Genomic DNA, 57,432 nt, shown 5'->3' on the forward strand with positions numbered 1-57,432 from the left:
GGTTAATGCTTTGCATCACCAGTAGCGTACCCAGCGGTGGGCCTACGGTCCAGCCGATGTTCAGCACGGTATAGTTAAGCGAGAAAATTTTAGTCTTGTTGGTCGCCGAGAGATTATCGGCAAACCAGGCTTTCAGCACCGTGGCGAAGACGGAGTAGGCGCAGTTGATCAGGGCAAAGAGCAAAACCACTACCACTACGTTATGCACCAGTGGAATAGCAATAAAGCCAGAGGCAAAGCCGCAGATAGCCAGCAGCATATAGCGTTTTTTATCAAACTTGTCGGCCAGAATACCAAAGCCAAGGCTGAACACGACGCCAATGGTCAGTGCGACCGTCATCGCATAACCGATCAGGTCGACGCTCAGATTGTACTGTCGGCTGAGGTAGATCGTCATAAAGGGCAGCGTGGCGCCACGCCCAATCGTTAATAACAATGATGACGCGAGTAACGCGAGAGTGGACCTTCTCAGAGAGATATTCATTTTCCTGCCCGACAATGCATGTTGTTATGTTTTTTTTAGATATCAGAAACAAATAGCATGCTAAAAGTGTGATGTACACTCAATAAGTTGTCCGAAAATGCCCTGTGTGGCCTACCTGAATTAATGATCTGTTACGGCACAACGATTTCCGTTACTTTAATTTGTTTACAAAAATTTAATATTCGCAGGGGCGGTGGTATGTCGCGTAAAGACGGGTTATTAGCGTTACTGGTCGTTGTGGTTTGGGGGCTGAACTTTGTCGTCATCAAAGTGGGGCTGCACAATATGCCACCCTTAATGCTGGCTGGGTTGCGTTTTTTACTGGTGGCATTTCCGGCGATTTTCTTCGTTGCCCGCCCGAAAATTCCGCTTTCACTGCTGCTCGGCTATGGGCTGACCATCAGTTTTGGGCAGTTCGCGTTTCTCTTTAGCGCCATCAAATTCGGTATGCCTGCCGGGTTAGCTTCTCTGGTATTACAGGCTCAGGCGTTTTTCACCATCATTCTGGGGGCATTCGCCTTTGGTGAACGTCTGCAAGGTAAACAACGGGTAGGGATTGCGCTGGCCATATTTGGCGTGCTGGTGCTGATTGAGGCCAGTCTCAACGGACAGCATGTCGGCATGCTCGGTTTTATGCTGACGCTGGCGGCGGCGCTAAGCTGGGCCAGCGGTAATATCTTTAATAAAAAAATCATGCAGCATACGTCACGCCCGGCGGTGATGTCGTTGGTGGTATGGAGTGCGTTGATTCCTGTTGTCCCATTCTTCCTCGCCTCAATACTTCTCGATGGCCCAACGCAAATTATCCAAAGTCTGGTGACGATAGATATGACCACCATTCTGTCACTGGTTTATCTGGCGTTTGTGGCGACCATTGTGGGTTATGGCATCTGGGGATCTTTACTCGGGCGTTATGAAACCTGGCGTGTCGCGCCGTTGTCGCTGTTGGTGCCGGTTGTTGGACTGGCGAGTGCGGCCGTGCTGCTGGATGAAACGCTTACCGGATTACAACTGCTCGGTGCGCTGCTGATCATGGCAGGATTGTACATTAATGTGTTTGGCTTTCGGTTGCGTAAGACTGCGCAGGCGAGAGGGTAAAAAAAAGCCCCGCAGTGACGGGGCAAAAAAATTACAGGTTGCGCATATTGTAATAAGGCACACCTAATTCGTCGGATTTGTCGCTGCCTGCACCCATATGATTAAAATCGAACGGGGACCGATCGTGCGCAGGCGGCATAATCATCGCGTCACGACTGTTTTGTGTGGCAGGTTGCGCGGTCTGTTCCGCCATGCTCTGGCCCGAAACAACATACAGCAGGGCCAGCATCGCATAAGACAGAAGTTTCATGATTTCCTCGGTTACGTCGTTAACTGGCGATTAGCAATTACATTGATTGAGTGGCAGCAAATAGCGTGATTCGCCGTGCATATTCGTCATACGGTATTTATGCGGCGGAACATCAAAATAGTTTTTGAATGTCCGGGTCAGCGTTTGCTGGGACTCAAAACCGTAACGCTCCGCCAGATAAAGGATCGGCTCGTTACTCTCTTTTAATTTTTGCGCTATTTCAGTCATTTTACGGCTACGGATGTATTGACCCAGTGAATGACCGGTTTCTTTTTTAAACATCCGTTGCAGGTGCCATTTGGAGTAACCTGAACGCTCTGACACCTTTTCCAGCGAGAGCGGCGATTCAAGGTTATTTTCGATCCAGTCCAAAATGCTATGAATAGTGATTGTGTCAGTATTGCGTCTGGACATCGTCATACCTCTTTCTGTTTACGGCAGGATTTTCTTCAGCAAATGCTCAAGCGTAGTCACTTCATCCGCCGTTAAGTTTTTTGTTAGTTCCTGGTGCAGGTCTTGCCCTACTAATTGATGACACTGCTCGCAAATTGCCGCGCCATGCTCGGTGAGTTTCACCAGCACGCCTCGCTTGTCATGTGGATTCGGAAGCCTTTCTATCCAACCTTTACAGGCCAGCCTGTCCAGCATCCGCGTCAGGGCGCCGAGATCGACAGACAGCACTTTTTTCAATTCGACAGGGGTAATACACACCGCGCAACGGATGGAGCAGAGCACCTTGAACTGCGATGCCGTGATATCCAGCGGTGACAGATAGTCGTTTAGCAAACGATCTTTTTTCTGATTAACCATGTAGATCAAACGACCCAGTGGGATGATTTCGTTAAACAGATCACTGGTGCTTTTCACAATGGTTGCCCTGGCAAGTAGTTAGTCACGGCTGATATTATTGCTTAGGCAAATATAAGTCAAATGAATGGGTCGGCAAATGCCACGTTTTGCTAAATCATCAGACTCAATTTCTGGCGAGTGGAATTTTAACGGTTTGAAAATTATGGCTTATACGTGCGGATGAAAAATGAATCCTTACACCGCGAAAATGGCTTATCTCCCGGATTTCACCGTATACTTGCCGTTGACGATTAACGCACAGGAAAGATGACATTATGATGGACTTGTTTAAAGCAATAGGACTGGGGCTGGTAGTCCTGTTACCGTTGGCAAACCCGTTAACCACCGTGGCGTTGTTCCTCGGCCTTGCCGGCAACATGAACAGCGCAGAGCGTAACCGTCAGTCACTCATGGCGTCCGTTTACGTGTTTGCCATCATGATGGTGGCGTATTATGCCGGACAACTGGTGATGAATACCTTCGGGATTTCGATTCCCGGGTTACGTATCGCGGGTGGGTTAATCGTTGCGTTTATCGGCTTTCGAATGTTGTTTCCACAGCAGAAGGCACATGACTCTCCGGAAGCGAGAAGCAAATCAGAAGAACTGGAAGATGAACCGACGGCCAATATTGCATTTGTTCCGCTGGCCATGCCAAGCACCGCGGGTCCGGGTACGATTGCAATGATCATCAGCTCGGCGTCCACCGTGCGTCATGGGGCTGAGTTTCCGGACTGGGTGATAATGGTCGCACCGCCGATTATTTTTGCGGTGGTCGGGGTTATCCTGTGGGGCTGTTTACGCAGTTCTGGCGGGATCATGCGCCTGGTCGGCAAAGGCGGTATTGAGGCGATCTCCCGTCTGATGGGCTTCCTGCTGGTATGTATGGGCGTGCAGTTTATTATTAACGGCGTGCTGGAAATCATTAAAACTTACGCTTAAAACAACGTGCCCGGTATTGTCTACCGGGCACGCTTTTATGAATGCTGAGGCTGCTCTTCCAGTGATACTGGCCATTTACGGAAGATAATCACCGACCATATGAACGCCACAACCGCAGGCACTGCACCTACGTAACCAATCGTAGACATTGACCAGTGCAGACTCACCTGATTTCCCACCAGCGCGCCAGCGCCTATCCCGATATTAAAGATACCAGAGAAAAGGGCCATTGCGACGTCGGTGGCATCCGGGGCCAGCGCCAGCACTTTCACCTGCATACCCAGGCCTATCAACATAATGGCGATGCCCCAGAATATACTCAGGACGGCCAGATGCATTTCGCTGTCCGCTGCGGGCAGTAACAGCACCAGACACACCGTCAACAGGGCAATGGCGCTACTAATCAATACGGAAGCATGTTGGTTACCCAGCTTGCCAAAAATGACGCTACCGACAATCCCCGCGCCACCCAGAACCAGCAGCAGCACGGTGGCAAAGTTTGCGCTCAGCCCGGCGACGGTCTGTACAAACGGTTCGATATAGCTGTAGGCCGTGTAATGCGCGGTGACCACAATCACCGTCAGCAGATACAGGCTCATCAATGCCGGACGGCGGAATAAAACCGGCAGGCTTTTTAATGAACCGGAATGCTCACTGGGTAATTTTGGCAGGAGCTTAATCAAGCAAAGTAGGGTGACTAACGCCCCCATACCGATGGCGAAGAAGGTGGTACGCCAGCCAAAATACTGGCCAACGATGCGCCCGATAGGCAGGCCCAGCACCATCGCCAGCGCGGTGCCGGTCGCAATCAGGCTGAGAGCCTGCGCGCGTTTCCCGGCAGGAGCCAGGCGAATCGCCAGCGATGCGGTGATCGACCAGAAAATAGCGTGGGCAAAAGCAATACCAATACGGCTGATCACCAGCACGGTAAAATTCCATGCCAGGAAAGAGAGAACGTGGCTGGCGATAAAAACGACAAACAGGCAGATCAGAAGTTTGCGGCGTTCTACCTGGCTGGTAAGCAGCATGAAAGGCAGCGACATCAGGGCGACAACCCAGGCGTAGATCGTCAGCATGATCCCGACCTGAGCGGTCTGCATATTAAAACTTTGTGCGATGTCGGATAACAAACCGACAGGGACAAACTCGGTGGTATTGAAAATAAAACCGGCAATGGCAAGCGTAACTACCCGAAGCCACGCGACCTTGCGGGAAACAGTGTCTGTTGTCATATCAATTAGGTGGATTAGCTGCGAAAAGGTAAGGCCACGATCTTAAAACTTTTGCTGGCTAAAATACAATCATTTCGTGATGAAGATCTCATTTCATTGACTGGGTGGCAAAATTGAGTGCCGAACATTTCGCGTAATTTTAACTGTTTCATTATTAATGAAATTCCGGGCGTGAGAATTCACCCGGAACGCTATTTATGGCGTTGTTTGAGAATCGCGAATTATTCCGTGCTTTTCGACAACTGAGGGTTCAATACCTCAATAAACGCTTCCAGTTGCCTCGTCATTGCCCCTCTGCGCCAGACCAGCCACGTATTCAGCCAGCGCCAGTTTTCGCTTAGCGGCCAGGCGTGGACCTGATGGTGTCCTGGCATGCTCTCCAGCATCGAACGCGGGATCAGCGCGATACCCGCACCGGCAATGACGCAAGCCAGCATGCCGTGATACGACTCCATTTCATGAATGGTGCCAGGCATTGCGCGATCGGCATGAAACCAGCTTTCAAAATGGCGACGATAGGAACAGTTGGCGCGAAAGGCGTAAATGCTGCAACCGTTAACGTCGCTGGCCCGCTGGATAGGGGGATGACCGTGCGGAGTGACTATCATCATCTCTTCACGGTAGACCGGCATTCCTTCAAGACCTGGATGAGTAATTGGGCCGTCGACAAAGGCGGCGTTCAGCGTCCCGTCGAGCACGCCGTCCAGCATCGTGCCTGAAGGACCTGTCGCCAGCGCAAACTGAATTTTGGGGTAACGCTGATTATATTCAGCCAGCGTGGCGGGGATCCGCACAGCGGCAGTACTCTCGAGCGAGCCAAGAGAGAACAACCCCTGCGGTTCATCGCCGGCGACGACCATTCTCGCCTCGTCAACCAGGGCGAGGATCCGCTGGCTGTAGCGTAAAAAATTGTGCCCGGACGGGGAAAGCCGCAAACGCTGATTTTCACGAATAAACAGATCGACGCCAAGGTCGGCTTCAAGCTGGCGAATACGGGTGGTGAGATTGGATGGCACGCGATGCACCTTCGCGGCGGCCTGCGTAATACTGCCTGTCTCCGCGACGGCGTTGAACATTTCCAGTTGCGTCAGATCCATAATGTTCTCTGTTCGTGAATGGTGTGGTTAATATTATTCATTTTTCAGAAAGAGTAAATATGCGCATGATATGACCATACCCTGCGATAAAGAGAGGCACTTATGACTATCACAGCAGCAACACATGCGATTTCCGTTAACCCTACCAACTGTGAAAGGTTGGCGGCAATGCCGTGGGCCAGTACTGAAGAGATTGCACATGCGCTGAGCCTTGCCGCGAATGGCTACCGCGAATGGAAACACACTGCCGTTGAGCGCCGTGCGCAAACGCTGCGTCATATCGGGCAGGCTCTGCGTCATCGCGCCGAAGAGATGGCGCAGTGTATCTCACGTGAAATGGGGAAACCCATCAAGCAGGCGCGTGGTGAAGTTGCCAAATCAGCCGCATTGTGTGACTGGTATGCCGAACATGGACCGGCGATGCTCAACCCGGAACCTACGCTGGTGGAGAACAACCAGGCGGTGATTGAGTATCGCCCCGTTGGAACTATTCTGGCGATCATGCCGTGGAACTTCCCGCTCTGGCAGGTACTTCGCGGCGCCATTCCAATTCTGCTGGCCGGAAATGGCTATCTGTTAAAGCATGCGCCAAACGTAACCGGCTGTGCTGCGATTATCGCGCAGGTTTTTGCTGATGCGGGCGTTCCCGCGGGTGTTTATGGTTGGGTGAATGCCGATAACGCCGGGGTAAGTCAGATGATCAATGACCCGCGTATCGCGGCGGTAACGGTGACGGGCAGCGTTCGAGCCGGTGCGGCGATTGGTGCTCAGGCGGGTGCGGCGTTGAAAAAATGCGTGCTTGAACTGGGGGGTTCCGATCCGTTTATTGTCCTTAATGATGCTGACCTCGATCTGGCCGTTAAGGCGGCGGTCGCCGGTCGTTATCAGAACACCGGACAGGTTTGTGCGGCAGCAAAGCGCTTTATTATCGAAGAAGGAATTGCGGCAGAATTTACGGCTCGTTTTGTGGCGGCCGCGAGCGCGCTCAAAATGGGCGACCCGCTGAACGAAGAAAACGATCTGGGTCCGATGGCAAGATTTGATCTGCGCGATGAGCTGCATCAGCAGGTCGAAGCCTCCCTTGCCGAAGGCGCGCGGTTACTTCTCGGCGGGGAAAAAATCGCGGGTCAGGGCAATTACTATGCCGTGACGGTTCTGGGGGATGTCACCCCGGAGATGACGGCTTTTCGTCAGGAGCTGTTTGGCCCGGTTGCAGCGATTACCGTTGCAAAGAATGCGGAACATGCTTTAGCGCTGGCTAATGACAGTGATTTCGGCTTATCAGCCACGGTGTTCACCGCGGATGAAGCTCTGGCGCAGAAGATGGCGTCACGCCTGGAGTGTGGGGGCGTATTTATCAATGGTTACAGCGCCAGCGATGCCCGCGTTGCTTTTGGCGGCGTGAAGAAAAGTGGTTTTGGCCGCGAGCTTTCACACTTTGGTCTGCATGAGTTTTGTAATGTACAGACCGTCTGGAAAAACCGCCTCTGATGGTGTGGGTGCCTCCGATGGGGGCACCGGCCTTAATTCTGCAATATTTCTGTCTACGGCATGAATCTCACCCGCTCATGCAGACCGTGGCCAGATTCCGCCTTCCGGCCTGACGCTGCGTATTCAGCTCTGTTATACTCGCAGGCCTTTCATACCTGCGAGCAAGGAGCATGTTGTGGCCAGGGCCATGGACAATTCAATTTTAGAGACCATTGTGCAGCAGGTTCGTCCGCTGATTGGTCAGGGTAAAGTCGCTGATTACATTCCTGCCTTAGCTTCTGTCGACGGTTCAAAACTGGGTATTGCTATTTGCACCGTCGATGGACAGCAGTATCAGGCGGGGGATGCGCAAGAGCGCTTTTCTATTCAGTCAATTTCAAAGGTGCTCAGTCTGGTCGTGGCGATGCGTCACTATCAAGAAGATGAGATCTGGCAACGTGTCGGCAAGGATCCTTCCGGTCATCCTTTCAACTCCCTGGTGCAGCTGGAAATGGAGCAAGGGATCCCACGCAATCCCTTTATCAACGCCGGGGCGCTGGTGGTTTGCGATATGCTGCAAGGACGTCTGAGCGCACCGCGTCAACGGATGCTGGAAGTGGTACGGGCGCTAAGCGGCGTTTCGGATATCGCCTATGATGCGACGGTGGCGCGTTCTGAGTTTGAGCACTCGGCGCGTAACGCGGCTATTGCCTGGCTAATGAAGTCCTTTGGCAATTTTCACCATGACGTGACCACCGTTTTGCAAAATTACTTTCACTACTGCGCACTGAAAATGAGCTGTGTAGAGCTGGCCCGCACGTTCGTCTTTCTGGCGAATCAGGGACATGCTTTTCATCTTGCTGAGCCCGTGGTTACGCCCATGCAGGCCCGGCAGATCAACGCGCTGATGGCGACCAGTGGCATGTATCAGAACGCAGGGGAATTTGCCTGGCGAGTGGGCTTACCGGCGAAATCTGGTGTGGGGGGCGGTATCGTGGCTATCGTGCCTCACGAGATGGCGATTGCCGTCTGGAGTCCGGAACTGGATGCGGCGGGAAATTCGCTGGCGGGTATCGCCGTGCTGGAGCAACTAACGCAACAACTGGGGCGCTCGGTTTACTGATGAACACGCTCGATCCTCTTTTTGCCCGGCTGGCGAAATCAACGTTTCGCTCGCGGTTTCGCCTTGGTCAGAAAGAAAGGCAGTATTGTCTGGATAAAGGCGCGCCGGTTATCGAACAACACGCCACGGATTTTATTGCCAAACGGCTGGCGCCCGCGTTTCCTGCCAATGACGGTAAGCAGACGCCCATGCGCGGGCATCCGGTATTTATCGCTCAACATGCTACGGCGACCTGTTGTCGGGGATGTCTGGCGAAATGGCATGATATCCCTCAGGGTGTGGCGTTAAACGATGAACAGCAGCGTTACGTTGTCACGGTTATCTATCACTGGCTAGTGATCCAGATGAACAAGCCATAGATAACATAATCCTATGATATGACTCCTTGTGTTGTGCAATTGTTAAAAGCAGTATGAAGGGGTCATTCTAAGGAGAAAAAAATGGCTTCCTGTAAACCCTGCTTTGTGCTGAGCGCGGCCCAGATTCTGTCGAGAATCGGTGAGTTCAGCGACATCCTTGAAACATGCGTCAATGATGGCGCCTCTGTCAGCTTTATGCTCCCTTTTAGTGGTGATAAATCACGGCCTTTCTGGATGAGCGTCGCGCAAAGCGTTGACCGTGGAGAAAGGATTGTTCTGGGTACGCAGAACGCACAGGGGGGGCTGGTCGGTACCGTCCAGCTCATTATCGATCAACCCGAAAACCAACCTCATCGTGCTGATGTCGCTAAGTTGCTGGTTCACCCCTCAGCGCGGCGCGGTGGTGTTGCCCGGACGTTGATGAACGAACTCGAAAACTACGCGCGTCAGCAAGGGAAAACGCTGCTGGTGCTTGATACAGCGACGGGCAGTGGCGCTGAGTTGTTCTACCACAATTGTGGATGGCAACAAGTAGGGGTGATACCGGACTATGCAAAAATGCCTGACGGGAAGCTGACCGGGACCACACTTTTCTACAAAACTCTCTAATTTGTCGCCGGGGATTGATCAAAACAGGGTTTCAATGTATTAAAGTTTGCTAACCTATCGGACCAATTCAATCAGGTTGTATGACTAATTAAAAAGGGAACCCATTGTGCAAACACTAAATCGTCGCGATTTCCCCGGTGCTCAGTATCCTGAACGCATTATTCAGTTTGGTGAAGGAAACTTCCTGCGCGCCTTTGTTGACTGGCAAGTCGATTTGCTGAACGAACATACCGATCTGAACGCTGGTGTAGTCATTGTTCGTCCCATCGAAAGTACCTTCCCGCCATCGCTGAGTACGCAGGATGGTCTCTATACCACCATCATTCGTGGTTTGAATGAGAAGGGCGAGGCCGTAAGCGATGCCCGTTTGATCCGTTCGGTTAACCGCGAAATCAGCGTCTATAGCGAATACGATGAGTTCCTGAAGCTGGCGCATAATCCAGATATGCGTTTTGTGTTCTCCAACACGACTGAAGCGGGCATCAGCTACCACGCGGGCGATAAGTTTGAGGATGCACCGGCGGTGAGTTATCCGGCTAAACTGACCCGACTGTTGTTCGAACGCTTCAGCCATTTTAATGGCGCGTCGGATAAAGGCTGGATTATCATTCCTTGCGAACTGATTGATTACAATGGTGATGCGCTGCGTGAACTGGTCCTGCGCTACGCTCAGGAGTGGGCGCTGCCGGAGGCATTTATTCAGTGGCTGGATCAGGCCAACGCATTTTGCTCCACGCTGGTGGACCGCATTGTTACCGGTTATCCGCGTGACGAAGTGAAGAAACTGGAAGCTGAGTTGGGCTATCACGATGCCTTCCTCGACACTGCAGAACACTTCTATCTGTTCGTTATTCAGGGACCGAAGTCATTAGCTGCAGAGCTGCGTCTGGATAAGTATCCGCTTAATGTCCTGATTGTTGATGACATCAAACCGTACAAAGAACGGAAAGTGGCGATTCTCAACGGCGCACACACCGCACTGGTTCCCGTTGCCTGGCAGGCAGGGCTGGACACCGTGGGTGAGGCGATGAATGACGCAGAGATTTGCGCCTTCGTTGAAAAAGCTATTTATGAAGAGATCATTCCGGTACTGGATTTACCCCGCGATGAGCTGGCGTCTTTCGCCAGCGCGGTGACCGGTCGATTCTGCAATCCGTACATCAAGCATCAGTTGCTGTCGATTGCCCTGAACGGCATGACTAAATTCCGTACCCGTATTTTGCCGCAGCTGCTGGCAGGGCAACAGGCCAGCGGTAAACTGCCGGCGCGCCTGACGTTTGCGCTTGCCGCGCTGATTGCTTTCTATCGTGGAGAGCGTAACGGTGAGGCTTATCCGGTCCAGGATGATGCGCACTGGGTGGCACGTTTTCAACAGCTGTGGTCCCAGCATCATGACCGCCAGATAAGCACCGAAGAGTTAGTCAAATCGGTACTGGGCGTTAAAGAACACTGGGAACAGGATCTGACTCAGGTTTCCGGACTCGTGGAGCAGGTTTCAGCCGATCTGGATACCATTCTGGCCAAAGGCATGCGTGAAGCCGTTAAGCCATTGTGCTAAGAATACAACCCGGTTCAGGCCGGGTTTTTTATAGAACATTCTTTAGTTACAACATACTATTATTTATTAATGACTTCACCGTTCTGTAACTCCGGTGCGCGGTGGTTCTGGCAGAGCAACAGTTGTTTAGTTAATGTTGCGATTAACTTGCAACATTGATCATGATCGCGTCTAATGTGATGGATTTCACATTTTCCCGAAGAAAACCATGATCGTTCGCCCCCAACAACACTGGCTACGCCTGATATTCGTCTGGCATGGGTCAGTATTATCCAAAATCTTTTCACGACTGTTGCTGAACTTCCTGCTCTCCATCGCCGTTATTATCATGCTTCCGTGGTATACGATGCTGGGAATCAAATTCACCCTGGCGCCATTCAGCATTCTCGGCGTGGCGATTGCAATCTTTTTAGGTTTTCGCAATAACGCCTGTTATTCACGTTACGTTGAGGCCCGACACCTGTGGGGGCAGTTGATGATTGCTTCCCGATCGCTACTGCGTGAGGTAAAAACCACCTTACCGGACGACGCCGAATTAGGGCAGTTTGTTCGTCTGCAAATCGCGTTTGCCCACTGTTTACGCATGACTTTACGTCGAAAGCCACAGGCAGAGCCGTTGGCGAAGTACCTCAGCGAGAAAGATCTGCAGACGGTATTTGCCTCACAATCTCCAGCAAACCGCATTTTGTTGTTAATGGGAGAGTGGTTGGCCGTGCGCAGGCGTGATGAGCAACTGTCAGACATATTATTTCATAGTTTAAACAATAGGTTAAACGATATGTCTGCGGTACTGGCTGGTTGTGAGCGGATTGCGAATACACCGGTCCCGTTTGCTTATACTTTGATCCTTCATCGCACGGTATACCTGTTTTGTATCATGCTGCCATTCGCGTTAGTGGTGGATCTGCACTACATGACACCGTTTATCTCGGTGCTTATTTCCTATACTTTTATCTCGCTCGACACGCTTGCAGAAGAGCTTGAAGATCCGTTTGGCACAGAGAACAATGACCTGCCGCTGGATGCGATTTGCAATGCGATCGAAATCGATTTGCTGCAGATGAACGATGAAAAAAATGTGCCAGCAAAACACATGCCTGATAAGCATTACCAACTAACTTAGTTACGTTCGTTTTGCCACCAGGCTGGCTGCATATCGGAAAACGAATGAAACTCTGGTGCCAGGTCTTCATCGTTAGGGTCATCAAAAGCCCCGGCTAAAAGTGCAATTACCGGGGCATCATCAATAGCGCCCACGGAACTGCCGCACTGAGGGCAAAAGGCTCGACAACTCGTTTCTGATGAGCGCCAGGTTGTCGGTTTTCCGGCTTTTCCCGTCCATTCCACATTTTTCGCATCAAACTCAATCCAGACGACGGTCGGTGCGCCCGTATGTTTCCGGCATATATCGCAGGAACAGGTATGGGAATTATTAGGACTGCTGGCCGTGAAGCGGATCGAACCACAAAGACACCCACCAATGTAGACTTTAGACATAACAACTCCCGTCGGAAACACGTGGCAAGACACTAGCAGATGCCTCGCATTGTCACTAGATCCTTATGTTAAAAAGGCGAGGGCGCTCATAGGCGATCCTCTATTCCTGTGATCTATCTGATGATAAATGCTTAATTATTGCGTTGCGCAACAATAAACAATCGGGGAAATGCCAGTAAAATTTTGCCATTTTCCTGCAGTGGATATTGCTCCTGAAGTAGTTCGTGGTAGCGCGCCAGATACTGACGTTGCTGGCTTTCTCTCAAATCCTGTAACCAGGGGCGCAGGCCTGTAGAACTTACCCAGTCGATAATTGCTTGATGAGAATCCATAATGTGATAATACGTGGTGCGCCAGATATCCACCTCACAGCCAGTTTCGGTCAAAATATCATAGTAGGCATGCACGCCAGGCAGTGGCGCACGGCCCCGGTCCGGGAAACCCTGTTCATAAGCCACTTCGCGCATCAGAACATGCGTGGGTTCCAGCCAGTTATCCGGCATTTGTACGGCCAGAACGCCGTTGCGACCCAGCAGCGATACCAGGTTCGGCAATAGTTCATAGTGATCGGGTACCCATTGTAAAGACGCATTTGCGTAAAGCAGATCCACAGGATGCTCGGGCTGGAACTGACTGATATCCGCTTCAATAAAATGGCATTGCGGTAATGCGTTGCGCGCTTCATTCAGCATGGCGGGTGAGGAATCAACCCCGGTTATTACAGCCGAAGGCCAGCGCTGATGCAGTAATGCCGTGCTGTTTCCCGGACCACAGCCAAGATCAACAACTGAACGAATACTCTCTAACGCCACTCTGTTGAGTAATTCCGCTGCGGGTCTTGAACGTTCAGTTTCATATTGCAGATAAAGCGAAGGGTTCCAGTCAGCCATGAATGAATCTCCAGTATGAGAGAAAAAGGCAGAAAGGACCGCATAAGTCCTTGCCGGTGAGCCATTTCATTTAGAAGATTATATGATAATGAAGGATAAGGGCAGAAATATGCCAGGAAGACAGATTGGCATGTCAGTGGTTTGCCTGCGAGAAATACAGTTATCAATTTTGATGTTCAGTGAGTGATGTGGCGCAGGTCGAAAATAGTGTTTGGCCATCATTATCGAGCAGCACAAGGATTACCATAAAGCATCAGATTCTACCTTACTTAACATCAGTGCGCATAATGTATATTATGTTAAATGAAATTTGGTATTTGATGGATGCTTAGTTTATAGCCCTTAGCTGACGCCGTTCCATCAAATCCTTACCTTTCCCTTATCTGCTACGGTAACAAGTTTTCGTCAGATGACCACGAATGCAGATCCCTCTTTAGCCATTCTCAGTTTGGCGGTTCCGGTTGGTACACAGTGATGAAAAACGATAAGGTCAGAGCTGTTGTCGCCTTCGAGTCAGGAAGCCAGGAAGCGGTTTTTTTCATTCCTGGAAAAGCTCCCCCTGCTAATCCTGACTGAAAACTGCTGGACATGACTGTCTGCCTTGAGCAAAAGCAGACAGTCACTTTGATTTTCTACCGTAAATTTTTTCTTTTTTTATAATCAATGTATCGGGCTAGATATTTTTGTAACAACTTTATAAGTTAAAGATCTGCCGCAATAACAGATTCCTTTATTTATAATTAGAGGTTTGCAACGTTGTGATAGACTTTTTGAACATCATCGTCATCTTCAAGGGCATCCACGAGTCCTGCAAAGATTTCTAAATCTTCTGGTGAAAGTTCAACTTCTGATTGAGCAATCATTTCTAATTCTGTTGTTGAGAATTCAGTAATCCCAGCGGCTTTCAGGGCTGCAATTCCTTTATGAAGGTCTGTAGATTCAGTATAAATAACGATGTTTCCCTCTTCCTCGGTTACATCGCGAACATCTACATCAGCATTAAGCAAAATTTCAAAAATATGGTCAGGATCTGTTCCTGCAAATACAATCACCCCGGTATTGTCAAACATATAGCTGACAGCACCTGCCGCTCCGATATTCCCGCCTTTTTTATTGAAAATTGAGCGGACATTAGCAATCGTACGGTTAACATTTGACGTCAATGTTTCAGCGATAATCAGTGAACCACTTGGACCAAAGCCTTCGTAACGCCCTTGCACGAACGTTTCATCGCTGCCGCCTTTGGCTTTATCAATTGCTTTATCAATAACGTGTTTAGGAACCTGTGCTTGTTTCGCACGTTCAATAACGAATTTTAAAGCTGAGTTTGATTCTGGGTCTGGTTCACCTTGTTTGGCAGCGGCATAGATTTCTACACCGAATTTTGCATATATATTAGACGTTGCACCGTCTTTAGCAGTTTTTTTAGCAACAATATTTGCCCATTTACGTCCCACTGGAATAGTCTCCTCAGAAATTCATTTACATTACACGCAGATTAATAACCTGCAAATTTTTCCGCAATATTATATCATGATATGTAAACTCTCGTCCATGAAAAACAAAATATCCATGTTTTACTAAATGTTACTTTAATTTTATCAATGGTTAACATTATGGATATGTTATTTTTGTTTTTTTTAGATCTTTTGTTTTTTTAATTTTAATAGTCGAATGACTGCAATAATACATAAATAAAGAGAAGCTGAAGTAACAATCCAGGTATAAATACCCACTTAAGATTAATGAACGCATCTAATCCAGATCTTTTCTTCAGCAATGTCTGGCTGATGTTTACTTCTTAATCATGAAAGCCTGAGGAACAGATGCCATTGCTGGTCGCCCCGCTTTCTTGTAACCTTCTTCCCGTTGCACTACTGACAAAATCTGGAACCACTGAACTGGACTTCATATGAATGCTCATATTTCTAAAGACCCTTTACATGGCGTAACGCTTGAAATGCAGGTCAATGCACTGGTTGATCGTTATGGTTGGGCTGAGCTGGCGCAACGCATTAATATCAACTGCTTTAAAAATGAGCCGAGCGTTAAATCCAGTCTGAAGTTTCTGCGCCGCACGCCGTGGGCGCGGGCAGAAGTTGAAGCGCTGTACCTGGATTCACTGCATGATCTGGCCTCAAGTAACACCACCGAACCGGCGTTCGATCCCTGGGCTAACAGCCGCAACAAGAAGAATTAAGAGCAAAATCTGATGTCAGCATCCGGTTTTATTTCAGCAAATTATCAGAAAAAACTGGCGAATATTCTCGCCCGTTCCCGAGCCAGGCTGCCGCGAACCAACATGAAATGGTTTGCGCTGCTCGTAGGCAGTATGTTGCTACTTGGCAGTTGTTCTTCACAGCCGCCCGGTTCAAAAATCACCCCACTGCCCCCGGTGGGCAAACCGCAGCAGAGCAAGGAGCCGGTGCGCGGTATCTGGCTGGCAACGGTTTCGCGTCTTGACTGGCCGCCGATTTCATCCGTCAACATCAGCTCGCCTGCCGTTCGTATCAGCCAGCAGCAAAAGGCGCTGACTGACAAGCTGGATAACCTGAAACGTCTTGGTATTAACACCGTTTTTTTCCAGGTGAAGCCCGATGCCACTGCGCTGTGGCAATCTACAATCTTGCCGTGGTCAGATACCCTGACCGGTAAAATTGGTCAGGATCCGGGTTACGATCCGTTACGGTTTATGCTCGATGAAGCGCATAAACGCGGAATGAAAGTCCATGCCTGGTTTAACCCCTACCGCGTGTCCGTTAACACTAAACCGGCAACGGTTACCGAATTAAACAACACGCTGTCACAGACGCCTTCCAGCGTTTATGTCCTGCATAGGGACTGGATCCGTACCTCGGGCGAGCGTTTTGTGTTAGATCCCGGTATTCCCGAAGTGCGTGACTGGATAACCAGTATCGTGGCTGAAGTCGTTGAGAATTACCCGGTTGACGGCGTGCAATTCGATGATTACTTCTATACCGAGTCTCCCGGCTCTGCGCTCAACGACAGCCAGACCTTCAGAAGATACGGCCAGGGATTCGTCTCCAAAGCTGACTGGCGGCGCGATAACACGCAACGCCTGATCGCTCAGGTTTCACGAACCATCAAGAAACTCAAACCTGAAGTTGAATTTGGCGTCAGCCCTGCGGGCGTGTGGCGTAACCGTTCGCACGATCCGGCGGGCTCCGACACACGCGGCGCGGCAGCCTATGATGAATCGTATGCGGACACCCGCCGCTGGGTGCAACAAGGCTTGCTGGACTACATCGCCCCGCAGCTGTACTGGCCTTTTGCCCGCGATGCGGCGCGTTACGATGTGTTGGCGAAATGGTGGGCAGATGTCGTCAAATCAACCAACACCCGCCTGTATATTGGGGTGGCGTTGTACAAAGTCGGTGAGCCGTCGCGAAAAGAACCTGACTGGACGGTTAAAGGCGGCGTGCCGGAGCTAAAAAAACAGCTCGATCTGAACGAGTCTGAACCGCACATTAACGGCACAATTTTGTTTCGCGAAGATTACCTTAATCAGCCGCAAACGCAGGAAGCTGTGATCTATATTCGCAGTCGTTGGGGGCGTTAATGGTCGTCCGTATTGGATTTATAACGCAAGAGCGTCCGGTTATACGGACGCTCTTAACGATCCATCAGGCAACTGAAGGCTCAGGCAATCTGAATGATGAGACCAGCATCGCCAGCTGTTCCGCCTCCTCTTTCAGCGCCTGCGTTCGCGCGGCGGCATCATCTATTAACGAGGCGTTTTGCTGAACGGTGCTGTCCATTTCGGTAACGGCCAGCGTAACTTCGGAAACGCCCTTGCGTTGTTCTTCACCCGCAACGCGTATTTCCCCCATTAACTGACGTACCTGACGTACATTACTGACCAGTTCTCCCAGACGTTCGCCCGCATTGTGAATTTGCTGACTTCCGCTACCTACATGAGAAACGGATTCATCAATCAATGCTTTTATTTCCTGCGCGGCAGTGGCACTGCGCTGAGCCAGCGTGCGCACTTCGGAGGCCACAACGGCAAACCCTCTCCCGGCATCACCTGCTCTGGCGGCTTCAACCGCGGCATTCAGGGCGAGAATATTGGTCTGGAACGCAATGCTGTCGATAACTGCGACAATTTCCACCATTCTGCCGGATGAGGCACTGACATTATCCATTGTAGAGATAACACCCTGCATAACATCGCCGCAGCGGTTGGCCGTTTGCGCGGTGCTATCGGAGAGCTCATCCGCCAGTTGTGTATTACTGGCATTTTGATGAACGGTCGCATTTAACTGTTCCATCGCCGCCGAACTCTCTTCCAGCGCAGCGGCCTGTTGCGTCACGCGAGATGAAAGTTCCATATTACTGTCTGCCAGGCTGACAGCGTTATTCGCCACCACTACGCTACTGCTTCTGACAGTGATCAGAATGGCTGAGATTTTATCGACGAACAGGTTAAACGCTTCGGCGATAGCGGAAATCTCATCTTTGCCACGGACATCCAGGCGACGGGTAAGATCGCCTTCTCCCTGCGCAATGTCATCGAGAGCCTGACGGGTATCATCAAGACGCGAAATCAGTCGGCGAACCACCAGCCAGGATCCCACCAGCAACAGGGTCATGATCGGGATCAACACTTCCAGCACGTCCTGCATCATCACTTTGGCAAGGCCGACGATACGCGATTCAGGCGTCGCAAGACCAACAACCCAACCGGTATCCGCCATCGGGAACAGCATCACCCGTGAAGCCGAATTCAGGACGTTATCATTTGCAAGCGTAATCGTTTTCACCCCGTCCGCTGGGCGCAGAGATTTCAGACCGTTTTCCACCGGGATAAGCCATTGCGCGCTTTGCGCCAGATCGTTAATGGTTTTATATTTCGCCAGATCGGCCTGCGGGAAATAGAGGATTTGTCCCTGCTTGTCCACCACAAACGCGTAACCACCGGTGCTGTTTCCCTGTTGCTGCATGAAAGTGGCGACGTTATCCAGGCGAATATCGGTGGTGGCGACACCGGCAAACTTGCCCGCCAGTTGATAAGGTACGCTGCACGTCACCATGTTGACGCCTGTACTGGCGTCCTGGTAGACATCAGACCATAAGCAACTGTTTTGTGAATGCCCTTTGGCATGCTGATACCAGTTTTCATTGTGGTATCCGCTTGACCCTTCGACGTTATAGTCGTTGGAATACACCAGTTTACCTTCAGCATTACGCGCCCAGAAAAAGCTTCTTTTCTCCACACCTGCGGTGAAAGCGTCTGGTTCTGGCCAGATGCCGCCGCCGGTAATAATCGAATCTTTATCTTCACCAATCAGATGCGGAACGACGCTTTGGTAAAGAGATTCATCATTTGGCAGCACCTCAGCCAGTCGTGACAAGCTGACGGTCTCACCTTCAATTCGGGACAATACGGTACTCAACTGGCGGGTTAAACCTTGCCCTGTTTCTTCGATCAGGGCGGTGTTGATTTCAACGACGCGCGGTTGGCCACGCCAGAGCATAATCACCACAATAACAAGGGTCGTGACTGCAAGCAGCAGAATGCCGCCGATGGTTAAACGCGTTGAAATACGAGTAGGATACCAGGCCATACAAACTCCTTCTGCAAAAGGCTAACTTTTATCCAGTATCGGCACAGGCGTTTATATCTTTATAAAGTTTTCTTAAGTATCACAAAATAAATAGGTGACATTGTCACAAATAGCAAAACCCAGCACTTTGGCTGGGTTTTAATAATGACTTAATCTTATTTGGATAATTCTTTTTTGATTTCGTCTTTTATTTTACTTAATTCGCTCTGCGGATGTTTTTTACAAAGTTCAACAGTCAGAGGAACTGCAGTCGTCACGGTTTCGTTATAGTCTACGTAATCGCCACCCTTGAAATCTTCGTCTTCATTGAGCACCCAGAAAGCCACCGGGGCCATAGTTTGCGGGTTCAAATCAATAAACTCCTGGCAATTCATGCCTTTTGGAGTCACTTCAGTTTTAGCGTTATCAGTTGCTGCATTGACGCTGACACTGGTTAACAGCGCTGCGACCAGAATACCTGCTGTAGAAAGGGAGAATTTATTCATTGTAGTACTCCATTTATAATATAAATAATATCTACACTTGCGCTTCAAACCGTTAATGTAGTTCGCAAAAAATAATACCCCTAACGTCATAAGAATAAAGATTGCCACCATTGATATGGCTGAAATTTATATTTCACATTACTGATTCTGATGTCTGGGCGTAAAACGTGACCACAATGTGATCGTTCCGACGAAATCAGCAGATTCATACCCCTCTTCCCCTGTCGCTGCACCAAAACTGAACTACGCTGCACAAATGTTGATCATTAGTTAACGGATATGGGCTGATTTTTAACAAAAATGGTCGGCGTGCCGCTGTTACTAACATGGCACGCGTCCTGCATTGTTAATTTGCTAACAGTGAACCGTACTCTGACAAACAATTAACAGCGAGAAGGTAATGACAGCGAAACCGGAGTTATTTACCCGCATAGAGCAGACCTTTAGCCAACTGACGCCCAGCGAAAAGCGCGTGGCCGGGTGGCTGTTAGCCCATGCTGTGCAGATCCCTTTTGAAACCGCGGATGGTATTGCTAAAGCAACCGGAACCAGCGGCATTACCGTTGGACGCTATCTGCGTAAACTGGGTTTTCGCAATCTGGAAGATGCAAAAGCCAGCCTGCGGGAGCTACCCGTCGTCGCCTATCAACCCTGGGGGATGAACGAGCGGCTGGACTCCTGGCACCAGCAACAAAGCCTGCCAGATCGCGCGCAGCAGTCGCTGTTACTGGAAATCGACGCCATTACCTATGTCTATCAACTCGCGCAAGGCGAAACGTTTTTACGCATAGCGCAGCGGCTGGCGCATGCGGAAGCCGTGTATATCCTTGGGATCCAGTCCACCCGCGGGATCGCTAACGCCTTTTTCAGTCACCTGGAATACCTGCGGCCTAAAGTCAGCTACTCCGAAGGGCTTTCCGGCAGTTGGGTCGAGTCGCTGAATTCAGGATTCACCCAGCCTTACGTGGTGATCACCGATATGCGCGCCTATTCCGCTATCTCGCGACAATATTGCCGCGTTGCCACAGAACGCTGCATTCCGCTGGCGTTAATCACCGATGTGTGGTGCCCGTGGGCCAGAGACTATTCCATTGACTTACTTCAGGTGAAAACTGACACCGGACATTTCTGGGACTCACTGGCTCCGGTGAGCTGTCTGTTCAACTTATTACTCTCTGCGGTGGTGGCACAACTGGGTGACTCCCTCGCAGAACGCCTGCAAACCAATCGCCAGTTACAACAACAATTTGGTCAATTCGAACAATAAACAGGAAACGTGCTATGTCAGAAACCCCAGAACTGGTCGATCTGTCGGTGATATTCCCGTCGCTACATATCGATCTTAAATACGCTACGGCAGACAACATTACCGGCGCCCCTATCTACCGGGAAGCTCGTTGCCTGTTGCACACCGAGGCGGTCACTGCGCTGGCGAAAAGCATCAGTATTGCGCAACTGGCGGGCCTGAAACTTGTGGTATACGACGCGTATCGCCCGCAGCAGGCGCAGGCGGTGCTGTGGAATGCGTGTCCGGATCCTCAGTATGTTGTCGATGTAGCGATAGGATCTAATCACAGCCGCGGGACGGCCATTGACGTTACGCTAATGGACGATCGTGGCAATCTTCTCGATATGGGCGCGGGCTTTGATGAGATGCACGACCGTTCCCATGCCTGGCACCCTTCTGTTCCTCCGGCTGCGCAGCGCAACCGCCTGCTGCTCAATGCCATTATGTTCGGCGGCGGTTTTGTCGGTATCACCAGCGAGTGGTGGCATTTTGAATTACCTGATGCCGCCCGCTATCCGCTGCTTGACGATCAGATAGATTGTTACACTGTCACACCTATAACAACACAACATTCCCTTTAATTCTGGAGCCTGGTTATGAAGACTACACCTGCGTTAAACGCGTTTTTTCGCCCCGCTCTGATAGCCGTTGCGCTGGCGTTTGCCCTGCCCGCTGCGCAGGCCGCCGTTCCCAAAGATATGCTGGTGATCGGCAAAGCTGCCGATCCGCAGACGCTCGATCCCGCCGTGACCATCGATAACAACGACTGGACGGTCACCTATCCCTCTTATCAGCGGCTGGTTCAGTACAAAACGGATGGCGGTAAAGGTTCCACGGAAGTTGAAGGCGATTTGGCCAGCGGCTGGAAGGCCTCTGACGACCAGAAAGAGTGGACGTTTATCCTGAAAAACGATGCCAAATTCGCCGACGGAACGCCGGTGACGGCTGATGCGGTAAAGCAATCTTTTGAACGCCTGCTCAAAATCGGCCAGGGGCCTGCAGAAGCGTTCCCGAAAGATCTGAAGGTCGAGGCTATCGATAACAATACGGTGAAGTTTACCCTCAGCCAGCCATTTGCGCCGTTCCTGTATACGCTGGCCAATGACGGGGCCTCAATTATTAACCCGGCCGTCTTAAAAGAGCATGCCGCAGACGATGCCCGCGGATTCCTGGCGCAGAATACGGCAGGCTCTGGTCCCTTCATGCTCAAAAGCTGGCAAAAGGGACAGCAGTTGGTACTGGTTCCTAACCCATATTATGCCGGTGCAAAACCGGCGTTTAAGCGGGTTTCGGTAAAAATCATCGGTGAAAGCGCCTCTCGCCGTCTGCAATTGTCGCGGGGTGATATCGACATTGCCGATGCGCTTCCGGTCGATCAGCTTGCCACCTTAAAACAGGAAGGCAAAGTTAACGTGGCGGATTATCCCTCGTTGCGCGTGACCTATCTGTATCTGAATAACAGTAAAGCGCCGCTCAATCAGGTGGATTTACGCCGCGCCATCTCGTGGGCCACCGATTATAAAGGCATGGTAAACGGGATCCTGAGCGGCAACGGTAAGCAAATGCGAGGTCCGATCCCTGAAGGCATGTGGGGTTTTGACGACAAGGCCATGCAGTACAGTTTCGATGAAGCCAAAGCGAAAGCGGCGTGGGAGAAAGTTGCCACCAAACCTGACAGCCTGAGCTTCCTGTACTCGGATAATGACCCTAACTGGGAACCTATCGCGCTCGCGACCCAGGCAAGCCTTGGCAAACTGGGCATTAAGGTGAAGCTGGAAAAACTGGCTAACGCCACCATGCGTGACCGCGTGGGCAAAGGAGATTACGACATTGCCATTGGCAACTGGAGCCCTGATTTCGCCGATCCGTACATGTTTATGAACTACTGGTTTGAGTCAGATAAGAAAGGCTTGCCGGGTAACCGTTCGTTCTATGAAAACGGTGAGGTCGATAAGCTACTGCGTAGCGCGCTGGCCACGACCGATCAGGTTGCCAGAACCAATGACTACCAGCAGGCGCAAACTATCGTGATTGATGAAGCCGCCTACGTCTATTTATTCCAGAAAAACTATCAGTTGGCGATGAACAAAGACGTCAAAGGATTTGTATTCAACCCCATGCTGGAACAGGTCTTCAATATCTCCACCATGAGTAAATAAGCCACGTTAATGCGGAGCCGCTCTGGCTCCGCAAGGGGAAGCTAATGACGTTCTGGAGCATTTTACGCCAGCGATGCTGGGGACTTATTCTGGTGGTTATCGGTGTTTGCGTAATCACTTTTATTATTTCGCACCTGATACCTGGCGACCCCGCGCGGCTATTGGCGGGCGATCGCGCCAGTGATGAAATTGTCGAAAATATTCGCCAACAGTTGGGGCTGAACCAGCCGCTGTATGTCCAGTTTTTTCGCTATGTCAGCGACATTTTTCACGGCGATTTAGGCACCTCTATTCGCACCGGACGTCCGGTGCTGGATGAGCTGCGCATCTTCTTCCCCGCCACCCTTGAGCTGGCTTTCTGCTCCTTGTTGCTGGCGCTGGTTATCGGTATTCCTTTGGGCATTTTATCTGCGGTCTGGCGCAACCGCTGGCTTGATCACCTCGTTCGTCTGATGGCGATCACCGGTATCTCCACGCCAGCATTCTGGCTGGGGCTGGGGGTTATCGTGCTGTTTTATGGTCATCTGCAAATTTTACCCGGCGGTGGACGTTTAGACGACTGGCTGGATCCGCCAACTCACGTCACCGGGTTCTATCTGATTGATGCACTGCTGGAAGGCAATGGCGAAGTCTTTTTCAATGCGCTTCAGCACCTGATCCTGCCATCACTGACGCTGGCCTTTGTGCACCTGGGGATCGTTGCCCGCCAGATTCGCTCCGCCATGCTGGAGCAACTGAGTGAAGATTACATTCGCACCGCTCATGCCAGCGGGTTGCCGGGCTGGTACATCGTGTTGTGTTACGCGTTGCCAAATGCGCTTATCCCCTCGATAACCGTTCTCGGCCTGGCATTGGGCGATCTGCTCTACGGTGCGGTGCTGACTGAAACGGTCTTCGCCTGGCCGGGAATGGGCGCCTGGGTGGTGACGTCGATTCAGGCGCTCGACTTCCCGGCGGTAATGGGATTTGCCGTGGTGGTCTCTTTCGCCTATGTGCTGGTTAACCTAGTGGTGGATTTACTCTACTTGTGGATCGATCCACGAATTGGACGCGGAGACGCACAATGATGCTCACACAAGAAACGCCAGCCGCGCCTCAGACAACACGCCGTCGCACGGACTGGGCTAAACTGTTCTGGATGATGAAAAGCAGCCCGCTGACGCTGGTTGGCGGGGTCATCATTGTGTTGATACTGCTGCTGATGGTGCTGTCGCCGTGGATAACCCCTCACGACCCTAATGCCATCAATTTGAGTGCACGCCTGCTGCCCCCGTCAGCCGCTCACTGGTTTGGTACCGATGAAGTCGGCCGCGATCTATTCAGCCGCGTTCTGGTGGGTAGCCAACAATCGGTCGTTGCGGGGCTGGTCGTGGTGGGTATCGCCGGGGGATTGGGTTCGCTGCTGGGCTGTTTGTCTGGCGTCATGGGCGGACGCGCCGATGCAATTATTATGCGAATAATGGACATTATGCTGTCCATTCCCTCGCTGGTGCTGACGATGGCGCTGGCCGCCGCGTTGGGTCCAAGCCTGTTTAACGCCATGCTGGCGATTGCTATCGTACGTATTCCGTTTTATGTGCGCCTCGCACGCGGTCAAACGTTAGTAGTGCGCCAGTTTACCTATGTGCAGGCGGCGCGGACCTACGGCGCATCACGCTGGCATCTGATTAGCTGGCACATTTTACGTAACTCTCTGCCCCCGCTAATTGTGCAAGCGTCGCTGGATATCGGCAGTGCGATCCTGATGGCCGCCACGCTCGGATTTATCGGTCTGGGCGCACAGCAACCCAGCGCTGAATGGGGAGCGATGGTCGCAATAGGCCGTAATTATGTGCTTGATCAGTGGTGGTATTGCGCTTTCCCCGGCGCCGCCATTCTGATTACCGCCGTGGGCTTTAATCTCTTTGGCGATGGTATTCGCGATCTGCTTGACCCGAAAGCCGGAGGAAAACAGTCATGACACAACCTGTGCTGGAAATCGAAGATTTGCATTTGAGTTTTCCCGGCTATAAAGCTGACGTGCATGCGCTTAACCATGTATCGCTGCATATCAACCGCGGAGAAATCGTTGGCGTGGTTGGTGAGTCCGGTTCCGGTAAGTCCGTGACGGCCATGCTCACCATGCGTCTGCTGCCGGAAGGCAGTTATCATATCCACCAGGGACGCGTTTCGCTGCTGGGGGAAGATGTGCTCAATGCCAGCGAGAAGCAAATGCGCCAATGGCGCGGCGCACGCGTAGCGATGATCTTTCAGGAACCCATGACGGCGCTGAATCCGACCCGACGCATCGGTCAGCAAATGGTGGAGGTTATCCGCCATCATCAGGCATTAAGCCGCACGGATGCCCGTCAGAAAGCCATCGCTTTACTCCAGGAGATGCAAATCCCGGACGCGGCGGAAGTCATGAAGCGTTTCCCGTTTGAGCTTTCCGGCGGGATGCGCCAGCGCGTAATGATAGCGCTGGCCTTTTCGTGTGAACCGGAGCTTATTATTGCCGATGAACCGACCACCGCTCTGGACGTCACGGTGCAACTGCAGGTGCTGCGTTTGCTGAAGTTAAAAGCGCGAGCCAGCGGGACAGCCGTGTTATTTATCAGCCATGATATGGCGGTGGTTTCACAGTTATGCGACCGGTTGTACGTCATGTATGCCGGAAGCGTGATTGAGAGTGGCCCAACGCAAACCGTTATTCAACGCCCGACGCATCCCTATTCCATTGGTCTGCTGAAATGCGCGCCGGAGCACGGCGCGCCGCGCGCATTGCTGCCCGCCATTCCCGGCACCGTGCCGAACTTAACCTGCTTACCGACGGGATGCGCGTTTCGCGAGCGCTGCTTTGCCGCTGGCCCCCGTTGTGAAGAAACACCTGCGTTACGCAGTCAGGGAGGCGGGGATCAACAATCTGCCTGCTGGTATCCGCAACTGGAGACAACACATGTCTGATTTTTTACTGGCGCTGCAGAATGTTCATGTCAACTTCCCTGCGCGTAAAAACTGGCTCGGCAAGGTAACGGAACGGGTGCATGCCCTCAATGGTCTGGATTTACAGATCCGTCAGGGGGAAACGCTGGGGATTGTTGGCGAGTCCGGTTGTGGAAAAAGTACGCTGGCGCAACTGCTGATGGGGATGCTGAAACCCAGTCAGGGCAGCTATGCGCGCCGTGATGACAAGCAGCATACCGGTATGCAAATGGTCTTTCAGGATCCCCTTTCATCGCTGGATCCGCGCTTACCGGTATGGCGGATTATCACCGAACCGGTGTGGATCCAAAAACGTCCTGCAGAACGTGAGCGCCGTATGCTTGCTGAAGATTTGGCGCGACAAGTGGGAATTCGTCCTGAATATCTCGACCGCCTGCCGCATGCGTTTTCCGGTGGACAGCGCCAGCGTATTGCCATCGCCCGGGCGTTGTCATCAGAGCCGGACGTGATTGTGCTCGATGAACCTACTTCGGCGCTGGATATCTCCGTGCAGGCGCAAATTCTCAATCTGCTGGTGTCATTGCAGGCGCGCAGAAACCTGACCTACGTGCTGATCTCGCACAACGTGTCGGTGGTCCGCCATATGAGCGACCGCGTGGCGGTGATGTACCTCGGGCAAATTGTTGAGCTGGGCGATGCGCAGCAGGTACTCACGCAGCCCGCCCATCCCTACACGCGATTATTGCTGGATTCGGTCCCTAAAACGGGAGCACCGCTGGCGGAGGATTTGGTGTTACGGAAAACCGAACTACCGGGGAACCGAACGCTGCCCCAGGGTTGTTTTTTCCGTGACAGGTGCCCACTGGCAACCAGCGGCTGTGAGAAGAAACAGGCATTGCTGAAAAGTGATAGCGGTGGTGAAGTTCGCTGCTGGCGGGCGGTTGCATGAGCTGAGCAGTTGGCGTATTGCGTGAGAGTCAGGTGCAATACGCCTTTTTCAGTGAATCCACCAGCACTTCAGAAGCGGTAGATAACTTATGATGCGCCGAACGCAAAACGCCGATCCGACGCTGGATCACCGGCGTATCCAGATCGATACAGGTTGCGCCCAGCTCTGTCATTTGCGTACGGCACAATGCGGGCACGGCGCTGCCGCCCAGTCCGCTCGCCACCAGGCGACCAACCGTCACCAGTTGATGGCTCTCCAGCGCCACTTCCAGCGTATGCCCACTTTGCACCAGCTGTTCTTCCAGCATCAGGCGCACGGCAGAAGGACGTTGCAGGGTGATAAAATCCAGCGTCAGTAACTCGCGCCACGCAATACGATCCCGGCCCGCCAGTTTGCATGTCGGCGGAACAATCGCGATAAAACGATCCACGCCGAGCGGGGTGAAATGCAGATGTCCTGAAGAGTCCGGCTCAAAGGCAATGCCCATCTCCACCCGCCCTTCACTGACCATCTCAATCACTTGTTCGTTAATCACGTCATGTACCGTTACGTTGATCCCGGAGTAGGAATCACGAAACGTTTTCAGTACCGATGGCAGGACGTTAGCGGCGAATGAGGGCATGGCGGCAATAGAGATTTTCCCGCGCTGCAGCGTAAAGCGCTGACGCATTGCCTCTTCCGTATTCTCCCAGTCCGCCAGCAGTTGTCGCCCCATGTTGAGCAGCGTTTCTCCCTCCTGCGTCAGGGTCACTTTGCGGGTGGTTCTCAACAGTAACGCCCCGCCCAGTGAATCCTCCAGTCCTTTAATCGCCAGGCTTAAAGCGGGTTGCGACATATTCAGTCTTTCACTGGCATGAGCAAAATTCAGAGTGTGAGCTACCGCTAAAAACGCGCGTAACTGTTTGATGCTCATTCCCATTTCGCATTCCTTTAACTTGTTGAATACCTTTAATTAACATTAAATTGATAAAAAAACCCAATGAGTGAGTCACAAATTTAAAATTAACAAATCATTTTTCACCCCCAATGATGTCGGCAAGGACAACAGGAGGGGCAAGTGTATGGCTGGACTGGATAAACGGGTTGCCACCTATCAAGAGGCGCTGGCAGGACTGACCGATAACATGACGCTGCTGGCGGGCGGTTTTGGCTTATGTGGGATCCCTGAGAACCTGATTGCCGAAGTACGCCGTCGGGAGGTTCAGGGGCTTACGGTTGTGTCAAACAACTGCGGCGTGGATGGTTTTGGCCTTGGCGTTCTGCTGGAAACGCGCCAGGTACGCAAAGTGGTCGCATCTTATGTAGGTGAAAACGCCCTGTTTGAGCAGCAGGTTCTCAGCGGTGAACTGGAAGCTATCCTGACGCCGCAAGGCACGCTGGCTGAGCAGCTGCGCGCGGGCGGCGCGGGGATCCCGGCATTCTTTACCGCGACCGGATACGGAACCCCGGTCGCGCAAGGGAAAGAAGTTCGCGAGTTTGCCGGACGCCCTTACATCTTAGAGCAGGCGATAACCGGTGATTTTGCGTTGGTTAAAGGCTGGAAAGCCGACTGGTACGGCAACGTTATTTATCGCCACACTGCACAAAATTTTAATCCGCTGATGGCCGCCGCTGGGCGTATTACCGTCGTGGAAGTTGAAGAAATTGTCCCTCCCGGAGAGCTGGACCCCGCCGCAATTCACACCCCCGGAATTTACGTTAACCGCATTATCCAGGGGCAGTTTGAAAAACGTATTGAACAACGCACCCTGCGCCAGAAAGGAGCCTGACCATGTTAACGCGTGAACAAATGGCGATGCGTGTCGCCCGCGAGCTGCGAGACGGTTATTACGTCAACCTTGGGATTGGTATTCCTACTCTGGTGGCGAACTACATTCCTGAAGGCATGGACGTAATGCTGCAATCGGAAAACGGCTTGCTGGGTATGGGCCCGTTTCCCACGGAAGATGAAATTGATGCTGACATGATCAACGCCGGGAAACAGACCGTGACGGCGCGCAAAGGCGCGGCAATCTTCGACTCGGCGCAATCCTTCGCCATGATCCGCGGCGGTCACGTCGACCTGACGGTGCTCGGCGCGTTTGAAGTGGATGTTAACGGCAATATCGCCTCATGGATGATCCCCGGAAAAATGGTGAAAGGCATGGGCGGCGCGATGGATTTGGTTGCCGGAGCCGACAACATCATCGTGGTGATGACGCATGCCTCTAAAAGCGGCGAGTCGAAACTGCTTCCCGCCTGCACCCTGCCGCTGACCGGCGTGGCCTGTATTAAACGTGTGCTTACCGATCTGGCGTTGCTGGAGATTGCCGACGGGGCGTTCATTCTGCGCGAGCGAGCGCCGGGCATCAGCGTCGATGAAATTGTCTCCAGAACTGCCGGCAAGCTGATTGTTCCCGAAAATGTCCCCGAAATGCACTTTAGCTGAGGAGCTGACCATGCAGGATGTTGTTATTGTCGCGGCAACGCGCACCCCAATTGGCAGTTTTCATGGCGCGCTGGCTCCGCTTTCCGCGGTTGAACTAGGTTCAGTAGTGATCCGTTCGCTGCTGGAAAAAACCGCCGTGGTACCTGCGCAAATTGACGAAGTGATCTTCGGCCAGGTTCTGACGGCAGGCTGCGGCCAGAACCCTGCCAGGCAAACAGCGTTACGCGCAGGACTGCCGGTCACCACGCCCGCGTTAACCCTGAATCTGGTGTGCGGCTCGGGTATGAAGGCTGTGCATCAGGCGGTCCAGGCGATTCGCTGCGGCGATGCGCAAATTGTGATTGCCGGTGGGCAGGAGAGCATGAGCAATGCGCCCTATTTCCTCGACGGCGCCCGGGCGGGACTGCGGCTCGGTCATGCCAGCATGAAAGACAGCGTGGTGCATGACGGTCTGTGGGATGCGTTTAACGACTATCACATGGGGATTACCGCGGAAAATCTGGCGGATAAGTTCGTGATCGGTCGCGAGCAGCAGGACGCCTTTGCACTGCGCTCACAGCAAAAAGCAGCCGCCGCCATTGAAGCCGGTCGTTTTAGCGCGGAAATCACGCCAGTCAGCGTCCCGCAGGGCAAAAAACCGCCGCGTGTCGTGGATCGTGACGAACAGCCTCGTCCGGATACGCAGGCTGAAAAGCTGGCGCAGCTCAAACCAGCGTTTCGCCCAGGTAACGGCACGGTGACCGCCGGGAATGCCTCTTCAATCAACGATGGCGCCGCCGCGGTGATGTTGATGAGCGCCGCCAAAGCAGCAGAACTCAATCTGCCGGTTCTTGCCAGAGTGGCGGGCTACGCTGTCTCCGGCGTCGACCCTGCGATTATGGGCATTGGGCCGGTAGAGGCATCACTTCAGTGCCTGAAGCGAGCTGGCTGGACGTTGAATGATGTCGATCTCATTGAAGCCAACGAAGCCTTTGCCGCGCAAGCGCTGGCGGTTGGCGAATCCCTGAACTGGGACAGCAATCGGGTGAACGTAAACGGCGGCGCGATTGCGCTGGGCCATCCCATTGGGGCGTCAGGTTGCCGAATTCTGGTGACTTTGCTGCACGAAATGGCCCGCCGTAACGCCGCCAAAGGGTTGGCTACGCTGTGCGTAGGCGGCGGTCAGGGGGTGGCGCTGGCGGTTGAGCGCCCGCAGGAGGTATCTCATGAAAACTAAGCATATCAGCGTACTGGGCGCGGGTTTAATGGGTGTTGGTATTGCCACCCACTTCGTCCGTTATGGTCACGATGTCTGGCTGTACGACACCGATAGCAACCGTATTGCAGACATTGGCGCAGTTGCCAGCGGTATTCTGGATGAACTGATTGCCACCGAACAGTTTCCTAAAAACGACAAAGAACAGGCTGTGAGTCGTCTGCATGGCACTACCTCGCTGCACGATATTGCCGCGTGCGGGTTACTGATCGAAGCCATCCCGGAGCGACTCGAACTCAAGCACGCGTTGTATGCACAACTGGAAGCACTGATCGCGCCTGAGGCCGTCATTGCCAGTAACACCAGCGGCCTGCCGCCGGATGCGCTGGCAGAAAAGCTCGCCCATCCTGAGCGGTTGTTAATCGCCCATTTCTGGCACCCGCCGCATTTTATTCCACTGGTTGAGATTGTACCCGGCACGGCCACGAAGCCGGAATATCTGCAGGAGCTGCAACAACTGCTGCTTTCGATGCAACTGGAAGCCGTCGTGCTCGACCGCGCCGCGCCGGGGTTTGTCGGTAATCGCCTGCAGTTTGCTCTGCTGCGTGAAGCGTTGCATATCGTAAAAAGCGGGATCGCCAGCGCAGAGGTGGTGGATCAGGTAATGCGCGCCTCGCTCGGTCGTCGCTATGCGATGGTCGGTCCGCTGGAGGCGGCGGATATGACCGGACTTTCTACGGTACAGGACATTTGTCAGCATCTGCTACCGGAGCTGGCAACCGGGATCGACATGATGTCTCTGGTCGCTGACAAGGTGGCTAACGGTGATACCGGTTTGCGCAGCGGTCAGGGATTTTATCGCTGGGATGATTCGCGCAAGGAATATATCCAGCAACGCAGAGAGCATCAGCTGCGCTTTGCCCTGAAACCGTAACTTCTCTTTCTGTACCCCACTATAACAATGATATTGAGGAGTCATGATGAGTGTATTAATCGCCCTGGCAGCGTTGGGCCTGCTGATGCTGGCAGCCTATCGCGGATATAGCGTCATCCTGTTTGCCCCCATCGCGGCATTAGGTGCTGTATTGCTCACCGAACCCAGCGCCGTCGGCCCTGCCTTCACCGGCCTGTTTATGGAAAAAATGGTCGGTTTTGTGAAGCTTTACTTCCCGGTGTTCTTACTGGGCGCTGTGTTTGGCAAGTTAATCGAGTTATCGGGTTTTTCTCGATCCATCGTTGCCGCCGCCATCAACATTCTCGGGCGTCGTCACGCCATCCCTGTGATTGTGCTGGTGTGTGCACTGTTGACCTACGGCGGCGTATCGCTGTTCGTGGTGGCATTTGCGGTATATCCGTTTGCGGCGGAGCTGTTCCGTCAGAGTAATATTCCGAAGCGCCTGATCCCGGCCACCGTTGCGCTGGGCGCGTTTTCCTTCACCATGGACGCTCTGCCAGGCACGCCGCAGATCCAGAACATTATTCCGACCAGCTTCTTTGGAACTAACGCCTGGGCCGCGCCCTGGCTGGGTTTGATCGGCTCTCTGTTTATCATCGTTGTCGGTCTGGTTTATCTCGAGCGCCAGCGTCGTAAAGCGCAGGCAAAGAATGAAGGGTATGGCACTGAACTGTTAAACGAGCCGGAAACGCCGGATAACATTAACCTGCCGAACCCGATAATTGCTATCTCTCCGCTGATCCTGGTTGGCGTTTTTAACCTACTGTTTACCCACTGGATCCCGCAATGGTATGGCGCTACGCATCAACTGGAACTTCCGGGCCTTGCCAAACCGATTACCACCGAAGTCGGTAAAATCACCGCTATCTGGGCGGTAGAAGCGGCGCTGATTTCTGGGATCCTGCTGGTGGTGCTCTTCGGCTATCGCAACATTAAAGGTCGCCTGGCGGAAGGGAGCCGAACGGCGGTTGGCGGCGCGATCCTCGCGGCCATGAACACCGCATCAGAATACGGTTTTGGCGCAGTGATCGCCGCCCTGCCAGGTTTCCTTGTGCTGTCAAAAGCGCTGGCAGCCATTCCCGACCCGCTGCTCAATGAGGCTATCAGCATCACTACGCTTGCCGGGATCACCGGTTCAGCGTCTGGCGGGATGAGTATTGCCCTCGCCGCCATGTCTGACACTTTTATTGCCGCCGCCCATGCCGCCAATATTCCCCTCGAGGTCTTCCACCGCGTGGCGTCAATGGCCAGTGGTGGTATGGATACCCTGCCACATAACGGTGCGGTCATTACCCTGCTGGCCATAACCGGTCTTAGCCATCGTCAGGCGTACGGCGGGATATTCGCCATTACCGTAATTAAAAGTCTGGCCGTGCTGTTTGTTATCGGCGTCTTCTACACCACCGGAATTGTTTAAGGAGAATCATCATGAACTTAACGGGAAAAACCGCTCTGATTACCGGCTCTACCAGCGGTATTGGATTAGGCATCGCACAGGTGCTGGCGCAAGCGGGCGCTACCCTGATCCTTAACGGATTTGGTGATGTGGAAGCCGCCAAAGATGCCATTGCGCAGTATGGCAAAACGCCGGGCTATCATGGCGCGGACCTGAGCGATGAAGCGCAAATTGCCGACATGATGCGCTATGCCGATAGCGAATTTGGCGGTGTGGATATTCTGGTCAACAATGCCGGGATCCAGCATGTTTCACCAGTGGAGACCTTCCCGGTTGATAAATGGAACGCGATTATCGCCATTAACCTCTCTTCTGTCTTTCACACCACGCGCCTGGCGCTTCCCGGCATGCGTACGCGTAACTGGGGACGCATCATCAATATCGCTTCTGTTCATGGCCTGGTGGCCTCAAAAGAGAAATCCGCCTATGTGGCGGCGAAGCACGGCGTGGTGGGATTAACCAAAACCATTGCGCTGGAGACCGCGCAGACGGGTATTACCTGCAATGCGCTGTGCCCCGGTTGGGTGCTTACGCCGTTGGTCCAGCAGCAAATCGATAAACGTATTGCCGAAGGCGCTGAGCCTGACGCCGCGCGTGACGCCCTGCTGGCGGAAAAACAGCCGTCGCGCGAATTCGTCACGCCGCAACAGTTGGGTGAGCTTGCGCTATTTTTGTGCTCAGACGGGGCGTCGCAGGTGCGTGGTGTGGCGTGGAATATGGATGGCGGCTGGGTGGCGCAATAAAGATATCTGGTGCCGGATAAGACCCCGTCGCATCCGGCACACCTTCTTTACGATTTTAACTGATAATCCAGCGTGATTTCCGCGTTCAGTACCTGTGATACCGGGCAGCCGGCTTTTGCTTTCTGGATGATGCCGTCAAACGTGGCGGCATCTATCCCCGGGACGCTCACCTGACTGTGTAGCGCGACTTTGGTGATAGCAAATCCGGCATCCACTTTATCCAGAGAAACATCGGCAGTGGTATCAATGGCATCTGGGGTAAAACCCGCTTCGCCCAGCATGAGCGAAAGCGCCATTGAGAAGCAGGCTGCATGCGCCGCGCCAATCAACTCTTCAGGATTGGTGCCTTTCGCCCCTTCAAATCGGGTATTAAACCCATACGGTTGCTGATTCAACACCCCACTTTCGGTCGACACGGTACCTTTACCGCGCTTAATGTCGCCTTCCCAGTGTGCCTGACCTTTCTTATGGATAGTCATTACCGCTCTCCTGTGTTGTCGTTGGAGTTACAAGTATAGGACGGCTGAGAAAAAGCATGGCACATACGGGATAGTTCTCATTTGCCGCTTAAGCATTGACCTTTCAGCTGAAATGACCGACCATCCAGAAAGCCGCTATTTTCAACATCGGCTTTCTATCAGGTTGTATTTCGTCCGTTCTCATACGGACTCGCCCTTGAAACCAGTAACAGGATTAAGGAGTTAGAATGAAATCGAACCGTCAGGCCCGTCATATTCTCGGACTGGACCACAAAATCTCAAACCAACGCAAAGTCGTGACCGAAGGTGACAAAACCAACGTGGTCAATAATCCTACCGGAAGAAAGCGCCGCGCTGACGGCAAATAGCCTTTCGCACGTCTGACTGAATAACGAGATAAACACCATTGCAACCGCAGTGGTGTTTTTGCTTATAAAACCCCTTAACCCATTCACAATGCTTTATACTTCGGCCGTTTCCCTGGCGGACAGGCCACATACGATCATAAAGAGTGCCAGGGACGGTTATTCAAAAAAGAGTGAGTGACATGGAAAACGAAACTAAAAAACTGCGTTCCCTTTACATCCCCTACGCTGGCCCGGTTCTGCTGGAATTCCCTTTACTGAATAAAGGGAGTGCTTTCAGTGCGGAAGAACGCCGTAACTTCAACCTGCTGGGGTTACTGCCAGAAGTGGTCGAGACGATTGAAGAACAGGCTGAACGCGCCTGGATCCAATATCAGGGATTCAAAACCGAAATCGATAAACATATTTACCTGCGCAACATCCAGGACACCAACGAAACCCTGTTTTACCGGCTGGTGCATAATCACCTTGATGAGATGATGCCGGTTATCTATACCCCAACGGTCGGCGCGGCCTGTGAGCGTTTCTCCGAGATTTATCGTCGCGCGCGCGGCGTGTTTATCTCTTATCAGAACCGCCACAATATGGACGATATCCTGCAAAACGTTCCTAACCACAATATCAAGGTCATCGTTGTCACCGATGGGGAACGTATTTTGGGTCTTGGCGATCAGGGGATCGGCGGGATGGGTATTCCAATTGGTAAACTGTCGCTGTATACCGCGTGTGGTGGGATCAGCCCGGCCTACACCCTGCCGGTGGTACTGGACGTCGGAACCAACAACCAGCAACTGCTCAACGATCCGCTGTATATGGGCTGGCGTAATCCGCGTATCACCGATGATGAATACTACGAATTTGTCGATGAATTCATCCAGGCCGTGAAGCATCGCTGGCCGGACGTGCTGTTGCAGTTTGAAGACTTCGCACAGAAAAACGCCATGCCGCTGTTGACCCGCTATCGCGATGAAATTTGCTCGTTTAACGACGATATTCAGGGTACCGCTGCGGTGACCGTTGGCACGCTGATTGCGGCCAGCCGTGCTGCCGGTAGCCAGTTAAGCGAACAGAACATTGTCTTCCTCGGGGCAGGTTCCGCCGGTTGCGGAATTGCCGAGCAGATCATCGCGCAAATCCAGCGTGAAGGTTTAAGCGAAGAAGCGGCGCGTCAACGCGTGTTTATGGTCGATCGCTTCGGCCTGTTAACCGATAAGATGCCGAACCTGCTCTCTTTCCAGACCAAACTGGTGCAAAAACGCGAAAATCTGCAGCACTGGGATACGCAAGAAGATGTGCTGTCGTTACTCGATGTGGTACGCAACGTTAAGCCGGACATCCTGATTGGTGTTTCCGGACAGACCGGCCTGTTTACCGAAGAGATCATTCGCGAAATGCATAAGCATTGCCCGCGTCCGATCGTCATGCCGCTGTCTAACCCGACTTCCCGCGTAGAAGCCACGCCACAGGATATTATCGCCTGGACCGAGGGTAACGCGCTGGTTGCGACCGGTAGCCCGTTCGCACCGGTACTGTGGAAAGAGAAAATCTATCCCATTGCCCAATGTAACAACGCCTATATCTTCCCGGGTATTGGTCTGGGGGTAATTGCCTCTGGCGCATCGCGTATCACTGATGAAATGCTGATGTCAGCCAGTGAAACACTGGCGCAGTATTCACCGCTGGTGCTCAACGGCGAAGGACTGGTGTTACCTGAGCTGAAAGATATTCAGACCGTTTCCCGCGCCATCGCGTTTGCCGTCGGTAAAATGGCCCAGCAGCAAGGCGTGGCGGTGAAAACCTCCGCCGAAGCGCTGCAACAGGCGATTGACGATAATTTCTGGCAGGCAGAATACCGCGACTACCGTCGTACCTCTATCTGACGGTTTGCCCGGCGGCACGTTGCTGCCGGGCGCTCAGAACTTGCGCGACTGCGTGACTTACGATTACACTTTCACCATCGATTAACATTTGGAAAATAATAAGGAGGATACTTATGCTGTACTGTGAACGTTTTATCGTTTCACATGCTTTTGGCGATCGCCAGTGCTCAAGCGTTATCGGTATCGTGCTGCGATAACTTCTGCTTGAGCGAAGCTAACTTCTAAATCCCCTTCTCTCGGGCTTACCGGGTTATCGTCAGCGATGTTTGACGAGGCGTTTTTACGCCTGTAACTCTTGAGTAAGCAACAATGAGCACATTACTAACCGCACAATCCTTACACGTTGATACGGCATTCGGCACGCTATTCGACGATCTTTCCTTTACCCTGAAAAAAGGCGACCGCATCGGGCTTATCGGTTACAACGGCTGCGGCAAAAGCACGCTGTTAAAACTGCTCGATGGCACAATTTCGCCGACCAGTGGGGTTATCGCGCAGGCAAATCACTGCCATCTCGCCCGTGTAGAACAACATCTGCCTGACGAAATACTGCCGCTCACGCTGCAGGAAGCCGTTCTGGCTCAACTGCCCGAGCATGAACGCGCAGGTCAGCAGTGGCGAGTTGAAGCACTGCTCGCCGAAATGGGGTTCACGCCGGAGAATTTATCTCTGACAGCACACACGCTGAGCGGCGGCCAACACACGCGTCTGTTATTGGCGCGGGCGCTGATGCGAAACCCTGACCTGCTGCTGCTGGATGAGCCAGGTAACCACCTGGACTTGCCAACATTACTGTGGCTGGAACAGTTCTTACAAAACTGGTCTGGCAGTTTTGTGGTGGTTTCCCACGACCCGCAGCTGTTAGACGCGGTGACTCACGGAACCTGGATCCTGCGCGATCAAACTCTCCATGCCTTCGATCTGCCCTGTAGCGCGGCGCGTCAGGCCCTGGCAGAAAGAGACATCAGCGATGCTCTGCGCCATAAGGCTGAGCAAAAGGAGATAGACCGGGTGACCGCCAGCGCCAAACGGCTGGCTACCTGGGGGCGGGTCTACGACAACGAAGATCTTTCCCGCAAGGCCAAGCAGATGGAAAAGCAGGTACAGCGCCTGAAAGAGGTACAGACTGAAGTGACGTCAGGAAGTCAGTGGACACTAACATTGCAGGGAGATGCCCTGCGTGCGGATCGTTTGCTGGAGATGACTAATCTGTCCGTGGCCCCTGCTCCCGACGCCGATACGCTGTTTTCCATTGCCGGTCTCCGGTTAAAAAGCGGCGATCGCGTGGCGATTGTCGGGCGCAACGGTTGCGGGAAATCATCGTTGTTAAGGCTTATCTGGCAACAGTTTCACTCACAACTGGCATCACCTTCACTGGTGTTGCACCCGCGCGTTACGTTGGGGTATTACGACCAGACGCTGCACCAACTCGCAGATAACGATTCGTTATTTGACGCGCTGGAGCCGTTTGCTCCGCAGCCTGATATCCGCAAAATGGCGCTGATTAGCGCGGGTTTTCCGTGGGTTCGTCACGCGCAGCGGATCAGTTCCCTAAGCGGCGGCGAGCGCTCCCGGCTGCTGTTTGTTGGGCTAACGCTTGCGCGCTACAGCCTGCTGATGCTCGATGAACCGACCAACCATCTGGATCTGGAAGGTAAAGAGGCGTTGGCAGAAACGCTGCAAAGCTATAACGGCGGCGTGTTGTTGGTCAGTCACGACCGTCAGCTTATCAGCCAAAGCTGTAACCGGTTTTGGTTGATCGACCACGGCGAACTCAGTGAATGGCACGATCTGGACGCGGTCAATGCGCGTATTCGGGAAACATCCTCGGAGATAACCGTTCCCAAAACGGAGGTCGATGCAAAAGACGAAATAAGCGGTGACAGCGATGGATTGCTGGAACAACTTCTTGAGCTGGAGCAGCGTCTGGCTGACGATCTTGCCCGCAAGCCGAAACATCAAAAGCCGCTGTTACAGGCGCAATGGCGTGAGGAGATTGAGCGCCTGAACTCACAACTGGAGTAAACCGTATTGCCGGATGGCAGGCCTACATCAGCAAAATGCGCGTGTAGGCCCGTCATCCGGCTTATCGAAATATGACGTTTTTTTGGCAAAAAAATGGCGCTACTGGTGTAGCGCCATTACGATCAGGGCACGTCAGGAGTTAGTTAACCCCTTCCTCGCTCTCTTTTTTCGCTTCTTGTCGTTCAACTTCGCGATACCAGCGTGGGTGATGTTTCTTCGCCCAGCGACGGCTCACTTTCCCTTCGACCATGCCTTTAATCGATCCTTTCACCCAGAATGCCATATACATGTGGATGAGGATGGCGTGCATCAGGATAATCCCCGCAGCCGCATGGATAAGCAGGCTATAGCGCACGACCTGCATCGGGAAGAACTGCGCAAAGTACGGACGCCAGATAATGATGCCGGTGATCAGCAGCACGAAAATCATGCTCATGATCGACCAGAACATCATTTTCTGCCCGGCATTGTACTTACCCACGTCCGCCACTTTGTGTTCATTGCCTTTCAGCACTTCCACAATGTTTTTCAGCCACGGGATATCTTTTTTATCCGGGATGTTGTGGTGAACAAAGCGTACAAACATGAACATCAGCGCCACGAAGATCAGCAGTCCGAAGAACGGGTGCAAAATGCGCCCCATCTGCGGCGTACCGAAGGTCTGCGTCAGCCATTGCAGAGTCGGGAAGAAAAACGAAATCCCCGACAACGCCACCAGGAAGAAGCAGATCACCACCGTCCAGTGACAGGCGCGGTCGATAAACTTCGTGCGCACAATCATTTTCGACTTACTCATGATGATCCTCCTCGTCGTCGTCCACTTCCTTATTCGGACCGATACCAATGTAGTGGTAAATCAGTCCGGCGAAGGTGGCGATAAATCCGGCAGCGGCCAGCGGTTTCAGCGCCCCTTTCCACAGATTGATAGAGGTATCGATCTGCGGTTCTTTCGGCAGGCCGTGATACAACTCCGGCTGGTTGGCATGATGCAGAACGTACATCACGTGCGTGCCACCCACACCTTCCGGGTTGTAGAGACCGGCATGTTCATAACCACGTGCTTTCAGTTTTGCCACTCGCTGTTCGCCCATTTCCAGCATTTCCTGCTTGGTACCGAAATGGATTGCCCCGGTCGGACAGGTCTTCACGCAGGCAGGTTCCTGCCCGACGCTGACGCGGTCCACACACAGCGTACATTTATACACGCGGTTATCCTCTTTATTGAGGCGCGGAATATTAAATGGACACCCGGCAATACAGTAGCCGCAGCCAATGCAGTGCTCTGACTGAAAATCAACAATCCCGTTGGCGTACTGGATGATAGCCCCGGCAGACGGGCATGCCTTCAGGCAGCCCGGATCTTCACAGTGCATACAGCCGTCTTTACGAATCAACCACTCGAGCTTGCCGTTCTGTTCGGTTTCGGTAAACCGCATCACCGTCCAGGACTTGGCGCTAAGATCGGCAGGGTTGTCATACACCCCGACGCAGTGGCCGACTTCATCGCGGATATCATTCCACTCTGAACATGCCACCTGACAGGCCTTACAGCCTATGCAGGTGGAAACGTCGATCAGCTTTGCGACCTCAGCTTTGTAATCACGGGCCTGAGGCGGCGGCGTGATGGCGTTTGTTGCGGACCGTTTGATGATGTCCTGCGTTTCCATAGACATATGTTCGCCTCCCTTACGCCTTCTCGATGTTAACTAAAAACGCTTTGTATTCCGGCGTTTGCGAGTTTGCATCACCGACATTCGGCGTCAGGGTGTTGGCGATATAGCCTTTACGCGCGACTCCTTCAAAGCCCCAGTGGATCGGGATCCCAACCGTTTCAACCTGCTGACCGTTGACGTGCAGAGTACGCAGACGACGGGTAACCACGGCAACTGCGCGAATAAATCCACGCTTGCTGCTAACTTTGACGTGATCGCCGTTGGAGATCCCCTTCGCTGCCGCCAGCGTTTCGCTGATTTCCACAAACTGCTCTGGCTGGGCAATCGCATTCAGCAATGCGTGCTTGGTCCAGGTATGGAAATGTTCGGTCAGACGATAGGTCGTTCCGACATACGGGAAGTCCTGTTTCGTGCCCATGCGTAACTTATCCGCTTCGTACAGACGCGCTGCCGGGTTGGAGATCACGTTCGGATGCAGCGGGTTCGTACCCAGCGGCGTTTCCATCGGCTCGTAGTGTTCCGGGAACGGACCTTCCGCCATCTTATCGATAGCGAACAGACGGCCCAGCCCTTCCGGCTGCATAATAAACGGATTGGTGCCACTGCCCGGTGCTGCGGTGTTGAAGTCCGGGATATCGTTCCCCGTCCACTTCGTGCCGTTCCACTGGATCAGCATGCGTTTTGGATCCCATGGTTTACCTTGCGGGTCCGCCGAAGCGCGGTTATACAACACGCGACGGTTTAACGGCCATGCCCAGGCCCAGCCCAGCGTATTACCGAGACCTGACGGGTCGGCGTTATCGCGATTGGCCATCTGGTTGCCCTGCTCGGTCCAGCTACCGGTATAAATCCAGCAGGACGATGACGTGGAACCATCATCGCGCAGAAGCGCAAAGCTGCTGAGTAACTGGCCTTTCTTCGCAACCAGCACACCGTTGGCATCATAGAGGTCTTCCAGCGCATAGCCGTTGTTCTCTTTTGCCACTTCCTCGGAGTGCGGTTCATCCGGCTGCTTATAGTTCCAGCTCATTTTCAGCACGGGTTCAACGGCTTTACCACCTTCAGTGCGATACATGTCGCGCAGACGGTGATAAATACCTGCCAGAATTTCGCCGTCGTTGCGGGCTTCACCCGGGGCATCCTGACCTTTCCAGTGCCACTGCAGCCAGCGACCGGAGTTGGCGATGGAGCCGTCCTCTTCCGCAAAGCAGGTGGATGGCAAACGGAAGACTTCGGTCTGAATAGAAGCCGGATCAACGTCGTTTGATTCGCCGTGGTTCTGCCAGAACGTAGAGGTTTCGGTCACCAGCGGATCGATAATCACCAGATACTTCAGTTTGCTCAGGCACTGCACCACTTTGTTTTTGTCCGGGAAGGACGCGACCGGGTTAAAGCCCTGACAGATGTAGCCGGTGACTTTCCCGCTATCCATCATGTTGAAGTATTTGATGACGTCGTAGGACTGATCCCACTTCGGCAACCACTCAAAGCCCCAGTCGTTTTCTTTCTGCGCCGCATTGCCGTAGAAAGATTTCATCAGGCTGACGAAGAATTTTGGGTAGTTGCCCCAGTAGTTCACCTGATCGGCCAACGTCGCTTTTGGCGTGTTAGCGGCCAGATAGGTTTGCAGATCGGCCTGTTTCTCTGACGGCAGCGTCAGGTAGCCTGGCAGACTGGTAGAGAGCAGCCCTAAGTCGGTTAAACCCTGAATGTTGGAGTGACCGCGTAAAGCGTTGACCCCGCCACCTGCCATCCCCATGTTGCCGAGCAGCAACTGGATCATGGCCATGGTACGGATGTTCTGCGCCCCTACGGTATGCTGTGTCCAGCCCAGCGCATACAGGAACGTGGTGGTGCGATCCGCTGCGCTGGTGGAAGCCAGCACTTCGCACACTTTCAGGAAGTCTTCTTTTGGCGTACCGCAGATGTTTTCCACCACATCCGGCGTGTAGCGGGAAACGTGCTGTTTTAGCAGATTCCAGACACAGCGAGGATGGCTTAACGTTTCATCGCGTTTCGCGTAGCCGTTTTCATCGAACTGGTAGTTCCAGGACGATTTATCGTATTGGCGTTTTTTCGCGTCGTAACCGCTGAACAGACCGTCTTCAAAAGCAAAATCATCACGCACCAGCAGGCTAGCGTTGGTGTAATGCTTAACGTATTCAGCGTTGATTTTGTTGTTTTCAATCAGATACAGCAAGACGCCGGACAGGAACGTAATGTCCGTGCCGGAACGAATTGGCGCGTAAATATCCGCTACCGAGGCTGTACGTGTAAAACGGGGGTCAACAACAATTAGCGTGGCATCATTGTTGTTTTTAGCTTCCATCGCCCAGCGGAATCCCACCGGATGTGCTTCAGCGGCGTTACCGCCCATCACCATCACGACGTTGGCGTTTTTAATATCAACCCAGTGGTTGGTCATCGCACCGCGACCAAATGTTGGAGCAAGACTTGCTACCGTTGGTCCGTGTCAGACGCGCGCCTGGTTGTCTACTGCCAGCATGCCGAGTGAGCGCACAAATTTTTGCGTCAGCATGCCGGTTTCATTACTTGCCGCAGATGCACACAGCATCCCAGTAGAAAGCCAGCGGTTTACCGTTACGCCCTGCTCATTCTTCTCAATAAAGTTGGCGTCGCGGTCAGTTTTCATCAGCTTCGCGATACGGGTGAAAGCCTCATCCCAGCTGATACGCTGCCATTTGTCGGAGCCTGGAGCGCGATATTCCGGGTAACGCAGACGGTTTTCACTGTGCACGTAATCCAGTAATCCTGCGCCCTTAGGGCATAATGCCCCACGGCTCACCGGATGATCCGGATCCCCTTCAATATGGTAAATCGACTCTTTGGCGTTTTTTGCTCCATCTCCCAGGCTATACATTAATAGCCCGCAACCTACGGAACAGTATGTGCAGGTGTTTCGGATCTCTTTGGCGCGCAACAGCTTATAGTTTCGCGCCTGAGCCAGTGCCATTTTGGGTGCAAAACCCAGAGCGGCTACTGTTGTTCCCGCCATACCGCCCGCGCAGATTTTAAAAAATTGTCTGCGGCTGACGTCCATTGCTTTCCTCTTTTTTGCAGGGATTCGTACAGGAAATCTCTCAAATTGCGCTAGCGCGGCATGATTGAAAGATGACATGTACAACTTCGCGACGAAACTATCAGCTATATCCATATTTTTTTTGCGTCAAATCAATAACGAAACGGTTCCGCTACTAAATAGTGCACTTCGCTTAACCTTTGTACCCATAAGGGAGTAGACAAAAGGGAATTAATTAGCGCGCTACGGTGTAAAGGTGCTATACATTTCAGCTTAATTTTTGCCAGTACCATGGACAGACAATCAGCATGACAAAACAAAAAGCAACGTTAATTGGGCTTATTGCCATCGTGCTCTGGAGCACGATGGTCGGGCTTATTCGTGGGGTAAGCGAAGGACTGGGGCCGGCAGGCGGCGCGGCGATGATTTTTACATTAAGCGGCCTGTTGCTGATATTTACCGTCGGCTTCCCAAATATCAGAAAAATTCCTGTGCGATATTTAATCGCCGGTAGCGTGCTTTTTGTTAGCTATGAAATATGCTTAGCGCTGGCCCTCGGCTATGCCGCTACTCGTCACCAGGCTATTGAAGTCGGTATGGTCAATTATCTCTGGCCAAGTCTGACAATATTATTCGCCATCTTATTTAATGGCCAAAAAACAACCTGGTTAGTGATTCCCGGATTAATCATCGCATTGACCGGGGTTTGTTGGGTGTTGGGGGGCGAAAACGGCCTCAATCCTGGAGAAATTATCAGTAATGTTGCCAGCAGCCCGCTTAGCTATTTCCTCGCCTTTCTCGGCGCTTTTATCTGGGCAACGTATTGCACGGTGACTAATAAATATGCAAAAGGTTTTAACGGCATCACCGTGTTCGTTTTACTAACGGCGGCAAGTTTGTGGGTTTACTATTTTATTACGCCTCAACCGGAAATGGTTTTCAGCACTTCGGTGACGATTAAAATGTTCACTGCAGCATTAACGTTAGGATTTGCCTATGCCGCGTGGAATATTGGCATTTTGCATGGCAACGTGACCGTTATGGCCGTCGGGTCTTATTTTACTCCAGTGCTCTCCTCTGCGCTGGCCGCGGTGTTGCTCAGTGCCCCGCTGTCACTATCCTTCTGGCAAGGAGCGCTGATGGTCTGCGCGGGGTCTCTGCTTTGCTGGCTGGCAACGCGCCGTGCCTGAAAAAAAGTCGGGTTTTATCACAAACAAATAAAATCCGGCTATACTTTAGACAATTTAATGAATAATAATTGTTCATTCCACTGCGGTTTATGTTTATATTTGTTTAATTAAATGTTAAATATATGGAAATTAATTAACACCCGAAAGTATTACTCGGTCATCTATATCTCTTCACATGTATATATTACACCTGCGAAACTAACGCCATTTAAATCATAGCCTGCACAATAGTTCCCCGTGTAAATATACCCATTCCGATCTGTCACATATTAAGATTAATACAATCAGCTATATTATGTAGATCTGGATCACACAACTTCAAATATTTCGCAATATTATGAAACTTATTATTGAACTTATACCACTGCGTCATTTAAAAATGGTTTGCCATTGACGAACCCCTTCGTTTAGCAATGGTTTAGGAAACACACCAAGAAATAATTATAAGGATTATTTAGAATGAAACTTAAATTAGTTGCAGTGGCAGTGACTAGCCTGTTGGCGGCAGGTGCGGTAAACGCAGCTGAGGTATATAACAAAGACGCAAACAAACTGGACCTGTACGGTAAAGTTCACGCTCAACACTACTTCTCTAACGATACCAGCAGCGATGGCGACAAAACTTACGCGCGTCTGGGCTTCAAAGGCGAAACTCAGATCAACGACCAACTGGTTGGTTTCGGTCAGTGGGAATATGAATTCAAAGGCAACCGTTCTGAAGATCAGGGTTCCGACAAAGATAAAACCCGTCTGGCATTCGCTGGCCTGAAATTCGCTGAATACGGTTCTTTCGACTACGGTCGTAACTACGGCGTAGCTTACGACATCGGCGCATGGACCGACGTTCTGCCAGAGTTCGGTGGCGATACCTGGACCCAGACTGACGTCTTCATGACTGGTCGTACTACTGGCGTTGCAACCTACCGTAACACCGACTTCTTCGGTCTGGTTGAAGGTCTGAACTTTGCCCTGCAGTACCAGGGTAAAAACGATCGTAGCGCCGACAAAGAAGCTAATGGCGACGGCTTCGGTCTGTCTACTACCTATGAGTACGATGGCTTCGGCGTAGGTGCAACCTATGCGAAATCTGACCGTACTGACTCCCAGAACAACCACAGCGGTCAGTTCAAAGCTGACGGTAAGAACGCTGAAATTTGGGCTGCTGGCCTGAAATATGATGCGAACAACATCTACCTGGCAACCACCTACTCCGAAACCCGTAACATGACTACCTTTGGTGGTACTGTTAAAGGTACTGAGATCATCGGTATTGCAAATAAAGCACAGAACTTTGAAGCTGTTGCTCAGTACCAGTTCGACTTCGGTCTGCGTCCGTCCGTTGCTTACCTGAAGTCTAAAGGTAAAGACATCAACGGTTACGGCGACCAGGATCTGGTTGAATACGTAGATCTGGGCGCGACCTACTACTTCAACAAAAACATGTCCACCTTCGTTGATTACAAAATCAACCTGCTGGATGCCAACAACTTCACAAGAGCTGCCGGTGTAAGCACTGACAACATCGTTGCTGTTGGTCTGAACTACCAGTTCTAATTTTGTTGTAGTCTGAATACAAAGCCAGTCCTTCCAGGGCTGGCTTTTTCTCTTAATGTAGACTCGGTCATAAGGAGTATGCCGTGCAGACATTCACTGGTCGTTGTCTTTGCGGGCAGAGTCATTTTACCGTCGACGTCGAAATGCTGGATGTCTATGCCTGTCATTGTACGCTGTGCCAGAAGTGGTCAGGTGGCATCGCTATGTATCTGGAAGCCAGCGCTCAGCCGCTGATGTCGCCAGATTCAGCAGAACCTTCGCACTTCCCATCTTCAAATCGTGGTGAACGTTTCTTCTGTTCCGGATGCGGGTGCCCGCTGTGGTTTACCCTAACGGGCAGCGATCGTTATTTTGTGCCGTGGACGCTGCTGGAGCTGAATGAGGTGGATCGCCGCCGCCTGGTTTTAGCGGCAGAGATCTATACGGAAACACAGCCTGCGTTCTGGAGGCTGACGGGGCAATACGCTCGACTGAGTGGGAAAGAAGTCGAAGAGATGGATTACCCCTGTCATTTAGCCCATTAGTTATTGACGCTGTACCTTTGCCAGACTGAACCACATTCCTACCGCTAATACGATAAGCATGCTGCCGGCGCTGCTTAAGGCCACGCTGTGCGACCAGGTAAAGGCTTCTTTAGCAGCCGACAGCAACGCCTCACTCAGCGACGACGGGAGCGAGTGCGCCAGTTGCACCGCCTCCCCCATTGACGATGAGGCTCGTTCTATCTCCTGTGGATTAAGTCCGACAGGCGGCAGAATCGACGCTGAAAAGCTGCGGCTCAACAACAAACCAAAGATAGCGATCCCAAGCCCGGCCCCCAGTTCATAAGCCATTGTCTCGATGGCGCCCGCGGCTGCGGCTTTTTCTGCCGGGGCTGCCGCCATGATAGCCGACGTTGAGGCCAGCAGCGCACTGGCGGCGCTGAAACCGAGCAAAGCCATTAATATCCAGGCTTGAATCTGCTGAGTACTGAAATCTGTCATCGCCAGTCCGTAAAAACTGACGGCGCTAAGCGCCATACCCGCCGTTGCCACACAACGTAATCCCAGGCGTGACACCAGCATACCAGCAATGGGTCCGCTGAAGCCGCTTGCCAGCATCACCGGCAGCATAAACAGTCCCGCCTGATACGGTGTTAAACCATGAACAAACTGTAGCTCCTGAGCCATCAGTAACTCGAAACCCACCAGAGTTATCATGGCGGTCATCGCCATCACAACGCCGCTTAAGATGATGCGATGCGTGAACAGCCGCATATCAATCATCGGGCGGGAAGCGGCAAGCTGGATGCGGACAAACTGCCACAACAGTAACGCGCCGGTTAACAGCGTCAACGTAATGGCAACGGTCGCCGTATGCCCTTTCAGCGCGGTTTTAGCGCTGTAAACCAGCAGCAGAATGGCGACAATCAGCATTATTGCATGACCGAAATTTAACGATTGATCGCGACGTCCGGCCTGGCGCGGCACTAAGCGTGCGGTTAAGGCCATTACCACCAGGACAATCGGCACATTAATTAAGAACACGGATCCCCAGTAGAAGTGCTCCAGCAGCATTCCACCAACCAGTGGGCCAAATGCCGCACCGCCGGAACCCACGGCAGCCCAGACACCGAGCGCCATATTGCGATGCCGTTGCTCAGCGAATGTGGCGCGAATACCCGCAAGCGTTGCCGGAACAATCATCGCCGCCCCAATCGCCAATACAGCCCGAGTGGCAATCAGCCAACCCGCGCTGTGGGCAAAGGCAGCGGCCAGCGATGCGAGACCAAATAATCCGCCCCCTAACAGCAACAGACGTTTAAAGCCAATACGATCGCCCAGCGCGCCCATTGGCAATACCATTCCGGCCATTACCAGAGAATAAATATCAATGATCCACAGCAGCTCGTTACCACTGGCACCCAGCGTCATACTCAGCGTGGGCGCGGCAACGTGCAGCACCGTTGCATCAATCGCAACAGGGATGTAGACCAGTACAATAATGACTAACGTTAACCACTGACGAAACATAAAACTCCCTAACGAAACTGAAACTGGACACGTGTCCAGCTTTAGCGATCCTACGGAAATTTGAACGTATGTCCAACTTTTTGTTAGACTGCGTGCTATACGGGTACAGGAGGAAAGATGAGCTATCTGAATCGGGACGAACGTCGGGAAGTTATTCTGCAAGCGGCCATGCGTGTCGCGCTTGAGGAAGGATTTACTGCTATGACGGTGCGGCGTATTGCCACGGAAGCTCAGGTGTCCACCGGGCAGGTACACCATCACTTTACCTCTGCGGGTGAGTTAAAATCCCTCGCTTTTGTGCAACTGATACGGACCCTTCTGGATGCCGAACAGGTCAGTGATAACGCCAGCTTCCGCGAACGACTGCATGCCATGTTGGGCAGCGAAGATGGCGGGTTCGAACCCTACATTAAACTGTGGCGTGAAGCGCAGGTCCTGGCGGATAAAGATCCGGAAATCAAAAGCGCCTACCTGCTAACCATGCGGATGTGGCATGAAGAAACCGCCGCTATCATCACTCAAGGACAGAGTGCAGGTGAATTTTCAGCAATACCGGATGCGGCCGAGGTGGCCTGGCGCTTAATCGCATTGGTTTGCGGCCTGGATGGCATCTATGTCTTAGGCATTGAGGAAATGGCCGACCCTGCATTCGAACGCCATTTGGATCGTATGATTACGTTAGAGTTAGTTAATTGATGTTATAGATGAATTAATAATACATCTTTTATTTTTACAATTGGTAACACTTAAGCAACATGTAATTCCCTCATCACGCCGCGTTATTGCACTTTTTTATCTATTCTTTCAGTCAATATTCCCAAAACTTTTCAATAATTTCTAAAAAGAACTCGCGCGGCGCTGTGTGCGTTTATTTCTTTTTCATGAACGGCATGGGCATGGAGAATAATATGTCAGCATCAAATGAGAAAAATAATCGTTATCTTTTAACTGACTGGAAACCGGAGAACCCCGCCTTTTGGGAAAACAAAGGTAAGCATATTGCACGCAGAAACCTCTGGATATCAGTAAGTTGTCTGTTGCTGGCATTCTGCGTCTGGATGTTGTTCAGCGCCGTGGCCGTCAATCTGAATAAAATTGGTTTTAATTTCACCACTGACCAACTGTTTTTATTAACGGCATTGCCTTCTCTTTCTGGCGCAATATTGCGCGTCCCCTACTCCTTTATGGTACCTATATTTGGTGGGCGCCGGTGGACCATTTTTAGCACGATTATTCTGGTTATTCCCTGCGTCTGGCTCGGTTTTGCCGTGCAAAATAACGCTACTCCGTTTGGCGTATTTATTATCATTGCGCTGATGTGTGGTTTTGCTGGCGCAAACTTTGCCTCCAGCATGGGTAATATCAGCTTTTTCTTCCCCAAAGCGAAACAAGGCAGCGCATTAGGCGTTAACGGTGGTCTCGGCAACCTTGGCGTCAGCGTGATGCAGTTGATCGCGCCGCTGGTGATCTTTCTGCCTATCTTTACCTTTTTGGGCGTACAGGGCGTACCGCAAGCCGACGGCTCGTTATTGTCGCTGGCCAATGCCGCATGGATTTGGGTTCCGTTACTGCTGATAGCCACCTTAGCAGCAGGCATGGGAATGAACGATATTGCCAGTTCGAAGGCCTCAATTGCTTCCCAGTTGCCGGTCCTCAAGCGTTTTCATCTGTGGTTATTAAGCCTGCTGTATCTCGCCACCTTCGGTTCATTTATCGGCTTTTCGGCAGGCTTTGCCATGCTGGCGAAAACTCAGTTCCCGGACGTGAATATCCTGCAACTGGCGTTCTTCGGCCCCTTCATCGGCGCTCTTGCGCGATCGGCAGGTGGGGTGATCTCTGACAAATTCGGCGGTGTGCGCGTCACGTTAATTAACTTCATCTTTATGGCGTTGTTTAGCGCCCTGCTGTTCCTCACCCTGCCAGGGTCAGGCGAAGGAAACTTTGTCGCCTTCTACCTGGTGTTTATGGGCTTGTTCCTGACTGCGGGTCTGGGAAGCGGCTCAACCTTCCAGATGATCGCGGTGATCTTTCGCAAAATCACCATATACCGGGTCAAGCTGCACGGCGGTACTGAAGAACAGGCCCAACGTGAGGCGGTAACCGATACCGCTGCCGCCCTGGGATTCATCTCTGCTATTGGCGCTGTGGGGGGCTTTTTCATCCCCAAAGCATTTGGTTCATCGCTGGCGCTGACTGGCTCTCCGGTGGGCGCAATGAAAATATTCCTCGTGTTTTACATCGTCTGCGTGCTGGTGACCTGGCTGGTCTATGGCCGTAAATCACAAAAAAAATAACAAAATGGATACCGCAGGATCGGACAGTTCGCTAGGCCGGATAAGGCGTTAACCGCCATCCGGCCTACCGTTCGATTCACCGTCGGCAATATTCTCAAAGCAGGAGTTATGTCATGAGTAAACTGTTCGATCGCTTTCGCTACTTTAAACAAAAGGGCGATACGTTTGCCGATGGGCACGGGCAAGTGATGCACACCAACCGGGACTGGGAAGACAGCTATCGTCAGCGCTGGCAGTTCGACAAAATTGTGCGTTCTACCCACGGCGTTAACTGTACCGGCTCATGCAGTTGGAAAATCTACGTCAAAAACGGATTGGTGACCTGGGAAACGCAGCAAACCGACTACCCGCGTACTCGCCCTGACCTGCCAAATCATGAACCCCGTGGCTGCCCGCGCGGTGCCAGCTACTCCTGGTATCTTTACAGCGCCAACCGTCTGAAGTATCCCCTGGTGCGTAAACGTCTGATCGAACTGTGGCGCGACGCCCTGTCCCGCCAGCCCGATCCGGTGCTGGCCTGGGAATCCATTATGAACGACCCGCAAAAATGCCAGAGCTACAAACAGGTACGCGGGCGCGGTGGTTTTATCCGTTCCAACTGGAAAGAGCTTAATCAGCTCATTGCTGCCGCCAACGTCTGGACGGTGAAAACCTATGGCCCGGATCGCGTGGCCGGGTTCTCCCCGATCCCTGCTATGTCGATGGTCTCCTATGCCGCAGGCACACGCTATCTTTCGCTACTGGGCGGAACCTGCCTGAGCTTCTATGACTGGTACTGCGATTTACCGCCTGCATCACCGATGACCTGGGGCGAACAGACCGATGTTCCAGAATCCGCCGACTGGTATAACTCCAGCTATATCATCGCCTGGGGGTCAAACGTGCCGCAGACCCGTACCCCGGATGCGCACTTTTTTACTGAAGTACGCTACAAAGGCACAAAGACGATTGCCATTACGCCGGATTACTCGGAAGTTGCCAAACTGTGCGACCAGTGGCTGGCACCCAAGCAAGGGACAGACAGCGCGTTGGCGATGGCGATGGGCCACGTCATCCTGAAAGAATTCCACCTCGACAATCCCAGCGATTACTTCATCAATTACTGTCGTCGCTATACCGATATGCCGATGCTGGTTTTGCTGGATGCCCGGGAAGATGGCAGCTACGTGCCAGGGCGCATGATGCGCGCCTCAGACCTTGTCGATGGTCTGGGCGAAAGTAACAATCCGGAGTGGAAAACCGTGGCCTTTAACACTGCTGGCGAACTGGTGGTCCCGAACGGGTCTATCGGTTTTCGCTGGGGCGAGAAAGGTAAATGGAACCTGGAGCCACTGGCGGCTGGCGCTGAAACAGAACTTTCCCTCTCGCTGCTTGGTCAGCATGATGAAGTGACTGGCGTGGCATTCCCCTACTTCGGCGGTAACGAAAACCCACATTTTCGCAGCGTGAAACAGGAACCCGTGCTGATTCGTCAACTGCCGGTAAAACATCTTACCCTCGCCGACGGCAGCCGTTGCCCGGTGGTAAGCGTCTATGATCTGGTGCTGGCGAATTACGGCCTCGACCGCGGTCTGGATGACGCTCATAGCGCGCAAGATTACAGCGAAGTGAAAGCCTACACCCCGGCCTGGGGAGAGCAAATTACTGGAGTCCCTCGCCGTCATATCGAACAAATCGCCCGTGAGTTTGCCGATACGGCGCACAAAACGCATGGCCGTTCGATGATTATCCTCGGGGCTGGCGTCAACCACTGGTATCACATGGATATGAACTACCGTGGAATGATTAACATCCTCGTGTTCTGCGGTTGTGTGGGACAAAGCGGTGGCGGCTGGGCGCACTATGTGGGTCAGGAGAAACTGCGTCCGCAAACCGGTTGGTTGCCGCTGGCCTTTGCGCTGGACTGGAACCGCCCGCCGCGTCAGATGAACAGCACCTCGTTTTTCTACAATCACTCCAGCCAGTGGCGTTATGAAAAACTCACCGCTCAGGAACTCCTCTCTCCGCTGGCTGACGCGTCCAAGTTTAGCGGACATTTGATCGACTTTAACGTGCGGGCAGAAAGAATGGGCTGGCTGCCGTCCGCGCCGCAGCTCAACCTCAACCCTCTGACCGTCAAAGCAAAGGCAGAACAAGCGGGAGTGTCGCCTGCACAATACACTGCACAGGCGCTGAAATCGGGTGAAATTCGTTTTGCCTGCGAGCAGCCGGATAGTGGTAACAACCATCCGCGTAATCTCTTCGTCTGGCGCTCTAACCTGCTCGGCTCCTCCGGTAAAGGGCATGAATACATGCTCAAGTATCTGCTGGGTACCGAAAGCGGGATCCAGGGAGAAGCGCTCGGTTCAAGCGAAGGTATTAAACCTGAAGAGGTGGAATGGCAGTCCGCGGCGATAGAGGGCAAGCTTGATCTGCTGGTAACGCTCGATTTCCGTATGTCGAGTACCTGCCTGTTCTCCGATGTCGTTTTGCCGACCGCCACCTGGTATGAAAAAGACGATATGAACACCTCGGATATGCATCCGTTTATTCACCCGCTGTCGGCCGCGGTCGATCCTGCGTGGGAATCGAAGAGCGACTGGGAAATTTATAAAGGCATCGCCAAAGTCTTCTCTGAGGTTTGCGTCGGACACCTTGGGCAAGAAACGGATGTGGTATTGCAACCGCTGCAACACGACTCCCCGGCAGAGCTGGCGCAGCCGTTTGACATTCAGGACTGGCGTAAAGGCGAATGCGATCTCCTCCCGGGGAAAACGGCGCCCAACATTGCCGTTGTGGAACGTGACTATCCCGCCACCTACGAACGCTTCACTTCGCTCGGTCCGCTAATGGACAAGCTCGGTAACGGCGGGAAAGGTATTACGTGGAATACCCAGACGGAGGTCGATTTCCTTGGCAAGCTGAACTACACCAAACGCGAAGGTCCGGCGAAAGGCCGACCACTGATAGACACCGCGCTGGATGCGTCTGAGGTGATCCTCGCCCTGGCACCGGAAACGAACGGTCAGGTGGCGGTGAAAGCCTGGGAAGCGCTGGGAGCGATGACCGGACGCGACCATACGCATCTGGCGTTGAACAAAGAAGACGAGAAAATCCGTTTTCGCGATATTCAGGCGCAGCCGCGCAAAATCATCTCCAGCCCCACCTGGTCCGGGCTGGAAAGTGAACATGTCTCCTATAACGCAGGCTATACCAACGTCCACGAGCTGATCCCGTGGCGCACCCTGTCCGGTCGCCAACAGTTGTACCAGGATCACGCGTGGATGCGAGCGTTTGGTGAAAGTCTGGTGGCATATCGTCCGCCTATCGATACCCGAAGCGTCAGCAATATGCGCGAAGTTCCGCCTAACGGCTTCCCGGAAAAAGCGCTCAACTTCCTGACTCCGCATCAGAAATGGGGGATCCACTCTACCTACAGCGAAAACCTGCTGATGCTGACGCTGTCGCGCGGCGGCCCCATTGTCTGGATCAGTGAAACCGATGCTAAAGAGCTGGGCATTGAGGATAACGACTGGATTGAAGCCTTTAACGCCAACGGCGCGCTCACCGCGCGGGCAGTGGTGAGTCAGCGCGTGCCGCCGGGAATGACCATGATGTATCACGCTCAGGAGCGAATCATGAATATCCCTGGCTCGGAAGTCACCGGTATGCGCGGCGGGATCCATAACTCAGTCACCCGCGTCTGCCCGAAACCCACGCACATGATCGGCGGCTATGCGCAACTGGCATACAGCTTCAACTATTACGGCACGGTCGGCTCTAACCGCGATGAGTTCATCATGATTAGAAAAATGAAAAATATTAACTGGCTGGATGATGAAGGTCGCGATCAGGTACAGGAGGCGAAAAAATGAAAATACGCTCACAGGTAGGCATGGTTCTTAATCTGGATAAGTGCATCGGCTGCCACACCTGCTCCGTCACCTGTAAAAACGTCTGGACCGGGCGCGAAGGGATGGAATATGCGTGGTTTAACAACGTTGAGACCAAGCCAGGCATTGGTTATCCGAAAAACTGGGAAGATCAGGAAGAGTGGCAAGGCGGCTGGATTCGCGATGTTAACGGGAAGATAAGGCCGCGCCTGGGCGGCAAGATGGGCGTTATCACCAAAATTTTTGCTAACCCGGTGATCCCGCAAATCGATGATTATTACGAACCCTTTACCTACGATTATCAGCATCTGCATAGCGCGCCGGAAAGCAAGAATCAGCCCACCGCACGTCCGCGTTCGCTGATAGATGGCAAACGGATGGACAAGATTATCTGGGGCCCTAACTGGGAAGAGTTGCTCGGCGGTGAGTTCTCAAAACGTGCCCGCGACCGTAACTTTGAGAAAATGCAAAAGGAGATGTACGGGCAATTCGAAAACACCTTCATGATGTATTTACCGCGCTTGTGCGAACACTGCCTGAACCCAAGCTGTGTCGCCACCTGCCCGAGCGGTGCCATCTATAAGCGTGAAGAAGACGGCATCGTGTTGATCGACCAGGATAAATGTCGCGGCTGGCGCTTGTGCATCAGCGGTTGTCCGTACAAAAAAATCTACTTTAACTGGAAGAGCGGTAAATCAGAGAAGTGCATTTTCTGCTACCCGCGTATTGAGTCCGGCCAGCCGACGGTATGTTCGGAAACCTGCGTGGGACGCATCCGCTATCTTGGCGTATTGCTGTACGACGCCGACCGCATCGAAGAAGCAGCCAGCACCGAGCATGAGACCGATCTCTACGAGCGTCAGTGCGATGTGTTCCTCAATCCACACGACCCGGCGGTCATTGAAGAGGCGTTAAAACAAGGTATTCCGCACAACGTCATCGAAGCGGCCCAACGTTCGCCCGTTTACAAGATGGCGATGGACTGGAAGCTGGCGCTGCCGCTGCACCCGGAATACCGCACCCTGCCGATGGTCTGGTATGTACCGCCGTTGTCGCCGATTCAGTCGGTCGCTGACGCGGGGGGACTGCCGCACAATGGCAACATTCTGCCAGCGGTTGAATCACTGCGAATTCCGGTTCAGTACCTTGCCAACATGCTTAGCGCGGGCGATACCGGTCCGGTACTGCGGGCGCTAAAACGAATGATGGCCATGCGCCATTATATGCGTTCGCAAACCGTAGAAGGCGTTACGGACACCCGCGCGATTGAGGAAGTGGGTCTGACCGTTGAGCAGGTTGAAGAGATGTATCGCTATCTGGCCATCGCCAACTATGAAGACCGCTTCGTGATCCCGACCAGCCACCGTGAAATGGCGCGTGATGCGTTCCCGGAGAAAAACGGTTGCGGATTTACCTTTGGCGACGGCTGCCATGGTTCAGATACCAAATTTAACCTGTTTAACAGCAGTCGTATTGACGCCATCGACATCACCGAAGTGCGCGATAAAGCGGAGGGTGAATAATGCAAATCCTGAAGGTTATCGGCCTGCTGATGGAATATCCCGACGAGTTGCTGTGGGAGTGTAAAGACGAGGCGCTGGCGCTTGTGGCCAGCGATGCCCCAATGCTTACCGAATTTAGCCAGGGGCTGCTCAATGCGCCATTACTGGATAAACAAGCCGAATGGTGTGAGATATTTGACCGGGGCCGGGCCACCTCTCTGCTGCTGTTTGAGCACGTGCACGCCGAGTCTCGCGATCGGGGTCAGGCGATGGTTGATCTGTTGGCGCAGTACGAAAAGGTCGGACTGCAGCTCGACTGCCGCGAACTGCCGGATCATCTGCCGCTGTATCTGGAGTACTTAAGCGTGTTGCCGGAAGCGGAGGCCAAAGAAGGATTGCAGAACGTCGCACCGATTCTGGCGCTGCTGGGTGGGCGTTTGAAACAGCGTGATACGCCGTGGTATCAACTGTTTGACGCCCTGCTATTGCTTGCCGGAAGCCCTCTTTCAAGTGACAGTGTCACTAAACAGGTTGGCACGGAAACCCGCGACGATACCCGACAGGCGCTGGATGCCGTCTGGGAAGAGGAACAGGTGAAGTTTATCGAGGATAACGCCACCGCCTGTGACAGTTCACCGTTACAAAACTATCAACGACGCTTTAGCCAGGACGTGGCACCTCAGTATGTCGACGTCAGCGCGGGAGGCCCGAAATGATACAGTACCTGAACATCTTTTTTTACGATATCTACCCGTACCTGTGCGGCACGGTGTTTATCCTCGGCAGTTGGCTACGCTATGACTACGGGCAATACACCTGGCGGGCCTCTTCCAGCCAGATGCTGGACAAACGCGGCATGGTGTTATGGTCAAACCTGTTCCACATCGGCATTCTGGGGATCTTTTTCGGGCACTTGTTTGGCATGTTAACCCCGCACTGGATGTATGCCTGGTTCCTGCCGATTGCGGTGAAGCAGCAGATGGCGATGATCGCCGGTGGGCTCTGTGGCGTGCTGACGCTGGTCGGTGGCGCTGGCTTGCTGGTACGTCGTTTGACCAATCCGCGCATTCGTGCAACCTCCTCCACTGCCGATATCCTGATCCTCTGCGTTCTGCTGATTCAGTGTATCCTCGGCTTAACCACCATCCCATTCTCTGCGCAGCATCCTGACGGCAGTGAAATGCTGAAACTGGTAGGTTGGGCGCAGTCGGTGGTGACTTTCCAGGGCGGCGCGTCTGCGCATCTGGATGGCGTGGCGTTGATTTTCCGTGTGCATCTGGTTCTGGGGATGACTATCTTCCTGCTGTTCCCGTTCACACGCCTGGTTCACGTGTGGAGCGCGCCGTTTGAGTACTTTACCCGCCGCTATCAAATAGTGCGTTCACGCCGATAAATCCGCATTGAAATGTCGGGTGACGACACGCCTTATCCGGCCTACAACCAGGCACCGTAGGCCGGATAAGATAGCGATCATCGCCATCCGGCATTTTGCACGTTATGATGCTTCTCCATTCTAGGGAGAACGTTAATGAAACCACAGGTTTACCACGTCGATGCCTTTACCTCGGTACCTTTTCGCGGCAATTCAGCAGGCGTGGTTTTGCATGCTGACGGACTGAGCGAAACACAGATGCAACTCATTGCTCGCGAGCTGCGTCATTCGGAAACTGCTTTCCTGCTGACCAGCGACGACAGCGATGTTCGCATCCGCTATTTCACGCCGACGGTAGAAGTTCCTATCTGTGGGCATGCTACCGTCGCTGCACATTATGTGCGGGCAAACGTGCTTGGCTTGGGCAACAGTACAGTCTGGCAAACCTCGCTGGCCGGTCGTCATCGGGTGGATATCGAAGCTACCGGGAATGGCTATCGTATTAGCCTTGAGCAAGGCGTACCCGGATTTGAACCTCCGCTGGAAGGG

General features: G+C 52.7%; 53 protein-coding genes (1 of these 53 only partly in view). 36 read left to right on the forward strand and 17 right to left on the reverse strand.

Annotated elements, in window-relative coordinates; genetic code table 11:
- On the reverse strand, positions 1 to 484 hold a 484-nt coding region (locus KQJ19_RS06320), incomplete at its 3' end, for an MFS transporter (RefSeq protein ID WP_216403437.1).
- A 198-nt stretch (positions 485 to 682) separates the two neighbouring features.
- Between KQJ19_RS06320 and eamA the strand changes: the two genes are divergently transcribed.
- Positions 683 to 1,582: an O-acetylserine/cysteine exporter gene (gene eamA / locus KQJ19_RS06325; RefSeq protein WP_019076776.1), complete on the forward strand. Its 900-nt coding sequence runs from the start codon at positions 683 to 685 to the stop codon at positions 1,580 to 1,582.
- A gap of 31 nt (positions 1,583 to 1,613) precedes the next feature.
- On the opposite strand, the gene marB is transcribed toward eamA, so the two are convergent.
- The 3 genes from marB to marR are packed head-to-tail and all read right to left on the reverse strand — an operon-like array spanning position 1,614 to position 2,699.
- Positions 1,614 to 1,832, reverse strand: a complete 219-nt coding sequence (gene marB, locus KQJ19_RS06330) for a multiple antibiotic resistance protein MarB (protein ID WP_016153071.1) — start codon at positions 1,830 to 1,832, stop codon at positions 1,614 to 1,616.
- Between the two features lie 30 nt (positions 1,833 to 1,862).
- Entirely contained in the window at positions 1,863 to 2,246 is a 384-nt protein-coding gene (marA, locus tag KQJ19_RS06335) for an MDR efflux pump AcrAB transcriptional activator MarA (protein WP_003032424.1), read from the reverse strand.
- A gap of 18 nt (positions 2,247 to 2,264) precedes the next feature.
- Positions 2,265 to 2,699 carry a multiple antibiotic resistance transcriptional regulator MarR gene (marR, locus tag KQJ19_RS06340; protein WP_016156485.1) on the reverse strand — a complete coding sequence of 145 codons (435 nt, stop codon included), beginning with the start codon at positions 2,697 to 2,699 and terminating at the stop codon, positions 2,265 to 2,267.
- 257 nt (positions 2,700 to 2,956) lie between these two features.
- Here marR and KQJ19_RS06345 point away from each other — a divergent pair, with 257 nt between their 5' ends.
- The gene (locus KQJ19_RS06345) at positions 2,957 to 3,622 is read left to right on the forward strand and encodes a MarC family NAAT transporter (RefSeq protein ID WP_016153073.1); all 666 of its coding nucleotides are present in this window, start codon (positions 2,957 to 2,959) and stop codon (positions 3,620 to 3,622) included.
- 35 nt (positions 3,623 to 3,657) lie between these two features.
- On the opposite strand, the gene KQJ19_RS06350 is transcribed toward KQJ19_RS06345, so the two are convergent.
- Entirely contained in the window at positions 3,658 to 4,854 is a 1,197-nt protein-coding gene (locus KQJ19_RS06350) for a sugar transporter (protein ID WP_019076778.1), read from the reverse strand.
- Positions 4,855 to 5,075: 221 nt separating this feature from the next.
- Positions 5,076 to 5,951, reverse strand: coding sequence for a LysR family transcriptional regulator (locus KQJ19_RS06355; RefSeq protein ID WP_016153075.1), 876 nt, complete (start codon positions 5,949 to 5,951; stop codon positions 5,076 to 5,078).
- Between the two features lie 102 nt (positions 5,952 to 6,053).
- On the opposite strand from KQJ19_RS06355, the gene sad reads away from it, so the two are divergent.
- The 6 genes from sad to KQJ19_RS06385 all read left to right on the forward strand — a co-directional run bounded on the left by sad (position 6,054) and on the right by KQJ19_RS06385 (position 12,193).
- The gene (sad, locus tag KQJ19_RS06360) at positions 6,054 to 7,442 is read left to right on the forward strand and encodes a succinate-semialdehyde dehydrogenase (RefSeq protein ID WP_216403438.1); all 1,389 of its coding nucleotides are present in this window, start codon (positions 6,054 to 6,056) and stop codon (positions 7,440 to 7,442) included.
- A 175-nt stretch (positions 7,443 to 7,617) separates the two neighbouring features.
- Positions 7,618 to 8,544: a glutaminase B gene (gene glsB, locus KQJ19_RS06365; protein ID WP_216403439.1), complete on the forward strand. Its 927-nt coding sequence runs from the start codon at positions 7,618 to 7,620 to the stop codon at positions 8,542 to 8,544.
- Positions 8,544 to 8,903 carry a DUF4186 domain-containing protein gene (locus KQJ19_RS06370; protein WP_016153078.1) on the forward strand — a complete coding sequence of 120 codons (360 nt, stop codon included), beginning with the start codon at positions 8,544 to 8,546 and terminating at the stop codon, positions 8,901 to 8,903. Before glsB ends, KQJ19_RS06370 begins: the two co-directional genes overlap by 1 nt.
- Positions 8,904 to 8,984: 81 nt before the next feature.
- Positions 8,985 to 9,512: a GNAT family N-acetyltransferase gene (locus KQJ19_RS06375; protein WP_216403440.1), complete on the forward strand. Its 528-nt coding sequence runs from the start codon at positions 8,985 to 8,987 to the stop codon at positions 9,510 to 9,512.
- 106 nt (positions 9,513 to 9,618) lie between these two features.
- A complete protein-coding gene (locus KQJ19_RS06380; protein ID WP_216403441.1) occupies positions 9,619 to 11,070 on the forward strand; it encodes a tagaturonate reductase in 1,452 nt (483 codons plus the stop codon).
- A 208-nt stretch (positions 11,071 to 11,278) separates the two neighbouring features.
- Positions 11,279 to 12,193 carry a bestrophin family protein gene (locus KQJ19_RS06385; protein WP_216403442.1) on the forward strand — a complete coding sequence of 305 codons (915 nt, stop codon included), beginning with the start codon at positions 11,279 to 11,281 and terminating at the stop codon, positions 12,191 to 12,193.
- Here KQJ19_RS06385 and KQJ19_RS06390 read toward each other — a convergent pair.
- The 3 genes from KQJ19_RS06390 to KQJ19_RS06400 all read right to left on the reverse strand — a co-directional run bounded on the left by KQJ19_RS06390 (position 12,190) and on the right by KQJ19_RS06400 (position 14,914).
- Positions 12,190 to 12,567 carry a GFA family protein gene (locus KQJ19_RS06390; RefSeq protein ID WP_047500428.1) on the reverse strand — a complete coding sequence of 126 codons (378 nt, stop codon included), beginning with the start codon at positions 12,565 to 12,567 and terminating at the stop codon, positions 12,190 to 12,192. The two genes, KQJ19_RS06385 and KQJ19_RS06390, sit on opposite strands and share 4 nt — an antisense overlap.
- Before the next feature lie 131 nt (positions 12,568 to 12,698).
- On the reverse strand, positions 12,699 to 13,457 hold the full coding sequence (gene tam, locus KQJ19_RS06395; protein ID WP_103766294.1) for a trans-aconitate 2-methyltransferase: 759 nt from the start codon (positions 13,455 to 13,457) through the stop codon (positions 12,699 to 12,701).
- 740 nt (positions 13,458 to 14,197) lie between these two features.
- Positions 14,198 to 14,914, reverse strand: coding sequence for a YebC/PmpR family DNA-binding transcriptional regulator (locus tag KQJ19_RS06400; RefSeq protein WP_016153084.1), 717 nt, complete (start codon positions 14,912 to 14,914; stop codon positions 14,198 to 14,200).
- 455 nt (positions 14,915 to 15,369) lie between these two features.
- Here KQJ19_RS06400 and KQJ19_RS06405 point away from each other — a divergent pair, with 455 nt between their 5' ends.
- Together KQJ19_RS06405 and KQJ19_RS06410 are read left to right on the forward strand one after the other, a co-directional pair.
- The gene (locus KQJ19_RS06405) at positions 15,370 to 15,657 is read left to right on the forward strand and encodes a VF530 family protein (protein WP_065554450.1); all 288 of its coding nucleotides are present in this window, start codon (positions 15,370 to 15,372) and stop codon (positions 15,655 to 15,657) included.
- 12 nt (positions 15,658 to 15,669) lie between these two features.
- A complete protein-coding gene (locus tag KQJ19_RS06410; RefSeq protein ID WP_216403443.1) occupies positions 15,670 to 17,037 on the forward strand; it encodes a glycoside hydrolase family 10 protein in 1,368 nt (455 codons plus the stop codon).
- Positions 17,038 to 17,101: 64 nt separating this feature from the next.
- Here KQJ19_RS06410 and KQJ19_RS06415 read toward each other — a convergent pair whose 3' ends face one another.
- On the reverse strand, positions 17,102 to 19,045 hold the full coding sequence (locus KQJ19_RS06415; RefSeq protein WP_137379748.1) for a methyl-accepting chemotaxis protein: 1,944 nt from the start codon (positions 19,043 to 19,045) through the stop codon (positions 17,102 to 17,104).
- A gap of 155 nt (positions 19,046 to 19,200) precedes the next feature.
- Positions 19,201 to 19,530 (reverse strand): acid-activated periplasmic chaperone HdeB, encoded by a 330-nt coding sequence (gene hdeB, locus KQJ19_RS06420; RefSeq protein ID WP_003019999.1) that lies wholly within the window; start codon positions 19,528 to 19,530, stop codon positions 19,201 to 19,203.
- 400 nt (positions 19,531 to 19,930) lie between these two features.
- Between hdeB and KQJ19_RS06425 the strand changes: the two genes are divergently transcribed.
- Genes KQJ19_RS06425 through KQJ19_RS06455 form a run of 7 tightly spaced genes read left to right on the forward strand, consistent with a single transcriptional unit; the run spans position 19,931 to position 26,848 of the window.
- Entirely contained in the window at positions 19,931 to 20,797 is an 867-nt protein-coding gene (locus KQJ19_RS06425) for a MurR/RpiR family transcriptional regulator (protein WP_016156533.1), read from the forward strand.
- Between the two features lie 14 nt (positions 20,798 to 20,811).
- Positions 20,812 to 21,399, forward strand: a complete 588-nt coding sequence (gene ddpX, locus KQJ19_RS06430) for a D-alanyl-D-alanine dipeptidase (protein ID WP_016156534.1) — start codon at positions 20,812 to 20,814, stop codon at positions 21,397 to 21,399.
- A gap of 15 nt (positions 21,400 to 21,414) precedes the next feature.
- Positions 21,415 to 22,977 (forward strand): ABC transporter substrate-binding protein, encoded by a 1,563-nt coding sequence (locus KQJ19_RS06435; protein WP_216403444.1) that lies wholly within the window; start codon positions 21,415 to 21,417, stop codon positions 22,975 to 22,977.
- A gap of 44 nt (positions 22,978 to 23,021) precedes the next feature.
- Positions 23,022 to 24,044: an ABC transporter permease gene (locus KQJ19_RS06440; protein WP_216403445.1), complete on the forward strand. Its 1,023-nt coding sequence runs from the start codon at positions 23,022 to 23,024 to the stop codon at positions 24,042 to 24,044.
- Positions 24,041 to 24,937, forward strand: a complete 897-nt coding sequence (ddpC, locus tag KQJ19_RS06445) for a D,D-dipeptide ABC transporter permease (RefSeq protein ID WP_016156536.1) — start codon at positions 24,041 to 24,043, stop codon at positions 24,935 to 24,937. The genes KQJ19_RS06440 and ddpC overlap by 4 nt, the downstream gene beginning before the upstream one ends.
- Positions 24,934 to 25,920, forward strand: a complete 987-nt coding sequence (locus tag KQJ19_RS06450) for an ABC transporter ATP-binding protein (RefSeq protein WP_216403446.1) — start codon at positions 24,934 to 24,936, stop codon at positions 25,918 to 25,920. The genes ddpC and KQJ19_RS06450 overlap by 4 nt, the downstream gene beginning before the upstream one ends.
- A complete protein-coding gene (locus KQJ19_RS06455) occupies positions 25,913 to 26,848 on the forward strand; it encodes an ABC transporter ATP-binding protein (protein WP_131345767.1) in 936 nt (311 codons plus the stop codon). Before KQJ19_RS06450 ends, KQJ19_RS06455 begins: the two co-directional genes overlap by 8 nt.
- Before the next feature lie 28 nt (positions 26,849 to 26,876).
- On the opposite strand, the gene KQJ19_RS06460 is transcribed toward KQJ19_RS06455, so the two are convergent.
- Positions 26,877 to 27,767, reverse strand: a complete 891-nt coding sequence (locus tag KQJ19_RS06460; RefSeq protein WP_016153095.1) for a LysR family transcriptional regulator — start codon at positions 27,765 to 27,767, stop codon at positions 26,877 to 26,879.
- 142 nt (positions 27,768 to 27,909) lie between these two features.
- On the opposite strand from KQJ19_RS06460, the gene KQJ19_RS06465 reads away from it, so the two are divergent.
- From KQJ19_RS06465 to KQJ19_RS06490, 6 genes are read left to right on the forward strand one after another with little or no spacing between them, the layout of a single operon-like run.
- Positions 27,910 to 28,617, forward strand: coding sequence for a CoA transferase subunit A (locus KQJ19_RS06465; protein ID WP_046276373.1), 708 nt, complete (start codon positions 27,910 to 27,912; stop codon positions 28,615 to 28,617).
- A 2-nt stretch (positions 28,618 to 28,619) separates the two neighbouring features.
- Positions 28,620 to 29,276 carry a CoA transferase subunit B gene (locus KQJ19_RS06470; protein ID WP_103847926.1) on the forward strand — a complete coding sequence of 219 codons (657 nt, stop codon included), beginning with the start codon at positions 28,620 to 28,622 and terminating at the stop codon, positions 29,274 to 29,276.
- A 10-nt stretch (positions 29,277 to 29,286) separates the two neighbouring features.
- Positions 29,287 to 30,492, forward strand: a complete 1,206-nt coding sequence (locus tag KQJ19_RS06475) for an acetyl-CoA C-acetyltransferase (protein WP_216403447.1) — start codon at positions 29,287 to 29,289, stop codon at positions 30,490 to 30,492.
- Entirely contained in the window at positions 30,482 to 31,405 is a 924-nt protein-coding gene (locus KQJ19_RS06480; protein ID WP_216403448.1) for a 3-hydroxyacyl-CoA dehydrogenase family protein, read from the forward strand. Before KQJ19_RS06475 ends, KQJ19_RS06480 begins: the two co-directional genes overlap by 11 nt.
- Before the next feature lie 43 nt (positions 31,406 to 31,448).
- Positions 31,449 to 32,843: a GntP family permease gene (locus KQJ19_RS06485; RefSeq protein ID WP_196615732.1), complete on the forward strand. Its 1,395-nt coding sequence runs from the start codon at positions 31,449 to 31,451 to the stop codon at positions 32,841 to 32,843.
- An 11-nt stretch (positions 32,844 to 32,854) separates the two neighbouring features.
- Positions 32,855 to 33,625, forward strand: a complete 771-nt coding sequence (locus KQJ19_RS06490; RefSeq protein ID WP_149381797.1) for a 3-hydroxybutyrate dehydrogenase — start codon at positions 32,855 to 32,857, stop codon at positions 33,623 to 33,625.
- Between the two features lie 47 nt (positions 33,626 to 33,672).
- Here the strand turns inward: KQJ19_RS06490 and KQJ19_RS06495 are convergent, their stop codons facing one another.
- Positions 33,673 to 34,104 (reverse strand): OsmC family protein, encoded by a 432-nt coding sequence (locus KQJ19_RS06495; RefSeq protein ID WP_019076792.1) that lies wholly within the window; start codon positions 34,102 to 34,104, stop codon positions 33,673 to 33,675.
- A 227-nt stretch (positions 34,105 to 34,331) separates the two neighbouring features.
- Here KQJ19_RS06495 and sra point away from each other — a divergent pair, with 227 nt between their 5' ends.
- The 3 genes from sra to KQJ19_RS06510 all read left to right on the forward strand — a co-directional run bounded on the left by sra (position 34,332) and on the right by KQJ19_RS06510 (position 38,374).
- Positions 34,332 to 34,472: a stationary-phase-induced ribosome-associated protein gene (sra, locus tag KQJ19_RS06500; RefSeq protein WP_006684530.1), complete on the forward strand. Its 141-nt coding sequence runs from the start codon at positions 34,332 to 34,334 to the stop codon at positions 34,470 to 34,472.
- A 179-nt stretch (positions 34,473 to 34,651) separates the two neighbouring features.
- Positions 34,652 to 36,349, forward strand: a complete 1,698-nt coding sequence (gene maeA / locus KQJ19_RS06505) for a malate dehydrogenase (protein ID WP_016153104.1) — start codon at positions 34,652 to 34,654, stop codon at positions 36,347 to 36,349.
- A 309-nt stretch (positions 36,350 to 36,658) separates the two neighbouring features.
- Entirely contained in the window at positions 36,659 to 38,374 is a 1,716-nt protein-coding gene (locus KQJ19_RS06510; RefSeq protein WP_216403449.1) for an ABC-F family ATP-binding cassette domain-containing protein, read from the forward strand.
- 139 nt (positions 38,375 to 38,513) lie between these two features.
- Here the strand turns inward: KQJ19_RS06510 and fdnI are convergent, their stop codons facing one another.
- The 3 genes from fdnI to fdnG are packed head-to-tail and all read right to left on the reverse strand — an operon-like array spanning position 38,514 to position 43,108.
- On the reverse strand, positions 38,514 to 39,170 hold the full coding sequence (fdnI, locus tag KQJ19_RS06515) for a formate dehydrogenase-N subunit gamma (protein WP_016153106.1): 657 nt from the start codon (positions 39,168 to 39,170) through the stop codon (positions 38,514 to 38,516).
- Positions 39,163 to 40,047, reverse strand: coding sequence for a formate dehydrogenase N subunit beta (gene fdnH / locus KQJ19_RS06520; RefSeq protein ID WP_016153107.1), 885 nt, complete (start codon positions 40,045 to 40,047; stop codon positions 39,163 to 39,165). The genes fdnI and fdnH overlap by 8 nt, the downstream gene beginning before the upstream one ends.
- 13 nt (positions 40,048 to 40,060) lie before the next feature.
- A complete protein-coding gene (gene fdnG / locus KQJ19_RS06525) occupies positions 40,061 to 43,108 on the reverse strand; it encodes a formate dehydrogenase-N subunit alpha (RefSeq protein WP_094169740.1) in 3,048 nt (1,015 codons plus the stop codon).
- A 287-nt stretch (positions 43,109 to 43,395) separates the two neighbouring features.
- On the opposite strand from fdnG, the gene yddG reads away from it, so the two are divergent.
- From yddG to KQJ19_RS06540, 3 genes are all read left to right on the forward strand, one after another.
- Entirely contained in the window at positions 43,396 to 44,277 is an 882-nt protein-coding gene (gene yddG, locus KQJ19_RS06530) for an aromatic amino acid efflux DMT transporter YddG (protein WP_016156546.1), read from the forward strand.
- Between the two features lie 459 nt (positions 44,278 to 44,736).
- The gene (gene ompD / locus KQJ19_RS06535; RefSeq protein ID WP_131345781.1) at positions 44,737 to 45,831 is read left to right on the forward strand and encodes a porin OmpD; all 1,095 of its coding nucleotides are present in this window, start codon (positions 44,737 to 44,739) and stop codon (positions 45,829 to 45,831) included.
- 143 nt (positions 45,832 to 45,974) lie between these two features.
- Positions 45,975 to 46,355 (forward strand): GFA family protein, encoded by a 381-nt coding sequence (locus KQJ19_RS06540; protein WP_087121860.1) that lies wholly within the window; start codon positions 45,975 to 45,977, stop codon positions 46,353 to 46,355.
- Here the strand turns inward: KQJ19_RS06540 and KQJ19_RS06545 are convergent, their stop codons facing one another.
- Positions 46,356 to 47,843 carry an MFS transporter gene (locus KQJ19_RS06545; protein ID WP_216403450.1) on the reverse strand — a complete coding sequence of 496 codons (1,488 nt, stop codon included), beginning with the start codon at positions 47,841 to 47,843 and terminating at the stop codon, positions 46,356 to 46,358. It abuts the gene before it with no gap.
- Between the two features lie 117 nt (positions 47,844 to 47,960).
- Between KQJ19_RS06545 and KQJ19_RS06550 the strand changes: the two genes are divergently transcribed.
- The 7 genes from KQJ19_RS06550 to KQJ19_RS06580 all read left to right on the forward strand — a co-directional run.
- Positions 47,961 to 48,539: a TetR family transcriptional regulator gene (locus tag KQJ19_RS06550; protein ID WP_016153113.1), complete on the forward strand. Its 579-nt coding sequence runs from the start codon at positions 47,961 to 47,963 to the stop codon at positions 48,537 to 48,539.
- Positions 48,540 to 48,751: 212 nt separating this feature from the next.
- Entirely contained in the window at positions 48,752 to 50,137 is a 1,386-nt protein-coding gene (locus tag KQJ19_RS06555; protein ID WP_047358146.1) for a NarK family nitrate/nitrite MFS transporter, read from the forward strand.
- A gap of 113 nt (positions 50,138 to 50,250) precedes the next feature.
- Complete coding sequence (locus KQJ19_RS06560; protein WP_103283814.1) at positions 50,251 to 53,991, forward strand: nitrate reductase subunit alpha; 3,741 nt, start codon at positions 50,251 to 50,253, stop codon at positions 53,989 to 53,991.
- The gene (gene narH, locus KQJ19_RS06565) at positions 53,988 to 55,532 is read left to right on the forward strand and encodes a nitrate reductase subunit beta (protein ID WP_019076801.1); all 1,545 of its coding nucleotides are present in this window, start codon (positions 53,988 to 53,990) and stop codon (positions 55,530 to 55,532) included. The genes KQJ19_RS06560 and narH overlap by 4 nt, the downstream gene beginning before the upstream one ends.
- Positions 55,532 to 56,227: a nitrate reductase molybdenum cofactor assembly chaperone gene (narW, locus tag KQJ19_RS06570; protein ID WP_016153117.1), complete on the forward strand. Its 696-nt coding sequence runs from the start codon at positions 55,532 to 55,534 to the stop codon at positions 56,225 to 56,227. Before narH ends, narW begins: the two co-directional genes overlap by 1 nt.
- The gene (narI, locus tag KQJ19_RS06575) at positions 56,224 to 56,904 is read left to right on the forward strand and encodes a respiratory nitrate reductase subunit gamma (RefSeq protein WP_216403451.1); all 681 of its coding nucleotides are present in this window, start codon (positions 56,224 to 56,226) and stop codon (positions 56,902 to 56,904) included. The genes narW and narI overlap by 4 nt, the downstream gene beginning before the upstream one ends.
- A 135-nt stretch (positions 56,905 to 57,039) precedes the next feature.
- Positions 57,040 to 57,432 carry the start of a PhzF family isomerase gene (locus KQJ19_RS06580; protein WP_216403452.1) on the forward strand. It continues 501 nt past the right edge of the window, so only the first 393 of its 894 coding nucleotides appear in the window; it begins with the start codon at positions 57,040 to 57,042; its stop codon lies beyond the right edge, outside the window.

Origin of the sequence: Citrobacter sp. S46_ASV_140 (genome assembly GCF_018919545.1) — a bacterium.
Lineage (GTDB): Bacteria > Pseudomonadota > Gammaproteobacteria > Enterobacterales > Enterobacteriaceae > Citrobacter > Citrobacter braakii.

What these genes read in the sequence shown, in the direction of transcription:
- marB (WP_016153071.1), bottom strand. Translation starts at nt 1,832, where the DNA reads ATGAAACTTCTGTCTTATGCGATGCTGGCCCTGCTGTATGTTGTTTCG.
- KQJ19_RS06475 (WP_216403447.1), top strand. Translation starts at nt 29,287, where the DNA reads ATGCAGGATGTTGTTATTGTCGCGGCAACGCGCACCCCAATTGGCAGT.
- fdnH (WP_016153107.1), bottom strand. Translation starts at nt 40,047, where the DNA reads ATGTCTATGGAAACGCAGGACATCATCAAACGGTCCGCAACAAACGCC.
- sra (WP_006684530.1), top strand. Translation starts at nt 34,332, where the DNA reads ATGAAATCGAACCGTCAGGCCCGTCATATTCTCGGACTGGACCACAAA.
- KQJ19_RS06550 (WP_016153113.1), top strand. Translation starts at nt 47,961, where the DNA reads ATGAGCTATCTGAATCGGGACGAACGTCGGGAAGTTATTCTGCAAGCG.
- KQJ19_RS06470 (WP_103847926.1), top strand. Translation starts at nt 28,620, where the DNA reads ATGTTAACGCGTGAACAAATGGCGATGCGTGTCGCCCGCGAGCTGCGA.
- KQJ19_RS06435 (WP_216403444.1), top strand. Translation starts at nt 21,415, where the DNA reads ATGAAGACTACACCTGCGTTAAACGCGTTTTTTCGCCCCGCTCTGATA.
- ddpX (WP_016156534.1), top strand. Translation starts at nt 20,812, where the DNA reads ATGTCAGAAACCCCAGAACTGGTCGATCTGTCGGTGATATTCCCGTCG.
- KQJ19_RS06390 (WP_047500428.1), bottom strand. Translation starts at nt 12,567, where the DNA reads ATGTCTAAAGTCTACATTGGTGGGTGTCTTTGTGGTTCGATCCGCTTC.
- KQJ19_RS06350 (WP_019076778.1), bottom strand. Translation starts at nt 4,854, where the DNA reads ATGACAACAGACACTGTTTCCCGCAAGGTCGCGTGGCTTCGGGTAGTT.
- tam (WP_103766294.1), bottom strand. Translation starts at nt 13,457, where the DNA reads ATGGCTGACTGGAACCCTTCGCTTTATCTGCAATATGAAACTGAACGT.
- KQJ19_RS06355 (WP_016153075.1), bottom strand. Translation starts at nt 5,951, where the DNA reads ATGGATCTGACGCAACTGGAAATGTTCAACGCCGTCGCGGAGACAGGC.
- maeA (WP_016153104.1), top strand. Translation starts at nt 34,652, where the DNA reads ATGGAAAACGAAACTAAAAAACTGCGTTCCCTTTACATCCCCTACGCT.
- KQJ19_RS06345 (WP_016153073.1), top strand. Translation starts at nt 2,957, where the DNA reads ATGATGGACTTGTTTAAAGCAATAGGACTGGGGCTGGTAGTCCTGTTA.
- narH (WP_019076801.1), top strand. Translation starts at nt 53,988, where the DNA reads ATGAAAATACGCTCACAGGTAGGCATGGTTCTTAATCTGGATAAGTGC.
- KQJ19_RS06405 (WP_065554450.1), top strand. Translation starts at nt 15,370, where the DNA reads ATGAATGCTCATATTTCTAAAGACCCTTTACATGGCGTAACGCTTGAA.
- KQJ19_RS06510 (WP_216403449.1), top strand. Translation starts at nt 36,659, where the DNA reads ATGAGCACATTACTAACCGCACAATCCTTACACGTTGATACGGCATTC.
- marA (WP_003032424.1), bottom strand. Translation starts at nt 2,246, where the DNA reads ATGTCCAGACGCAATACTGACACAATCACTATTCATAGCATTTTGGAC.
- KQJ19_RS06370 (WP_016153078.1), top strand. Translation starts at nt 8,544, where the DNA reads ATGAACACGCTCGATCCTCTTTTTGCCCGGCTGGCGAAATCAACGTTT.
- KQJ19_RS06455 (WP_131345767.1), top strand. Translation starts at nt 25,913, where the DNA reads ATGTCTGATTTTTTACTGGCGCTGCAGAATGTTCATGTCAACTTCCCT.
- ompD (WP_131345781.1), top strand. Translation starts at nt 44,737, where the DNA reads ATGAAACTTAAATTAGTTGCAGTGGCAGTGACTAGCCTGTTGGCGGCA.
- hdeB (WP_003019999.1), bottom strand. Translation starts at nt 19,530, where the DNA reads ATGAATAAATTCTCCCTTTCTACAGCAGGTATTCTGGTCGCAGCGCTG.
- KQJ19_RS06465 (WP_046276373.1), top strand. Translation starts at nt 27,910, where the DNA reads ATGGCTGGACTGGATAAACGGGTTGCCACCTATCAAGAGGCGCTGGCA.
- yddG (WP_016156546.1), top strand. Translation starts at nt 43,396, where the DNA reads ATGACAAAACAAAAAGCAACGTTAATTGGGCTTATTGCCATCGTGCTC.
- KQJ19_RS06460 (WP_016153095.1), bottom strand. Translation starts at nt 27,767, where the DNA reads ATGGGAATGAGCATCAAACAGTTACGCGCGTTTTTAGCGGTAGCTCAC.
- sad (WP_216403438.1), top strand. Translation starts at nt 6,054, where the DNA reads ATGACTATCACAGCAGCAACACATGCGATTTCCGTTAACCCTACCAAC.
- KQJ19_RS06385 (WP_216403442.1), top strand. Translation starts at nt 11,279, where the DNA reads ATGATCGTTCGCCCCCAACAACACTGGCTACGCCTGATATTCGTCTGG.
- eamA (WP_019076776.1), top strand. Translation starts at nt 683, where the DNA reads ATGTCGCGTAAAGACGGGTTATTAGCGTTACTGGTCGTTGTGGTTTGG.
- KQJ19_RS06415 (WP_137379748.1), bottom strand. Translation starts at nt 19,045, where the DNA reads ATGGCCTGGTATCCTACTCGTATTTCAACGCGTTTAACCATCGGCGGC.
- KQJ19_RS06425 (WP_016156533.1), top strand. Translation starts at nt 19,931, where the DNA reads ATGACAGCGAAACCGGAGTTATTTACCCGCATAGAGCAGACCTTTAGC.
- KQJ19_RS06540 (WP_087121860.1), top strand. Translation starts at nt 45,975, where the DNA reads ATGCTGGATGTCTATGCCTGTCATTGTACGCTGTGCCAGAAGTGGTCA.
- KQJ19_RS06375 (WP_216403440.1), top strand. Translation starts at nt 8,985, where the DNA reads ATGGCTTCCTGTAAACCCTGCTTTGTGCTGAGCGCGGCCCAGATTCTG.
- KQJ19_RS06450 (WP_216403446.1), top strand. Translation starts at nt 24,934, where the DNA reads ATGACACAACCTGTGCTGGAAATCGAAGATTTGCATTTGAGTTTTCCC.
- KQJ19_RS06490 (WP_149381797.1), top strand. Translation starts at nt 32,855, where the DNA reads ATGAACTTAACGGGAAAAACCGCTCTGATTACCGGCTCTACCAGCGGT.
- narI (WP_216403451.1), top strand. Translation starts at nt 56,224, where the DNA reads ATGATACAGTACCTGAACATCTTTTTTTACGATATCTACCCGTACCTG.
- KQJ19_RS06545 (WP_216403450.1), bottom strand. Translation starts at nt 47,843, where the DNA reads ATGTTTCGTCAGTGGTTAACGTTAGTCATTATTGTACTGGTCTACATC.
- narW (WP_016153117.1), top strand. Translation starts at nt 55,532, where the DNA reads ATGCAAATCCTGAAGGTTATCGGCCTGCTGATGGAATATCCCGACGAG.
- KQJ19_RS06555 (WP_047358146.1), top strand. Translation starts at nt 48,752, where the DNA reads ATGTCAGCATCAAATGAGAAAAATAATCGTTATCTTTTAACTGACTGG.
- KQJ19_RS06480 (WP_216403448.1), top strand. Translation starts at nt 30,482, where the DNA reads ATGAAAACTAAGCATATCAGCGTACTGGGCGCGGGTTTAATGGGTGTT.
- ddpC (WP_016156536.1), top strand. Translation starts at nt 24,041, where the DNA reads ATGATGCTCACACAAGAAACGCCAGCCGCGCCTCAGACAACACGCCGT.
- KQJ19_RS06440 (WP_216403445.1), top strand. Translation starts at nt 23,022, where the DNA reads ATGACGTTCTGGAGCATTTTACGCCAGCGATGCTGGGGACTTATTCTG.
- KQJ19_RS06560 (WP_103283814.1), top strand. Translation starts at nt 50,251, where the DNA reads ATGAGTAAACTGTTCGATCGCTTTCGCTACTTTAAACAAAAGGGCGAT.
- fdnI (WP_016153106.1), bottom strand. Translation starts at nt 39,170, where the DNA reads ATGAGTAAGTCGAAAATGATTGTGCGCACGAAGTTTATCGACCGCGCC.
- KQJ19_RS06495 (WP_019076792.1), bottom strand. Translation starts at nt 34,104, where the DNA reads ATGACTATCCATAAGAAAGGTCAGGCACACTGGGAAGGCGACATTAAG.
- KQJ19_RS06410 (WP_216403443.1), top strand. Translation starts at nt 15,670, where the DNA reads ATGTCAGCATCCGGTTTTATTTCAGCAAATTATCAGAAAAAACTGGCG.
- KQJ19_RS06485 (WP_196615732.1), top strand. Translation starts at nt 31,449, where the DNA reads ATGATGAGTGTATTAATCGCCCTGGCAGCGTTGGGCCTGCTGATGCTG.